At 60.7% G+C, this 56,485-nt stretch carries 53 protein-coding genes and 2 pseudogenes; 38 read left to right on the top strand and 17 right to left on the bottom strand.

What is annotated here, in order from left to right; all coding sequences use genetic code 11:
* Window positions 1–266 (top strand): annotated as a pseudogene (locus tag BZK31_RS16865) (hypothetical protein); the annotation flags it as partial.
* Window positions 267–292: 26 nt separating this feature from the next.
* Here the strand turns inward: BZK31_RS16865 and BZK31_RS16860 are convergent.
* The 5 genes from BZK31_RS16860 to BZK31_RS16840 all read right to left on the bottom strand — a co-directional run bounded on the left by BZK31_RS16860 (window position 293) and on the right by BZK31_RS16840 (window position 5,156).
* Window positions 293–1,348 carry a DNA topoisomerase IB gene (locus BZK31_RS16860; RefSeq protein WP_083184087.1) on the bottom strand — a complete coding sequence of 352 codons (1,056 nt, stop codon included), beginning with the start codon at window positions 1,346–1,348 and terminating at the stop codon, window positions 293–295.
* A gap of 88 nt (window positions 1,349–1,436) precedes the next feature.
* Complete coding sequence (gene modC / locus BZK31_RS16855) at window positions 1,437–2,525, bottom strand: molybdenum ABC transporter ATP-binding protein (RefSeq protein WP_083184086.1); 1,089 nt, start codon at window positions 2,523–2,525, stop codon at window positions 1,437–1,439.
* A 3-nt stretch (window positions 2,526–2,528) separates the two neighbouring features.
* Window positions 2,529–3,209 carry a molybdate ABC transporter permease subunit gene (modB, locus tag BZK31_RS16850; protein ID WP_083184085.1) on the bottom strand — a complete coding sequence of 227 codons (681 nt, stop codon included), beginning with the start codon at window positions 3,207–3,209 and terminating at the stop codon, window positions 2,529–2,531.
* Window positions 3,210–3,932, bottom strand: a complete 723-nt coding sequence (gene modA, locus BZK31_RS16845; RefSeq protein ID WP_244182695.1) for a molybdate ABC transporter substrate-binding protein — start codon at window positions 3,930–3,932, stop codon at window positions 3,210–3,212.
* 147 nt (window positions 3,933–4,079) lie between these two features.
* Entirely contained in the window at window positions 4,080–5,156 is a 1,077-nt protein-coding gene (locus BZK31_RS16840; RefSeq protein ID WP_083184083.1) for an NAD(P)H-dependent flavin oxidoreductase, read from the bottom strand.
* A gap of 141 nt (window positions 5,157–5,297) precedes the next feature.
* Here BZK31_RS16840 and acuR point away from each other — a divergent pair, with 141 nt between their 5' ends.
* Together acuR and acuI are read left to right on the top strand one after the other, a co-directional pair.
* A complete protein-coding gene (gene acuR, locus BZK31_RS16835; protein ID WP_083184082.1) occupies window positions 5,298–5,942 on the top strand; it encodes an acrylate utilization transcriptional regulator AcuR in 645 nt (214 codons plus the stop codon).
* A 59-nt stretch (window positions 5,943–6,001) separates the two neighbouring features.
* Window positions 6,002–6,985 carry an acrylyl-CoA reductase (NADPH) gene (gene acuI, locus BZK31_RS16830; RefSeq protein WP_083184094.1) on the top strand — a complete coding sequence of 328 codons (984 nt, stop codon included), beginning with the start codon at window positions 6,002–6,004 and terminating at the stop codon, window positions 6,983–6,985.
* Here the strand turns inward: acuI and BZK31_RS16825 are convergent.
* Both BZK31_RS16825 and BZK31_RS16820 read right to left on the bottom strand, forming a co-directional pair.
* Window positions 6,931–7,416: an RES family NAD+ phosphorylase gene (locus BZK31_RS16825; RefSeq protein ID WP_083184081.1), complete on the bottom strand. Its 486-nt coding sequence runs from the start codon at window positions 7,414–7,416 to the stop codon at window positions 6,931–6,933. The two genes, acuI and BZK31_RS16825, sit on opposite strands and share 55 nt — an antisense overlap.
* Window positions 7,416–7,868 (bottom strand): antitoxin Xre-like helix-turn-helix domain-containing protein, encoded by a 453-nt coding sequence (locus BZK31_RS16820; RefSeq protein WP_083184093.1) that lies wholly within the window; start codon window positions 7,866–7,868, stop codon window positions 7,416–7,418. Before BZK31_RS16820 ends, BZK31_RS16825 begins: the two co-directional genes overlap by 1 nt.
* A gap of 216 nt (window positions 7,869–8,084) precedes the next feature.
* Between BZK31_RS16820 and BZK31_RS16815 the strand changes: the two genes are divergently transcribed.
* From BZK31_RS16815 to BZK31_RS16765, 11 genes and pseudogenes are all read left to right on the top strand, one after another.
* Window positions 8,085–9,050 carry a site-specific integrase gene (locus BZK31_RS16815; protein ID WP_083184080.1) on the top strand — a complete coding sequence of 322 codons (966 nt, stop codon included), beginning with the start codon at window positions 8,085–8,087 and terminating at the stop codon, window positions 9,048–9,050.
* A gap of 525 nt (window positions 9,051–9,575) precedes the next feature.
* Window positions 9,576–9,968 carry a cupin domain-containing protein gene (locus BZK31_RS16810; protein WP_083184079.1) on the top strand — a complete coding sequence of 131 codons (393 nt, stop codon included), beginning with the start codon at window positions 9,576–9,578 and terminating at the stop codon, window positions 9,966–9,968.
* Window positions 9,961–11,460 carry a methionine--tRNA ligase gene (locus tag BZK31_RS16805; protein ID WP_083184078.1) on the top strand — a complete coding sequence of 500 codons (1,500 nt, stop codon included), beginning with the start codon at window positions 9,961–9,963 and terminating at the stop codon, window positions 11,458–11,460. The genes BZK31_RS16810 and BZK31_RS16805 overlap by 8 nt, the downstream gene beginning before the upstream one ends.
* A 14-nt stretch (window positions 11,461–11,474) precedes the next feature.
* Entirely contained in the window at window positions 11,475–12,617 is a 1,143-nt protein-coding gene (locus BZK31_RS16800) for an NAD(P)/FAD-dependent oxidoreductase (protein ID WP_083184077.1), read from the top strand.
* Window positions 12,614–13,591: an ABC transporter substrate-binding protein gene (locus BZK31_RS16795; protein ID WP_083184076.1), complete on the top strand. Its 978-nt coding sequence runs from the start codon at window positions 12,614–12,616 to the stop codon at window positions 13,589–13,591. Before BZK31_RS16800 ends, BZK31_RS16795 begins: the two co-directional genes overlap by 4 nt.
* Before the next feature lie 55 nt (window positions 13,592–13,646).
* Window positions 13,647–14,969, top strand: coding sequence for a SidA/IucD/PvdA family monooxygenase (locus BZK31_RS16790; RefSeq protein WP_083184075.1), 1,323 nt, complete (start codon window positions 13,647–13,649; stop codon window positions 14,967–14,969).
* Between the two features lie 5 nt (window positions 14,970–14,974).
* A complete protein-coding gene (gene sbnB / locus BZK31_RS16785) occupies window positions 14,975–16,984 on the top strand; it encodes a 2,3-diaminopropionate biosynthesis protein SbnB (protein WP_083184074.1) in 2,010 nt (669 codons plus the stop codon).
* A 41-nt stretch (window positions 16,985–17,025) separates the two neighbouring features.
* Window positions 17,026–18,792: an FAD/NAD(P)-binding protein gene (locus BZK31_RS16780; protein WP_083184092.1), complete on the top strand. Its 1,767-nt coding sequence runs from the start codon at window positions 17,026–17,028 to the stop codon at window positions 18,790–18,792.
* 13 nt (window positions 18,793–18,805) lie between these two features.
* Entirely contained in the window at window positions 18,806–19,450 is a 645-nt protein-coding gene (locus BZK31_RS16775) for a LysE family transporter (protein WP_083184073.1), read from the top strand.
* Window positions 19,451–19,524: 74 nt separating this feature from the next.
* Window positions 19,525–20,679 (top strand): iron-containing alcohol dehydrogenase, encoded by a 1,155-nt coding sequence (locus BZK31_RS16770; protein ID WP_083184072.1) that lies wholly within the window; start codon window positions 19,525–19,527, stop codon window positions 20,677–20,679.
* Between the two features lie 3 nt (window positions 20,680–20,682).
* Window positions 20,683–21,904: pseudogene (locus BZK31_RS16765) on the top strand (serine hydrolase domain-containing protein).
* Here the strand turns inward: BZK31_RS16765 and ftrA are convergent.
* The gene (gene ftrA, locus BZK31_RS16760) at window positions 21,864–22,817 is read right to left on the bottom strand and encodes a transcriptional regulator FtrA (RefSeq protein ID WP_083184070.1); all 954 of its coding nucleotides are present in this window, start codon (window positions 22,815–22,817) and stop codon (window positions 21,864–21,866) included. The pseudogene BZK31_RS16765 and the gene ftrA overlap by 41 nt on opposite strands.
* Window positions 22,818–22,949: 132 nt before the next feature.
* On the opposite strand from ftrA, the gene BZK31_RS16755 reads away from it, so the two are divergent.
* The 4 genes from BZK31_RS16755 (at window position 22,950) to treS (ending at window position 26,973) form a co-directional block, all read left to right on the top strand.
* Window positions 22,950–23,555, top strand: coding sequence for a DJ-1/PfpI family protein (locus BZK31_RS16755; RefSeq protein ID WP_083184069.1), 606 nt, complete (start codon window positions 22,950–22,952; stop codon window positions 23,553–23,555).
* A gap of 298 nt (window positions 23,556–23,853) precedes the next feature.
* Window positions 23,854–24,153, top strand: a complete 300-nt coding sequence (locus BZK31_RS16750; RefSeq protein WP_083184068.1) for a LysR family transcriptional regulator — start codon at window positions 23,854–23,856, stop codon at window positions 24,151–24,153.
* A complete protein-coding gene (locus tag BZK31_RS16745; protein WP_083184091.1) occupies window positions 24,135–24,716 on the top strand; it encodes a substrate-binding domain-containing protein in 582 nt (193 codons plus the stop codon). Before BZK31_RS16750 ends, BZK31_RS16745 begins: the two co-directional genes overlap by 19 nt.
* Before the next feature lie 190 nt (window positions 24,717–24,906).
* Window positions 24,907–26,973, top strand: coding sequence for a maltose alpha-D-glucosyltransferase (treS, locus tag BZK31_RS16740; RefSeq protein ID WP_083184067.1), 2,067 nt, complete (start codon window positions 24,907–24,909; stop codon window positions 26,971–26,973).
* Window positions 26,974–27,061: 88 nt separating this feature from the next.
* Here treS and BZK31_RS16735 read toward each other — a convergent pair whose 3' ends face one another.
* Window positions 27,062–28,834 (bottom strand): sigma-54-dependent Fis family transcriptional regulator, encoded by a 1,773-nt coding sequence (locus BZK31_RS16735; protein ID WP_083184066.1) that lies wholly within the window; start codon window positions 28,832–28,834, stop codon window positions 27,062–27,064.
* 277 nt (window positions 28,835–29,111) lie between these two features.
* Here BZK31_RS16735 and BZK31_RS16730 point away from each other — a divergent pair, with 277 nt between their 5' ends.
* The 3 genes from BZK31_RS16730 (at window position 29,112) to BZK31_RS16720 (ending at window position 32,448) form a co-directional block, all read left to right on the top strand.
* Window positions 29,112–30,593: a benzaldehyde dehydrogenase gene (locus BZK31_RS16730; RefSeq protein ID WP_083184065.1), complete on the top strand. Its 1,482-nt coding sequence runs from the start codon at window positions 29,112–29,114 to the stop codon at window positions 30,591–30,593.
* A 57-nt stretch (window positions 30,594–30,650) separates the two neighbouring features.
* A complete protein-coding gene (locus BZK31_RS16725; RefSeq protein WP_083184064.1) occupies window positions 30,651–31,418 on the top strand; it encodes a coniferyl-alcohol dehydrogenase in 768 nt (255 codons plus the stop codon).
* Window positions 31,419–31,500: 82 nt separating this feature from the next.
* Entirely contained in the window at window positions 31,501–32,448 is a 948-nt protein-coding gene (locus tag BZK31_RS16720) for a SphA family protein (RefSeq protein ID WP_083184063.1), read from the top strand.
* Window positions 32,449–32,568: 120 nt separating this feature from the next.
* Here BZK31_RS16720 and BZK31_RS16715 read toward each other — a convergent pair whose 3' ends face one another.
* Window positions 32,569–33,057: a MarR family winged helix-turn-helix transcriptional regulator gene (locus BZK31_RS16715; protein ID WP_083184062.1), complete on the bottom strand. Its 489-nt coding sequence runs from the start codon at window positions 33,055–33,057 to the stop codon at window positions 32,569–32,571.
* Window positions 33,058–33,268: 211 nt separating this feature from the next.
* On the opposite strand from BZK31_RS16715, the gene BZK31_RS16710 reads away from it, so the two are divergent.
* The 4 genes from BZK31_RS16710 (at window position 33,269) to BZK31_RS16695 (ending at window position 38,925) form a co-directional block, all read left to right on the top strand.
* Complete coding sequence (locus BZK31_RS16710) at window positions 33,269–34,099, top strand: p-hydroxycinnamoyl CoA hydratase/lyase (protein WP_083184061.1); 831 nt, start codon at window positions 33,269–33,271, stop codon at window positions 34,097–34,099.
* A gap of 100 nt (window positions 34,100–34,199) precedes the next feature.
* A complete protein-coding gene (locus tag BZK31_RS16705; RefSeq protein WP_083184060.1) occupies window positions 34,200–35,648 on the top strand; it encodes an aldehyde dehydrogenase in 1,449 nt (482 codons plus the stop codon).
* A gap of 152 nt (window positions 35,649–35,800) precedes the next feature.
* Complete coding sequence (locus BZK31_RS16700; RefSeq protein WP_167378006.1) at window positions 35,801–37,687, top strand: feruloyl-CoA synthase; 1,887 nt, start codon at window positions 35,801–35,803, stop codon at window positions 37,685–37,687.
* On the top strand, window positions 37,684–38,925 hold the full coding sequence (locus tag BZK31_RS16695; protein WP_083184059.1) for a thiolase family protein: 1,242 nt from the start codon (window positions 37,684–37,686) through the stop codon (window positions 38,923–38,925). The genes BZK31_RS16700 and BZK31_RS16695 overlap by 4 nt, the downstream gene beginning before the upstream one ends.
* A 67-nt stretch (window positions 38,926–38,992) precedes the next feature.
* Here the strand turns inward: BZK31_RS16695 and BZK31_RS16690 are convergent, their stop codons facing one another.
* Window positions 38,993–39,439, bottom strand: coding sequence for a hypothetical protein (locus BZK31_RS16690; protein ID WP_083184058.1), 447 nt, complete (start codon window positions 39,437–39,439; stop codon window positions 38,993–38,995).
* A 203-nt stretch (window positions 39,440–39,642) separates the two neighbouring features.
* Between BZK31_RS16690 and BZK31_RS16685 the strand changes: the two genes are divergently transcribed.
* Entirely contained in the window at window positions 39,643–40,002 is a 360-nt protein-coding gene (locus BZK31_RS16685) for a hypothetical protein (RefSeq protein ID WP_083184057.1), read from the top strand.
* 24 nt (window positions 40,003–40,026) lie between these two features.
* On the opposite strand, the gene BZK31_RS16680 is transcribed toward BZK31_RS16685, so the two are convergent.
* On the bottom strand, window positions 40,027–40,431 hold the full coding sequence (locus BZK31_RS16680) for a RidA family protein (protein ID WP_083184056.1): 405 nt from the start codon (window positions 40,429–40,431) through the stop codon (window positions 40,027–40,029).
* A 143-nt stretch (window positions 40,432–40,574) separates the two neighbouring features.
* Between BZK31_RS16680 and BZK31_RS16675 the strand changes: the two genes are divergently transcribed.
* Window positions 40,575–41,492, top strand: coding sequence for a LysR family transcriptional regulator (locus tag BZK31_RS16675; protein WP_083184055.1), 918 nt, complete (start codon window positions 40,575–40,577; stop codon window positions 41,490–41,492).
* Window positions 41,493–41,513: 21 nt separating this feature from the next.
* On the opposite strand, the gene BZK31_RS16670 is transcribed toward BZK31_RS16675, so the two are convergent.
* The gene (locus BZK31_RS16670) at window positions 41,514–42,431 is read right to left on the bottom strand and encodes a LysR family transcriptional regulator (RefSeq protein WP_083184054.1); all 918 of its coding nucleotides are present in this window, start codon (window positions 42,429–42,431) and stop codon (window positions 41,514–41,516) included.
* A 136-nt stretch (window positions 42,432–42,567) separates the two neighbouring features.
* Here BZK31_RS16670 and BZK31_RS16665 point away from each other — a divergent pair, with 136 nt between their 5' ends.
* The 4 genes from BZK31_RS16665 (at window position 42,568) to uvsE (ending at window position 46,458) form a co-directional block, all read left to right on the top strand.
* Window positions 42,568–43,326, top strand: a complete 759-nt coding sequence (locus tag BZK31_RS16665) for a 5-oxoprolinase subunit PxpA (protein WP_083184053.1) — start codon at window positions 42,568–42,570, stop codon at window positions 43,324–43,326.
* A 135-nt stretch (window positions 43,327–43,461) separates the two neighbouring features.
* Complete coding sequence (locus BZK31_RS16660; RefSeq protein WP_083184052.1) at window positions 43,462–44,334, top strand: 5-oxoprolinase subunit B family protein; 873 nt, start codon at window positions 43,462–43,464, stop codon at window positions 44,332–44,334.
* A complete protein-coding gene (locus BZK31_RS16655) occupies window positions 44,331–45,305 on the top strand; it encodes a 5-oxoprolinase subunit C family protein (RefSeq protein ID WP_083184051.1) in 975 nt (324 codons plus the stop codon). Before BZK31_RS16660 ends, BZK31_RS16655 begins: the two co-directional genes overlap by 4 nt.
* A gap of 100 nt (window positions 45,306–45,405) precedes the next feature.
* Entirely contained in the window at window positions 45,406–46,458 is a 1,053-nt protein-coding gene (gene uvsE / locus BZK31_RS16650; protein ID WP_083184050.1) for a UV DNA damage repair endonuclease UvsE, read from the top strand.
* On the opposite strand, the gene BZK31_RS16645 is transcribed toward uvsE, so the two are convergent.
* Window positions 46,447–47,043 (bottom strand): TetR/AcrR family transcriptional regulator, encoded by a 597-nt coding sequence (locus BZK31_RS16645; protein WP_083184049.1) that lies wholly within the window; start codon window positions 47,041–47,043, stop codon window positions 46,447–46,449. The two genes, uvsE and BZK31_RS16645, sit on opposite strands and share 12 nt — an antisense overlap.
* Window positions 47,044–47,213: 170 nt before the next feature.
* Here BZK31_RS16645 and BZK31_RS16640 point away from each other — a divergent pair, with 170 nt between their 5' ends.
* The 5 genes from BZK31_RS16640 (at window position 47,214) to BZK31_RS16625 (ending at window position 50,842) form a co-directional block, all read left to right on the top strand.
* The gene (locus BZK31_RS16640) at window positions 47,214–48,002 is read left to right on the top strand and encodes an SDR family NAD(P)-dependent oxidoreductase (protein WP_083184089.1); all 789 of its coding nucleotides are present in this window, start codon (window positions 47,214–47,216) and stop codon (window positions 48,000–48,002) included.
* Between the two features lie 67 nt (window positions 48,003–48,069).
* Complete coding sequence (locus tag BZK31_RS16635; protein WP_083184048.1) at window positions 48,070–48,453, top strand: hypothetical protein; 384 nt, start codon at window positions 48,070–48,072, stop codon at window positions 48,451–48,453.
* A 49-nt stretch (window positions 48,454–48,502) separates the two neighbouring features.
* Complete coding sequence (locus BZK31_RS16630) at window positions 48,503–49,504, top strand: NADP-dependent oxidoreductase (protein WP_083184047.1); 1,002 nt, start codon at window positions 48,503–48,505, stop codon at window positions 49,502–49,504.
* 49 nt (window positions 49,505–49,553) lie between these two features.
* Window positions 49,554–49,712 carry a hypothetical protein gene (locus tag BZK31_RS29485; RefSeq protein ID WP_157900754.1) on the top strand — a complete coding sequence of 53 codons (159 nt, stop codon included), beginning with the start codon at window positions 49,554–49,556 and terminating at the stop codon, window positions 49,710–49,712.
* A gap of 212 nt (window positions 49,713–49,924) precedes the next feature.
* Window positions 49,925–50,842, top strand: a complete 918-nt coding sequence (locus tag BZK31_RS16625) for a hypothetical protein (RefSeq protein ID WP_083184046.1) — start codon at window positions 49,925–49,927, stop codon at window positions 50,840–50,842.
* A gap of 110 nt (window positions 50,843–50,952) precedes the next feature.
* Here BZK31_RS16625 and BZK31_RS16620 read toward each other — a convergent pair whose 3' ends face one another.
* Both BZK31_RS16620 and BZK31_RS16615 read right to left on the bottom strand, forming a co-directional pair.
* The gene (locus BZK31_RS16620) at window positions 50,953–52,227 is read right to left on the bottom strand and encodes a glucarate dehydratase family protein (protein WP_083184045.1); all 1,275 of its coding nucleotides are present in this window, start codon (window positions 52,225–52,227) and stop codon (window positions 50,953–50,955) included.
* 19 nt (window positions 52,228–52,246) lie between these two features.
* Window positions 52,247–53,587: an MFS transporter gene (locus BZK31_RS16615; RefSeq protein ID WP_208617211.1), complete on the bottom strand. Its 1,341-nt coding sequence runs from the start codon at window positions 53,585–53,587 to the stop codon at window positions 52,247–52,249.
* Window positions 53,588–53,726: 139 nt separating this feature from the next.
* Between BZK31_RS16615 and BZK31_RS16610 the strand changes: the two genes are divergently transcribed.
* Both BZK31_RS16610 and BZK31_RS16605 read left to right on the top strand, forming a co-directional pair.
* A complete protein-coding gene (locus BZK31_RS16610) occupies window positions 53,727–54,629 on the top strand; it encodes a LysR family transcriptional regulator (protein WP_083184043.1) in 903 nt (300 codons plus the stop codon).
* Window positions 54,630–54,777: 148 nt separating this feature from the next.
* The gene (locus BZK31_RS16605; RefSeq protein WP_083184042.1) at window positions 54,778–55,458 is read left to right on the top strand and encodes an ATPase; all 681 of its coding nucleotides are present in this window, start codon (window positions 54,778–54,780) and stop codon (window positions 55,456–55,458) included.
* A gap of 13 nt (window positions 55,459–55,471) precedes the next feature.
* Here the strand turns inward: BZK31_RS16605 and BZK31_RS16600 are convergent.
* Window positions 55,472–56,485 (bottom strand): S8/S53 family peptidase (locus BZK31_RS16600; RefSeq protein WP_157900753.1); only part of this gene is annotated, 1,014 nt, incomplete at its 5' end.

Below are 56,485 nucleotides of genomic sequence, written 5' to 3'. Positions count from 1 at the left end.
AGGCTGATTACCTGGCCGCCGTTGCCAATGTAGGGGTGGATGTTCTTTACGTGTTGACCAGCCGGCGCACGACAGGCGTGGAGCTGGATAACATCGTCAACCGGATGAGTTACGCATCAGGCGCACCGGACGACATCTTCGTCGAGGTCCAGCAGGCTGTACGTCATCTGGTGAACACCATAGAAGAGCTTTCCAGCACTTACGACACGGGTAGCAGGCAGCCATCAGGTATGGCAAGGAAGTCACCGGTCACTGCCGAGCAATGACCGGCCTTGCGGATTACCCGTAAAGGTCAGGGCTTGACCTTGCCTGCTTCGGCTTCTATGCGATCTGCCAAAGTGCGCAGGTAGCTCGCCAGGGCAACTTCTTCAAGCCTCAGGCCCTTGCGCTGTCTAAGGCGCGGGAGTTTTGCCAGATTGCCGAGCAGAAAGCCCTCAAGCACAGCAGGGTGGATATAGCACTTGCGGCAGATGGCTGGCGTGTTGCCCAGTTGTTTTGAAACCGCTTTGACCATGTCGACGATATGCTTTTTGGCATCGGCTTCCGGCTCCCAATGCAGCTTCTGCAAGGTAGCCAGTGCCAGCGCGCTTGCCGCCCAGGTCCGATAATCCTTGGCTGTGAAGTCCGAGCCAGTGAGGCTTTGCAAGTAGGCGTTGATGTCTGACGAAGTCACCGTGTGGCGCACGCCGTCATCATCCAGGTACTGAAACAGGTTCTGTCCCGGCAATTCCATGCAGCGCTTGATAACAGTGGCCAGTCGCCGGTCCTTGACTGTGACCCGATGCTCCACGCCGCTTTTACCGCGGAATTCAAACAGAATCTGGCCGCCTTTCACTTCCACGTGCTTATTGCGCAAGGTGGTCAGACCATAGGAACGGTTTTCCTTGGCGTATTGACTGTTGCCGATGCGAATCAAAGTGGCATCAAGCAGCGAAACCACGGTTGCCATGACCTTTTCGCGACCCATGCCCGGTTGGGCAAGTTGCGCTTCTATCTGCTTGCGTACCTTGGGCAGCGCATGACCGAACTCGATCATGCGCGAATATTTGTCCTGATCGCGTATCTCGCGCCAGCGAGGGTGATAGCGGTACTGCTTGCGACCACGAGCGTCGCGGCCGGTGGCCTGCAAGTGACCATTGGGATCGGCGCAGATCCACACGTCGGTGTAGGCGGGTGGAACCGCCAGCGCGTTGATGCGCTTGACCTCAGACTCATCTTTGATCCGCTCGCCCTTGGTATTGAAGTAGGCAAATTTGCCGCGCAAGACCTTGCGCGTGAATCCGGGCTGAGTGTCGTCTACGTAATGCAGATCGCTGGCGAGCGGGCTGATGATGGTCGAGTCAGGCATGGCGAAATTCCAGAGACAGTTAACAACACTGACCGCGCTCTTTTTCGGTGGTGCCGTTTATTTGCGTCCGACGACTGGGTAAATGCCATTACGCAAGCACGGCGACCGCCTTGATCTGTGCCCATAGCGACTGACCTCGATGCAATTGCAACTGGTCGCTGGAGTAGCGGGTGATGCGCGCCAGCAGCGGTGTGCCGCCCGCGTCCAGCCTGACCAGTACATGCGCCGAATTGTCCGCGACCATTTCGTCCATCACGACCACCGGCAAGCGGTTGAGGATACTGCTCTGCTGGTCAGGCTGCAGGCTGAGGCTGACATCCCGGGCCTGAACCTTGACGCGCAACGTTGTGCGCGGCTGCATCTCGGCGTGCGCCACGCGCATGGAAAGGGCGCTGCCGGGCAGGGTGATGGTCAATAACTGGTAATGCGCGTCGTATTCACTGACAGCGCCCTCTATCACCACACCGGCATCGTTACCCATCGCCAGCGGCAGGTCCAGGCGCGCGAGGGTTTCACCAATCGGTCCGCTGGCCAGTACGTTGCCAGCTTCAAGCAGCACCATGTGATCAGCCAGACGTGCAACCTCGTCCTGCGCGTGACTGACGTACAGCATGGGAATGTCGAGTTCCCGGTGCAGACGCTCCAGATACGGCAGGATCTCGCTTTTGCGCCTGCTGTCCAGCGCCGAGAGTGGTTCGTCGAGCAGCATCAGTCTTGGGCTGGTCAACAGCGCACGGGCGATGCCGACCCGTTGACGTTCGCCGCCGGAGAGCTTGTCCGGATGCCGCTCCAGCAGGTGATCAATGCCCAGCAGCTCAGCGGCCTGCGACACCTGAATGTTGCGCGCGTCATGCGCTATGCGCTTGAAACCGAACTCCAGGTTCTTCCTTACTGACAAGTGCGCGAGCAGACTGGCTTCCTGAAACACATAACCGATCGCCCGTTTGTGTGGGGCCAGAAACAAGCCGTTGTCGCTGTCTTGCCAGACTTCATCGTTGATGCGGATGAAGGCCTGACCGGCCTTCTCGAGCCCGGCGATACAGCGCAGGCAGGTGGTCTTCCCCGAGCCCGAGGGGCCGTAAAGCGCCGTGACTCCGCTGCCAGGCAGCGTCAGGTCGACATTCACCCGGAAGTCGGGGTAAGCCATGTGCAGTCGCACTTCAATGGACGGCGGCATGAGTCAACTCCATCCCTGTCTGGCTTTGCCGCTGGAATAGAGCGCCAGCAGCACCACAAACGAAAACACCAGCATCGCCCCGGCCAGCCAGTGCGCTTGCAGGTATTCCATGGATTCGACATGGTCGAAAATCTGCACCGATACCACGCGGGTCTTTTCCGGGATGTTGCCACCGATCATCAATACCACCCCGAATTCGCCGACCGTGTGGGCAAACCCCAAAATCGCCCCGGTAATAAAGCCGGGTCTGGCCAGCGGCAGGATTACGCTGAAAAACGTGTCCCAAGGACCGGCCCGCAACGTGGCGGCCACTTCGAGCGGGCGCGTGCCGATGGCCGAAAAGGCATTCTGCAATGGCTGAACCACGAAGGGCATCGAGTACAGAACCGAGCCGATGACCAGCCCGGTAAAGCTGAAGGTCAGCGTTCCCAGGCCCAGGCTTTGGGTCAGTTGCCCAACGGCACCGTTAGGGCCTAGCAGCAACAGCAGGTAAAACCCGATCACCGTGGGCGGCAGCACCAGGGGCAGGGCGACGATGGCGCCGACCGGGCCCTTGAGCCATGACCGGGTATGCGTCAGCCACAGTGCGATGGGCGTGCCGACGATCAGCAGGATCACGGTGGTCAGCGACGCCAGCTTCAGCGTCAGCCAGATCGCCGCGATGTCAGCGCTTCCCAGCGGCATTTACAACTGGTATCCGAACGATCTGATGATGGCCGCGGCCTGTGGGCCTTTGAGGTACTCGACCAGGGCCTTGGCGGCAGCGCTGTCCTTGCCCTTGTTAAGGATTACCGCATCTTGTCTGATCGGGTCGTGAAGGGCGGCCGGTACGATCCAGGCCGAGCCGCTGGTGAGTTTTCCGTCCTTGTAGATCTGCGACAGCGCGACGAAGCCCAGTTCCGCGTTGCCGGTGGACACGAACTGGTAGGCCTGGGTGATGCTTTGGCCTTCGACGATTCTGGACCGTGTGGCGTCAGTCAGTTGTAGCCTGTCCAGCACCTGTGTGGCCGCCAGTCCATAAGGCGCAGTCTTCGGATTGGCGATGGACAGATGCTGGTACTGATCGCCCTTGAGTACGTCACCCTTGGCGTCAACGTAGCCTGGCTGTGCAGACCACAGCGCGAGTGTGCCGACCGCATAAGTGAAACGTGATCCCTTCACGGTGTCGCCTTCCTGCTCGAGTTTTGCCGGTGTGGTGTCATCAGCCGACAGAAACACTTCGAACGGCGCGCCATTCTTGATCTGGGTGTATATCTGGCCGGTGGCTCCGAAAGCTGCAACCAGTTTGTGTCCGGTGTCCCGTTCGAAGTCCTTGGCAATCGCCTGTACAGGCGCGGTGAAGTTGGCGGCGACCGCCACTTGAACTTCATCGGCCAGGGCGCATGGCGCGCCCGATGCAGCCAGCATGAGAACAGAGGACGTCAAAAAGGCTCGCAGCGGGAACGCAGGCATGTAACAGCTCCATGAAGGTTTGAAGGGTGCGCCACCGGGCTGGAGGCGTTTCGCTATATATTTAAATATATAGCGATCCTTCTCCTTTCTGAAAGCAATGTTTCATGCGTGGCTCAGAATTCTCAGTGCATCCTCGGCCAATTGCCGTGTGAGTTCGGCCGCACCGAGCGAATGCTTGATACCGACTGCCTGGCCCGCCCAGAGGTTCATGAAGTCGCCACTGCCTTGCGGTTCGGCCTTGGCCCTCAATGGCATCAGCGCACCCCCGGCGAGCGGGAAGGTGGGGGCGAGCGGGCTCATGGGGCCGACTTCACGCATGACCCGGTTCATGATGCCCCGTGCCGGGCGGCCAGTGAAAATATTGGTCACGCCGGTGTCGCTGTCTCGGGCGGTGCTCAACGCATGCCTATGCGGTGCACTGACCTTGGCCTCCGGGCAGAACAGGTAAGCCGTTCCGACCTGAACCGCCGCTGCGCCCAGCACCATTGCGGCTGCGACGCCACGTCCATCGGCTATGCCGCCGGCCGCGATCACCGGCACGCTCACGGCGTCGACGACCTGAGGAACCAGTGCGAACGTACCGACCTGAGTATGCAACTGGTCACTGAGAAACAGCCCACGATGGCCGCCCGCCTCATAACCCATGGCAATGATGGCATCGCAACCCTGACGTTCCAGCCAGACTGCTTCTTCCACGGTGGTCGCCGAGGCGATGATTTTCGCTCCAGTGGCGCGAACGCGATCCAGCAGGGTCTGTTCGGGAAGGCCAAAATGAAAGCTCACGACTTCAGGCCTTACGCGCTCGACCAGCGCACAGCTGTCTTGGTCGAAGGGTGCGCGATTGGAGACCGGCGTCGGTGCGTCGAAATCGGCACCCAACTCTTCGTAGTAGGGCTTGAGCGCCTGTTTCCAGCGTTCGGCCTGTAACGCATCGGCAACGGGCGGCTGGTGGCAGAAGAAATTCAGGTTCAGCGGCGCCGCGCTGTTTTGGCGGAAAACGGCCACTTCCTCGCTGACCTGGTCCAGGGTGAGCAGGGCGCACGGCAAGGAGGCCAGTCCTCCTGCGTTCGCGACGGCAATGGCCATGGACGGTCCGGTTGCGCCCGCCATCGGGGCGTGAAGGATGGGCACTTCGATTCCGAAGAGTTGCAGAATGCGGGTGTCTGTCCAAAGGCGCATGCGAAGCTCCTGATCCGTGGCGAATGAAAGACCGACATTTGAGCGCGGCATGCTCTGTTTGGCAATTGACGCGTTCGACTGATTACAGCCTCTTTTCGCCAGGCTGTTGACATAAAAGACGATCGGTCTAATATCCTCTGCATGACCACTTTACCGACCCGGCCAGCCCATCCCCGACGTCCCGGCCGCCCGCCCAAGGTGGACCGCGATAACCTCGAAACCCGCGAGACGCTGTTGCGTCGTGGCCTTGAAGTCCTTACGGAGCAGGGCTTCTCAGCGACCGGAATCGACTACATCCTCAAGGAAATCGGCGTGCCCAAGGGCTCGTTCTATCATTATTTCCCGAGCAAGGAAGCGTTTGGCCGCGCGGTCCTGGATGAATATTCCCGCTACTTTGCCCAACGCCTTGATCGCTGGCTTCTGGACGAAAGCCTGTCGCCGCTGGAACGATTGGTCGGGTTCGTGCAGAGCGCAAAGGCAGGCATGGCCCGTCACGACTACCGACGCGGGTGCATGGTGGGCAATCTGGGGCAGGAAATCTGTCTGTTGCCCGAAGGCTTTCGTGAGGTGCTGGAGCACACGTTGCTGGACTGGCAGTCCCGACTGGCCGCGTGCCTCAAGGCTGCACAGGACCAGGGTGAACTGGCCAGACACGCCAATTGCAACGAGCTGGCAGCGTTTTTCTGGATTGGTTGGGAGGGCGCTGTGCTGCGTGCCCGGCTGGTCAAAAATGACACTCCGTTGAACACATTCATTGCCGGCTTTCTTCGCGGATTGCCGCAGTGATTGTTTAAGGTCTATTTAAAGACGATCGGTCTAAATTGGAGGGCGCTATGTCTTCAGGCATGTTCAAAGCGATTTTGATTGATAAGGACGAATCCGGTTACCACGTGAAACTCACCGAACTGGACGCCGCCGACCTGCCGCAAGGCGACGTGACCGTGCGCGTTTCGCACAGCACGCTCAATTATAAGGATGCATTGGCGCTGACCGGGCAGAGCCCCATTGTCCGAAAGTTCCCGATGGTGCCGGGTGTTGATCTGGCGGGCGTCGTGGAACACAGCGAGACGTCGGCCTTCAAGCCCGGCGACCAGGTGTTGCTCAACGGCTGGGGCGTGGGCGAAGGGCATTGGGGCGGGCTGGCGCAGAGGGCGCGTCTGAAAGGCGACTGGCTGATTCCGCTGCCTATGTCATTCACCGCCAGCCAGGCCATGGCCATCGGCACGGCCGGATACACCGCCATGCTCAGCGTAATCGCGCTGCAGAAGCATGGCGTCCAGCCGCAGGACGGTGAAGTCCTTGTCACCGGCGCCAACGGCGGTGTGGGCAGCTTCGCGGTCGCCATTCTCGCCAGGCTTGGTTATCACGTTGTGGCGTCCACGGGACGCGTCGCGGAGAGCGACTACCTCAGCAGCCTGGGCGCAGCGCGAATCATTGATCGGGCGACGCTGTCCGGGCCCGGTCGTCCGCTGGGCAAGGAGCAGTGGGCGGCGGCCATCGACTCGGTGGGCAGCCATACGCTGGCCAACGTCTGCGCCGGGATCAAATACCGTGGCATTGTTGCCGCGTGCGGTCTGGCGCAAGGGATGGACTTTCCCGGATCGGTCGCACCGTTCATTCTGCGCGGCGTGACACTGGCCGGGATCGACAGCGTCAACCGGCCTCGCGCCGATCGCCTGGAAGCCTGGTCGAGGCTGGCGAACGACCTGGATACTTCATTGCTGCCGCTGATCAGTCGCGAGATTGGTCTGAGCGAGGTCATCGATATCGCGCCTCAACTGATCGCCGGGCAAGTGCGTGGACGTGTGGTGGTCGATACCGGCCAGTGAGGGAAGGCGCTGATATCGACGATTTCGATCCGCTCGGCTGCCGAATGTGCGGGGTTGAGCATAAGGATGTGCGTCTGCGGCAGAATGGATGACGGCAGAATCAGCCCCAGATGCAGCCCTTGTATGAGCCAGGGGGTGCCGAACTGCTGACCGGGTGTGTCGGCGGGGTGCGCATCCCATCCGGAAGGCAACTGTTCGAAGTCAGGCGCATGGTAAAGCGCCGGGCCATCCGGCAGCTTCAACTGAACCAGTTTCAGGTCCTGCGGCAGCTCACGAGCGTGCATTAGCGCTTCCAGCGCGCAGAGCGCCGGCGTCAGCGTAACGTACAGGGCTCGATGATCCTGCTGATTCCAGCGTGCGCCGAACTGTGCGGCGTGTTGACCTGAGCAATCCCTGGCAAAGGCAGCGCGTGAAATTCTCCAGGCATCCATCAGGCAGGGCCGCCGTAACCCAAGGCGGCAATCGCCCGATGGACCTGTCGTGTGCCGATATCCGTTTCACACATCCTCAGAGGCATCTGCTCACCCAGTAACGGTTGAAGCGTTCGCATCCACAGGCTGGCCCGTTCGGGCGTTTCGAGTACCTCTAGCGCATGGATGGCAACCCTTGCAACACGGTCCAGACGCTCCGAGGCCACCTGGTCCAGAGGCTGCTGCTGGTGCAGACGGCGTTCCAGCGTGGAGGCCGACAGGTTGAGCAGCACATGCAGATCAGGATTGCCCAGTCGAAACGCGTCCTTGACGGCTCGCGCCCAAGTGGCTGCAAATCCTGCCTGGATATTGGCCAGCCGTTCAGCTTCGCTGCGCTGATCGAGCTGGTGTGCCAGCAGCCAGAAACCGGCGGCGGCTTCGCTGATGAACGCGGCATTGATGTCCGCAAAAATCTGACTAGGTTGGGGATGGTGTTGGGGTAAGAACACGCTGGCTCGACTTGCGATGTGGGGAGAATGGGCGAAAAGGCTACCCCACGTGACCACTCTTTCAAGCGTTGAGATGTAACCGGGGTTTGCTTCGGTCAGCGTGCTAAAGTCATGGCTTTGAACTGATTGAAAAGTGCCGGCTTCATCCACGTCACTTGCACTACAAAGGCCCCGCTCGACATGTCGTACGATCCATCCTCCGACCAGGCTGCAAGCACCAGGCAATCGCCCTCGCTGCCGGATGTCAGCAATCCGCTGCGGCTCTATCTGGCCCGTCTGGCGCCTTCCAGCCGCCTGACCATGAAGTACGTGCTGCAGGACGCCGCCGACCGGCTGGGCATGGCTGACGTCGATATTCATGATATTCCCTGGCATACCCTGCAGCCCGGACATGTCACCGCGCTGGTGGCCACTTTGCGCGAAGATAACTATGCACCGAACACCACGTCTCTGTATGTCAACGCCATTCGCGGGGTGATGAACGAAGCCTGGCGGCACGACCTGATCAGTCATGATCAGTTATTGAAGATCCGCTCGATCAAAGCGGTCAGCGGCACCCGGCTGGCGAAGGGACGCAACATCCGCCGCACGCTGATTCGCGAACTGATGGAAGCCTGCGCCGCCGATCCTCGGCCACAGGGACGACGCGACGCGGCCATCATCGCGATTCTGTACGGATCGGGCATGCGCAAGTCCGAATCGGTCGATCTGGATCTGGCGCAGGTCGATTTCGCCGAGCGCAGCCTGCGGGTGATGGGCAAGGGCAACAAGCAACTGGTCAAGTACGCGCCCGAATGGGCCTTCGGTGCGTTGCATGACTGGCTGCAATTGCGCCGCTCGTGCCTGCCTGAAGGGCAGGCGGACGATCCGTTTCTGTTCAACCGGATTCGTCGCGGCAGCAACATCACCCGTGAGCGGATCACCAAGCATGCGATCTATTTCATCGCCAAGCAGCGTGGTCGGCAGGTCGGCGTCAACATCATGCCTCATGATTTTCGACGGTCGTTCATCACCCGAGTCATCGAAGAGTACGATTTATCGATCGCCCAGAAACTGGCCCACCACACCCACATTGCAACCACCGCCAGCTATGACATGCGCAGCGAGAACGAGCGGCGCAACGTGGTCGACCGCTTTGATCTGTAGGCAAAAAAAAGCCACCTCACTGGGGTGTGGGGTGGCTTAAAGATCTAACCAAAGGAGTGATGAAGAAGAGCAGGTATTCGTCGGCATCGCGATGCGGATTCGCAATACCGGGAAACATGTTCAGTCATCGAAGGCCACGTTAACACTCGTAACCAAAAACTGATTATCAGCAATGTCGATAGTGACTATCACCGTGCATAACATGCCGAAAACCGAGCAAATACGGGCCTGAGGCGGGCGGTGCGCTTCGCGGCTTGGTGAGTCGCCCGGTCACTTCTCGCGGTCTTGAACCCTGCCATTCGACCCGGCGCACACGCGTTTTGGATAGCGTCGTTATCAAGTACTTCCAGAACATTTCAGCCAGTGGCGGCGAGCGCCTTCGCAACGCCGACGGCCTTACTGTGCCGCTTCGCAGCGACACATTCAAAAACTCGATGCTGTGCACCTGACGTATCAGCGGATCGGATAGCCAGTTGTTTCCGCAGATTTCATGCTTTGCCCCACTCACAGCACACGGGTCTGAGCATGGAAAAGTTCGATATACACCGTAAAACCGATTTCGATGCCCTGGTACATGAGTATGGGCTCGACGGCAGCCGTCTGCTGCCCTGGAAAGGCTATCCGATGCCGTTCGCCGGCGGCTGGTGCGTGGTGCGTTCAGGCACTCGCAGCGAGGCGCACACCCAGATTGACCAGGAAATCTTCATCGCCATCAAGGGCAATGCCCAACTGGTGGTGGGTGACAGGCAAATGCCCTTTGGCGTGGGCGACATCGCAGCCATTCCGAAGCACACCAACCACTACGTCATCAATGATTCCGATGAGGACTTTCATTTCTACGTGGTGTGGTGGGACATGAACTACGTCAATGCCTTCGTCGATCAGCACTGTGAAACGACGGGGTGCCTCGATGACTAAGTACATTGTCACCATCACGCCGCCCACGCCCAACGGGGATCTGCACATCGGGCATATCGCAGGGCCGTTCCTGGCCGCCGATGTCTTCACCCGGGTCCAGCGTCAGCGCGGTCACGACTGCGTGTTGCTGTCCTATTCGGATGACTATCAGTCGTACATGCTGCGCAAGGGGCTGGAAACCGGCGTCGACCCGGTGGAGCTTGCCAACTGCAATTCCGACCGTATCGAAGCCTCATTGGCCGCGATCAATATCCAGCCGGACAACTGGATGCGCCCCTACGGCAATCACTGGTTCGCCGAGGCGGTTGCCGAGGTGTTCGGCAAGGTCCGCGAGGCAGGCCTGATCGAGTTTCGCGATTCCAGCGAGCCTTACTGTCCGGAGTGCAATGTGTGGGGTTATGAGGCGTTTGCCCGAGGCCACTGCAACTATTGCGGCGCGGAGTCGGACGCCAGTCAGTGCGAAAACTGCGCGCAGGCTCCTGATGCAGCCTTGATGACAGACCTGCGCTGCAAGCTGTGTGCGCAACCTTCACACTGGAAAACAGCGCACCGGGCGTTTTTCAAACTGGCCGCCTGCAAGCCGGCCTTGCGCGAACGACTGCTGGACCGGCAGTGGCGTAGTCCGCTCAACACCTGGCTGCGCGAGACGCTCGAACATGTCCATGACTGGGGTGTAACGCGTCCGCACGACGGCGGCCTGGATTTGCAGCCCGACGGTGCGTGCCGGGTGCACACCTGGTTCATGGGTCTTGCGGGCTATATGGCGGCGTTTCGGGAGTACGCCGACCGCATCGGACGTCCGGAACTGTTTCGCCAGTACTGGCAGTCGGGGCAGGGTGCGCTGGTGCATTTTCTCGGCTTCGACTGCGTATTCAGCCACGCCATCGTGTATCCGGCGCAACTCTCGGTGATGGACGACATTCGGGTCCAGCAGCGCTTCGTGCCCAACCAGTTCCTCAAGCTCGACGGGCTCAATCTGTCTACCAGCCGCAACCACGCGATCTGGGTCGGCGATCTTGCCCGCGAAGCTTGCGCCGACAGCGCGCGACTGTACCTGGCCAGCATCGCTCCAGAGGACAGCGAGGGCGATTTCCGTCTCCAGCACTTTCTTGCCTGGCGCGAAGATCTTTTCGGGACGTTCTTCCCGGCGTTGCTCGCGGCGGGCGAGCGTCGTGACAGCAGTTGGTGGAGCGGCATCTGCGGCGTCGATGCGGGCTTGCTCGAAGCGTTGCGCCTGCAATGGGTCAAGGCGTGCGAGCCCAATCAGTTCTCCATGAAAGGCATGGCCCAAGTGCTGCTGGACGTGATCGCCATCACCCGCACCCGATTGGCGGAAGGTCGACCGGTGAGCCATCTGGCCGCGTTCATCGCCGTGACCGGCAAGGCGCTGATTCCGGATATGTCGGCGCGGATCTTCAAGGCGTTCGATCTGCCCGAAGCCCGTGTGAGCGCCACGGTGATGTCCGGCTCGGCCGCTGAATACTCCATCTGAACGGACTCATCACGATGTTCATCGATTATGAAACAGCGGTCATCGGCGCCGGGATCACCGGCGCCAGTATCGCGGCAAAGCTGTGCAGCGCAGGGATGTCGGTCGCGCTGATTGATCAGGGCGCAGCGGGCAGCCTGGGTGCCAGTGGCTATTCGGGAGGGTTGGTGCGGCTGTACGACAGTGATCCGCTGTTGATGCAACTGGCGGCTTATGCCATCAGCGCCATGGACGACGGCGTATTTGCAGACACCTACGGTCAGGCGCTGCGGCGCACTGGAGTGATCTATCGCGCTGCCGTCGATCAACTGGACGACCTGTGCAGTGCCATCGAGCTGTATGGCAGCGAGCGTTATCCCATGCGCCTGCTGAGCAACCGTGAGCTGGATGGCGGGCAGTACCCACGCTGTCCGGATGAGCCGCGAGTCAACCTGTTCGAGCCCGGAGCCTGCGTCGGCAATGTACGTCAGGCCGTCGCGGCGCTGTGTGGCGTGGTTCGTCAGCACGGTCTGCTGCTGGAGCATCACGAAGTCGGGGCCATTGATTGTCGATCCCGCGACCTGGTGCACATCGAACTGGGTGACGTGACCTTGCGGTGTCGTGCCGTGGTGATTGCAACCGGTGCCTGGAGCCAGCGTCTGGTGCCGCAACTGGGTCTGCAAGCGCGCTCGATTCCGCTGGCGCGGGTGATGAGCGACAGCGACTGGAGCATGCCGGTCATCGATGCGGTCACGCAAAGCTACGGCATTCCCTTGACCCGCAACCTCGTACAGACCGGTTGCGGGCTGCGTGACAGTGGCGTAGGGCCGGAGCATCTGGCGCTGCCTGATGCACGTCATGCCGATGACGCCCGCCAGCGAGTGGCGCAGTTGTCCGGTGAGTCGGCCGACCGGTTTCGGGTGCTGGATGTGTTGCCGGGTTTCGACAGTTACAGCGTCGATGGTCGGCCGGTGTTGGGGTTTTGTGACGAGCAGAGCCCGGTGTATGTAGCCGCCGGCCTGTCCGGTCTGGGCTTCAAGTTCGCGCCAGGCATCGCCCGGATTGCCTTCGATCAACTGCGTCATCGTCTGACCGGGCAGCCTTCGCCGTGCCCCGGCTGGTCGGCACTGGCGCCTGACCGGCAACAACGTGGCGCCCGTCATACAGGTATCCGGCCATGACCTCTATGACGCAGGAACCCGCTGCATTGCGGGTCGGTGTCAGTGCGCTGTTCGACCCGCAGGACACGCCGCATGCCCGGACTTTTCTGCGCGCTCTGGCCGTGGCGCGCAACTGCATACCGGGATTGGGGCTGGTGCAGTGGCGGTTTCTCGACGACGGTGCGAGTGCGGCTCGAGGTGCCGAGGTGGCGCAGCAGTTGATCGACTGGCAGGCCGATCTGGTGATCGGGCATTTTTCGTCGGACGCAGCCATCGGCGCGGCACCGCTGTACCAAAAGGCGGGCATTGCACTGCTGACGCCTGCGGCAACCATCGATCTGCTGACCCGCGAGCATCCCAATGTGTTCCGCTTTTGCCCGTCGGATCGGCGTCTGGCTGCGGATCTGACGCAGTGGCTTGCGGCGCGGCGCTGGCAGGCGGTGTATCTGCAGGCTGACGACAGCGCCCATGGGCAGGCGCTGCTCAGCGCCATTGGTGAGGCGCTTGCCAGTGCCGGTCTGCAGGCCGTGAGCGAGCGGGAAAAGGCTGATGTCGAGGTGTTCGCCGGGCGTCTGCGTGCCAGTCGCGCGCATTGGCGCTCCCGACGTGAGGCTGGTAGCACGCGGCCGCTGGTGCTCACCGACGACGCGGCGTCACCCCACCTGGGCTGCGCGCCGGAGCAGGATCGCAACACTTATGTCATCGGCTTCGGTGTGCCGGACGACCCGCAGGGCAACGCGGCGGTCGATGCCTTGCATCACCGGCTGTTCGGCACTGCGCCGCAGACGTATTACCGCGAAAGTCTGCTGATGCTCTACGTACTGGCGGGGCTGGCCAACAGCGCCTGGCGCCAGCAACAGCTGCTGGGTGTGCTCAACCACACCCCGTTCAGCACGCCGTTGGGCGTGGTCAGCTTCGATCAGGGCGAATACCGCGCAGCGTTCAACAGTGTCTGGCGGCTTGGGCCGGGTGGACTGACGCTCGCACCGCATTGAACGGGCCATTCACTTCATCAATGCCTTTACACCCAACTCTAAGGACGGGAATTTCATGGGTCATTCAACACCACATCCTCATCAATCGGACGCCGTGTGTATCGGGTTCGGCCCGGCGGGCATCGCGCTGGCCTGCGCATTTGCCGATGCGCGGGAGGTCAACGACCCGCTGGGCAACGTCTCTGTGCGCTACCTTGAGGCGGCGCCGGACACGCACTGGCACCGCGAGCTGCTGCTGGCTGGAACCGACATCAATCACCACGTGTTTCGCGATCTGGTGACGCCACGCAACCCGCGCAGCCGCTTTTCGTTCGCCATGTACCTGAAAAATCAGGGCCGGATGTTCGATTTCGGTCTGCTTGGCCGTCCTGCCAGCCGTCATGAATGGTCGGACTACCTGGCCTGGGTGTCACGTCAAGTCGACAGTGACACCCACTTCAATGCGCCCGCAACGGACGTCACGCCAGTAGTGCGCGATGGACGGCTGTGCGGGCTCAAGGTGCACACGCCGGACGCTTGTTTCACCACTCGCAACCTGGTGCTGTCGAGCGGCAGCGCACCGCGTATCCCGGTGGCTTTCCAGGCGTTTATCGGCCCCAGGCTGTTTCATACCTCGCAGTTTCTCACCCGCCTGCAAGCCTTCGGTGATCGTTTGCCCAAGCGCTGGCTGGTAGTGGGTTCAGGGCAAAGCGCCAGTGAGTCGGTACTGGAACTGGTCGGCCGCGATACGGGCATCGAGGTGCATTCGGTGCACCGCTCGGCCGGTTTCAAACTCACGCAACTGGGGCAGTTCCCCAATCGGGTCTTCGCCCCGGACCATGTGGACTACTTCCATAGCCTCAGCCATGCAGCGCGCCACCGGTTTCTCGACTGGAGCCGCTCGACCAACTACGCGGGCATCGATCCGGACGAAAGCCAGAAGTTGTTCTCGCTGATCTACGAAGACAGCCTCGTCGGTCGCAAACGTCTGCGCACCTACGGCTACAGCGTGGTCTCGGCCATTGAGGCGAGTGAAGACGGCTACCGCGTCGAGCTGACCGACACCTTCAGTCAGCGTACGCAATGGCTGGAAGTCGATGCGGTGGTGCTCGGCACCGGTTACGAGCAATACCTGATTCCGCCGCTGTTGAGCGGGTTACAGCCCTGGTTGAAAGCCGATCTGGACGGCGGCCTGCTGATCGACCGCGATTACAACGTCGCGATGGAGGAAGACTGCAACGTAAACATCTGGGTCAACGGCCTTTCCGAACGCAGTCACGGCATCAGCGACAGCCAGTCGTTTTCGCTCATGGCCCTGCGCGCCGAACGCATCGCCAGCGCGTTGGAACAGGCCGTGGAAGCCCCGACCGACGCACCGTTAATGGCACAGTGGAAGTGACCCTCATGTACGACACAATCTGCGACATCGTTCACGACCGGACCTTTCTCAAGGTTTCAGGGCTGGGCCCGGATTTCTATCTGAAAATGGAGTCGCTCAACCCGGCAGGCTCGATCAAGCTCAAGACCGCCGTCGGCCTGGTGGATGATCTGCAGGCGCGTGGCCTGATTGGCCCTGAGACGATTCTGATCGAGTCGTCCTCAGGCAATCTGGGCGTGGCGCTGGCCATGCTCTGCGCCGAACGTGGAATCCGTTTCACCTGCGTGGTCGATCCCAACAGTTCCAACCACAATATCCGCATGATGCGCACCTATGGCGCTGAGGTAATCCGGGTCGAGACACCGGACGAGAATGGCGGGTTTCTCGGCACCCGCATTGCGCTGATTCGCGAAAAGGCCGGCAGCGATCCGCGCTATGTCTGGCTCAATCAATACGAGAACGCTGCCAACCCACGAGCCCATGCACGCACCACGGCGCGCTCGATCAGTCAGCACTTCGGGCACGTTGATTACCTGTTCGTAGGGGCGGGCACCACAGGTACGCTGATGGGCTGTCTGCAGCATTTTCGGCGGCACCATCCGACCACCCGCATCATCGCCGTGGACAGCGTCGGTTCGGTGACTTTCAACACGCCGCCCAGCCGTCGATACATTCCAGGGCTGGGCACCAGTCAGCGTCCGCCGATCTTCGATGCCGAAGGCATTCACGCGCTGGAAATGGTTCCGGAATCGCGCACTGTCGCCATGTGCCGCATTCTGGCGCGCACCAAAGGTCTGCTGGTTGGCGGATCGACCGCTACGGTTGCAGCGGCAGTGCACGCCTGGCGCGAGCGTATCGAACCGGGGTCAGTCGTAGTGGCCTTGTCGCCTGACTGGGGCGAGCGCTACCTGGATACGCTGTACGACGATCAATGGGTGGAACGACATTTCGGCGCCGAGGTGCTGAACATGACGCTCGCCGATCTGCCGATCATGCCGCAGTGGACCACTTGGCTGGCGGCCGAGCGCCAGCGTCAGGCGCCGTTTCATGTGGTCGACGGCGAGGTGGTGGCGCGGCTGCTCGCAGCCGATCCGCACGCCTGCATCGACGATGTTCAGGACGCTTACCTGGCCCACGAGGCCGGTCGGACCATCAACCCGGACAGCTACTTTCTGCGTTTTCCCGACGCTGCGGCCAACCGCATCATTGCGCTGCCCGCCAGCCTGTGCGGGGATCGGCCGGTCAGTGGCATCAAATGGATTTCCAGCTTTCCCGGCAATACCGAGTCTGGCCTGCAGCGTGCCTCGGCGGTGCTGATCCTCAACGATCCATCGACCGGTTACGCCTTCGCATGCCTGGAAGCGTCGCGGATCAGCGCGATGCGCACTGCGGCCTCGGCGGTGTTGGGCGCACGCTGGATGAACCGTCACCAAAAGCGCGCAGGGCGAATAGCCTTCATCGGTGCCGGGTTCATTGCGCGGACGATTCTGGACATGTTCGTCAGCGACGGCTGGACGCTGGATACCGTGAGCGTCTTCGATCAGCACCGCGAGTCGGCGCTGGCGTTGATCGAACATGCCTCCACTCGGCACCGGCTCTGTAGCGAGGCTGCCGACCTGAACAGCAGCCTGCAGGCCGATGTGGTGGTGTTCGCCACGACCGCGCCCAGCCCGTATGTGCTCGAACCGGTGTTCCGGCCGGGCCAATTGGTGCTGAACATTTCCCTGCGTGACCTGGGGCCTGAAGTCATTGCCGGGGCCAACAACATCCTCGATGACGTCGAGCATTGTCTCAAGGCCCAGACCTCGCCGGACCTGGCGGTGCAGCAGTATCAGGATCGTTCGTTCATCACCGGCACGCTTGCGCAACTGATGACTGGCCAGGTCGAGCTGAGCCCCGATCGTGCGTCGATCTTCTCGCCGTTCGGCCTCGGCGTGCTCGATCTGGCGGTGGGGCAGCGCGTTTATGCGCAGGCCGTGGCCGAGGGCAGCGCCTTGCCAGTGCCGCGTTTCTTCTTTGAATCGAACCGTTGGTGATGGCCATGCAGACACGTTCTCTCGAAAGCATCGGCACGCCGATGCCACACGCTGAAGATGATGTTCGCTCGGTCGCGATCATAGGCATGGGGGCGCGCGGGTTGAGCCTGCTGGAGCAGTTCATAGGCCTGGGTCGCAAGGCCGGGGCGCAACGGTTGCGCATCGAGGTGTTCGAGCCACGAACTCCCGGCAGCGGCCTGCACCACGCCGGACAGCCGGATTACCTGATGCTTAATACCATGGCGGGTCAGCTTTCGGCCTTCTCGTCGGCTTATCCAGCGTGCGAACCGGCGGGCTGGACCTTTCTGCAATGGTGTCAGGCCAGAGCGATCGGTCTTGATGCGCGGGGGCATGTCAGTGCGGACGGGCAGGGCAGACCGGTCGGGTTCGGTGATTTCGTGCCGCGCCGTTTGCTGGGGCGTTATCTACAGGACAGCTACCGCTACCTGCTGCAGCAATGCCCCGCGCAGGTTCAGGTGCGCCACCACGCCGAGCCGGTTACCGGCTGCTTTGAGCGCTGCGCAGAGGCGGGCTTTCGTGTGCAGACACCGACCCGCGAACTGGACGTTGATGCAGTGCTGCTGACGTGCGGGCATTCCTCAGTCACTGAAGACGTCGAGGCCGTGGGTGAATCGGTGCTGATCGAAGGGCTGGGGCTGACCGCCATGGACACGCTGGCGAGTCTGACGCAAGGGCGCGGCGGGCGTTATGTGCGCGACGCGGGCCTTATCGGCTGGCGTTACCTGCCTTCCGGGCACGAGCCGCGAATTTCGCTGTATTCACGCTCCGGGCTGCCGTTTCATGCCCGGCCGCAATGGCATCCGTCCGGCCATGCCCTGCTGCCCAGGACATACTTCAGTGCGCAAGCGATCGCTCGTTTGCGGCAGCACAGCGGCACGGGGCAACTGGACTTCGAGCGCGATGTACTGCCGTTGATCAAGGACGAAATGCGTGCGGTGTTCTATCAGGCCACGGTTCGGCTGGACGCGCCTGAGCAACTAAAGGTGGTGCAGCAGTGGCTGCGCGATGCCTGCGATCAGCCCGGGCGACAACGGCTGTTCACGACGCTGGCCGAACAGTGGGGTGAATTCGACCCCGAATGCTGGCTGGCCCGCGAAGCCTGGTCGACAGCCGATGCCTCGTACGCCGAATGGTTCAGGCAGTGGATCGAGCGTGAACTGGCGCTGAGTCGGCTGGGTGTGGCGAACAGTCCGGTACGTCAGGCGCTGGAGGTCTGGCGTGACTACCGCGACCTGCTGCGTCAGGTGGCCGATCGCGATGGCCTGACCGAATCGTCGACTCAGGTCTTCTACGACGTCTGGGCACGGCTTTCCAACCGGCTGGTTGGCGGGCCACAGAAAGAGCGTTACGAAGATTTGCTGGCCCTGATAAAGGCCGGCGTGGTGACGGTCTTGCCGCCCATGGATGCCGCCGCCCAAGCCGATGCGGCGTTTGGCAGCATGATCCGGGCGCGGGTCGCTCACAGCGGTGTGTCCAGCAGTCGCGACCCTTTGATCCGGGATCTGTGGCTTCAGCGGCTGATTCGCCCGGCCCATGCGTACCCGGCCGACGGGATCGACACCGACCCGGCAGGTCGCGCGGTGGGTGCCGATGGCACGCCTCACCCGCGACTGTTTGCGCTGGGACCTGCGGTCGAGGGCTGCACGTTCTACAACCACTACGTTCCCACGCCCGACCCGACCTGCCGTGCACTGATCGAAGCACGCCAGACGGTGCAGGCGTGCCTGAGCGCGCTGGGCACCGACAAATCGACTCGCCTCTCAACGACTTCATTCACCTCCCTCTAAAGGAATTGGCTCCATGTACGAGATCACTCTGCTGACGGCGCTCGCCGGTGCGTTCATTGTCCTGATCATCAGCCCCGGCCCGAATTTTCTGGTCATCACCCAGTTGTCGTTCAGTCAGTCGCGTCAACAAGGGATTTGCGCCGGTCTGGGCGTTGCGTCCGGCAGCATCATCTGGGCGTTGCTGGCCGCCACCGGACTTGGCCTGATCTTCCAGCAGTTGCCCTGGCTGCAACCGGCCTTGCAACTGCTGGGCGGCGCGTACCTGACCTGGCTGGGCACCAAGAGCCTGCGCAGTGCAGGCAGTCAGCCCAAACCCCGTGACATCGGCGCGCTGGGCATCGGCAGTCTGAGCCGCGCCTATCGCTTCGGTCTGTTCACCAACCTGACCAACCCCAAGGCACTGGCGTTCTATACCAGCGTGTTCACCACGGTGACCACGCCGGGCATGCCGATGTGGGTGCGCACCGCCGGGGTGTCGATCATTGCCATCCTGGCGATCTCCTGGTTCGTGCTGCTGGCCACGCTGTTCTCGATTCCGGCCGTGCAGGCGCGTTATCAGCGCATGAAGAAGGTCATCGACATCGTCACCGGTCTGTTCATGGTCGCTTTCGGCATCCGCCTGCTGATCGGCTTGTTGCCTGCCGGTTTCATCAACTGACCGACTGACTCGACCCGTATCGAGGGCCTGAGTCGAGCCCTCGATCCAACACCCTCATTTCAAGGACCAGCACCATGCACAGCAACGATTGGCATTACCCGACGTCCATTCGCGCAGGCGCCGGACGCGTCCGCGAACTGGCCGAGGCCTGCCGGGTGACCGGTATCAAACGTCCCTTGCTGATCACCGATCAGTTTTTGGGTGGCACCGAGATGATTCGCCACGCAGTCGAAGATTGTCGCCAGCAACTGGGCCATTGCGGCCTGTTCGATCGGGTCAAGGGCAACCCGACCGGCACCAATGTCGCCGATGGGCTGGAGGCGTATAAAAACGGCGATCACGACGGGGTGATCGCGTTCGGTGGAGGCTCTGCGCTGGATGCCGCCAAGGCGGTGGCGTTAATGTCAGGGCAGACGCGCCCGCTGTGGGACTTCGAGGACATCGAGCAGAATCATCTGCGGGCCGACCCGCTGGGCATCGCGCCGGTCATCGCGCTGCCGACCACCGCAGGCACCGGCTCGGAGGTCGGCCGGGCGTCGGTGATCACCGATGAGCAGGCGCGGGTCAAACGCACCATTCTGCACCTGCGAATGATGCCGCGCATCGCGATTCTGGACGCCAGCCTGACGCTGGATCTGCCACCCCACCTGACTGCCGCAACCGGGGCCGACGCGCTGACCCACTGCATGGAAGCCTGGTGTTCGCCGGCCTGGCACCCGATGGCCGAGGCGGTGTCGGTCAAGGGCATGCAGATGATCAAGGCCTACCTGCCCAGAGCGGTGGCGGACGGGCAGGATCTTGAAGCGCGCCAGCACATGCTGGTCGCTTCCAGCCTTGGCGCGGCGGCCTTTCAGCGCGGCCTGGGCGGGGTGCACGCCATCGCGCAGAGCCTGGGCGCGCTGTATGACCAGCATCATGGTTTGCTCAATGCGATTCTGCTGCCCTATGTGCTCAACGCCAATCGGGCTGCACTGTCAGCGCAGATGGACGACCTTGCGCTGTATCTGCGCTTGCCCACGCCAGGGTTCAGCGGCGTGATGGGCTGGGTGCTCGGGCTGCGCGAACAGATCGGCATTCCACATACGCTGGGTGACATTGGCATCGACGAACAGGACGCTGAATTGATTGGCCGGATGGCGTTCGTGGATGGCTGCTCGCACACCAATCCGATTCGTCATGACGCCGACGGGTACGCCGCTATCTTCAGTCGGGCGGTGAACGGGGAGTGATCCATGGCACAGGTGGATGAACAGGTCGTCCGGCGCCTGACTGAGGTCTGGCACGGCTTCGTCGACCGCGGGCAGATCGTTGGAGGCGTGTTGCGGGTGGCGCAGCACGGGGTGCTGCGTTATGCCGACGCACGCGGCTGGGCGGACCGCGAACGGCGGATCGGTGTGACCCACGAGACGCGCTTTCGCCTGGCCTCACTGACCAAACTGCTGACCTCGGTGGTTGTGCTGCAGCTCTGTGAGCAACAGGTTCTGAGCCTGGACGGGCCGGTCACGGACTGGCTGCCAGCCTTTCGGCCACGTTTGAGCGATGGTCGAGTACCGGTCATCACGTTGCGTCATCTGCTGTCACATACCTCGGGGTTGAGCTACGGCTTTGAACAGCCATGCGGCAATCCCTATCAGCAAGCAGGCGTGTCGGACGGGCTGGATCGAGTGCCGTTCAACTTGCAGGAAAATCTGGAACGGCTTTCGCGCCTGCCGCTGCTGTTCGAACCGGGCAGCGCATGGGGCTATTCGCTGGCGACGGATGTGCTGGGCGCGGTGGTTGAGCAGGGCACAGGGTGCGCGTTGTCGCAGGTCATTGCTGAACGTGTCACTGAGCCGTTGGGCATGGACACGACGTCTTTTCGGCATGTGCAGGGGCGTCTGGCCCGGGCCTACAAGGCGGGAGTGAACGGCGTGCAGCGGATCGGCGACGACGATGTACTGGTGCTGGACAGCGGTCTGGCCAGGGTGTCGTCGGGCCGGATTTATGACGCGCACGCCTACGAGTCGGGCGGGGCGGGTCTGCTGGGCAGTGCCGATGACTACCTGAAACTGCTGGAATGCCTGAGGCGCGGCGGTGCGCCTTTGCTGAGTACCACCAGCACCGCAGCGCTGCTGGGCAACGCCATTGGCGAACGCGTGATCGAGGGGCGAGGCACAGGCTGGACGTTCGGACTGGGGCCGGTGATTCTTGCCGACCCACTCGCTGCCGGACAGCCGCAGGGCGCGGGTACCTGGTCATGGTGCGGTTTGTATGGCAGCCATTACTGGGTTGATCCCGTATCCGGCATCACCCTGGTCGCTCTGACCAATACAGCGGTGACCGGCGCCTGGGGAGACTTCGCCGACGCGCTGGTCAGTGCGATTTATCGCTGACCCCGCGCAGGCGATCGTGCCACAGCGATACCGTCAACACATCAGGCCCGGGCAAACTGCTTGCGGTAACTGCTCGGGCTGATACCTACCAGGTTGCGGAAATGTCGGCGGAACGACTCTTCCGAGCCAAAGCCGGTCCTGTCCACCACCTCGTTGAGGCGCAACTTCGACGATTCCAGCAGCTCCTTTGCGTAGGCCACGCGCTCCCCCAGCAGCCAGTCATAAGGCGTGAGCCCCGTGCTTTCCATGAAACTGCGGTGCAGGGTGCGTGAACTGACCGCCGCGCGTGCGGCCATCTCCTTGATGGTGTGCGGGCGGTTCAGGTCGCTGCGAATCCAGTCCATCAGATTGGAAATGGGCCCGTCACTGGCTGACACCAGCTGCCGCGACGCGTATTGCGACTGGCCGCCTTCACGATGAGGCGGAATCACCATGCGCTGCGCCACCATATTGGCCACTCGTGAGCCATGATCGTGGCGAACCAGGTGCAGCATCATGTCCAGCCCGGCAGCGGAGCCCGCGGACGTAACAATGGAGCCTTCATCCACATACAGTTCGTTGGGCTGAATGCTCAGGTCCGGGTACATGCTGGCCAGCAGCTCGGTGAAACGCCAGTGAGTGGTCACTTTGTGCCCGTCGAGCAGTCCGGCCGCGGCCAGCACGAAGGCGCCGGTGCAGATCGAGCAGATGCGTGCACCACGGGCATGAGCGGCCTGGAGCTGTTCGATGAGACGCTGCGGCACCTGCGATTCGACCCCGCGCCAACCGGGCACGATGATGGTGTCGGCGTTTTCCAGCAACACTTCACCGGGCGTCGGCACGATGGTGATGCCTCCTGCAGCGGTGATCGGCCCGTCATCCACCGGATAAGTCGCGAACTCATACCAGGCCACGCCCAGCTCGGGTCTCTTCAACGCGAAAACCTCGACCGTGCAGCCGAATTCGAAGGTGCAGAGCTGGTTATAGATCAAAACGACGACGAGATGATTTTTCATGGCGCGATGTTACCGGATATTGGCATTTCGGACAGTAGTTGGCGTTGATGCTACTGGGTAATCTGCAGGCTGTCACTCAGGTGAATCCTTAACCCTGCACGTGGTCCGGCAAGCGGACCCAGGAGCCATTTCGTGTCCCTCAATATCGGTATTTATGTCTACGACGACGTCGAAGTTCTCGACTTCGCTGGCCCCTACGAAGTGTTCACCACCGCCACCCGTATGCATGCCCGCAACAGCCGTAACGACAAGCAGTTGTTCAATGTCTTCACCATCGGTCGCAGCACCGCGCCAGTGCGTGCGCGTGCCGGTCTGAAAGTCGACCCGGATTTCTCGATCAACGATCACCCGGCCATGGACTGCCTGATCGTGCCCGGTGGCGTCGTCAACGCCGAACTGGAAAAGCCGGACGTCATCCGCTGGATCAGCGACCAGTCGGAGCCTGGCCGTGTGGTCGCAGCCGTGTGTACCGGGGCGTTCATGCTCGCCAAAACCGGCAAGCTGGCCGGCAAGCAGGTCACCACGCATTGGGAAGACATTGCCGACCTCAAGGAAATGTTCCCGTCGGTGGATGTCCTCAGCACCCTGCGCTGGGTCGATGAGGGGTCGTTCGTGACCTCAGCCGGTATTTCTGCCGGGATCGACATGAGTCTGCACCTTGTGGAGCGTCTGCACAGCCGAGAACTGGCGGAGCGCACGGCATTGCAGCTGGACTTCGACTGGACCGAAAACGACTGATTCACGTCTCATCGCCAATCGCGATCTACGCCGCTTTCTGGAACATCGGATGTTAAATCCAGGGTGACTGACAGACTTTCTGCCGTGTCTGGGGTCCTGCTGGCGAGGTATGCGCACTGACGCATGCGCGCGGGGCCCTTTCCAGAAAATCCAGCGGTTGCGTGCCCCCGACTGACCGATCCCTTCATGTGGCCGATATACGTGCACAAGGGCCTGTCCTCGGGGGCTCTTGCATTTTCGACTCTCTCCCGTCAGCGACCGATCGCACCTATTTCGCCCTATCCAGAGTGCAGGACAGATGAAAACCCATTTCTTCAAAATCGTTCAAACCGTTGCCCAGCACGGTTCGTTCTCCGAAGCTGCGGCCATTCTGGGATGCAGCCAGTCGAACATCAGTTACGCGATCAAGGAAGTCGAAGACTTTTTCGAAAAGCGCTTGTTTATCCGCAGCCGCTCCGGCTGCACCCTGACACCCGACGGCAAAGTGATTTCCCAGACCCTGAGCAGCATCATGGCGACGCTCGAACAACTAAAAAAAATGGGGTCAGCGGCAGCGTCACCCTCCATTACCACACGCATATTCAGGAAACCAGCCTGAGCACATCGCTGGATTTTCTTGCCCGTCATTACCCGGATATCCACCTCAATGTGCTGCACGGCAATGAGCAGAACCCATCGCTGGAAGCGCTGATCAAGGAGACGGCGGACATTCTGATTCTGCCCGGCACTGTGCTGAGCGAGCATTATCTGGAGCATCATCACTGGTCCGATCACTATGTGCTGGTGACCGCCAGAGGCAAACAGCCGCCGTGCGCCTTCACCGAACTGTCGCAGACTTCGCGTTACGTGGCCTGGCGGCATCCGGGCCTGGACCGGCTGCATCAGCAATTGGCGTCTGCTCAGGTACGCCTCAGCCATCGCGGCGAGCTCACCTGCCTGGAGACACTGCTGGACCTGGTCGCCAGGCAACACTGCATCTCGATCATCCCAAGCGCCTTGCTCAGCGGGCACCTGCGCGAAGTCGAGCACGTACCGTTGCCCCATACGATCATGCGTCACATCAGTGTGGTGGCGCGCCCGACCTCGCTGCTGTCCAATGCAGCCAATGCGGTGATTCAGGCGCTGAAGAAGCCACGCATGCTGGCAGTGCAGCGTTATTAAGGGGGCCGGCAATGGGCTGAGACTGTCAGGGCTTGCGATAACCTGTCCACGGATTGGCAGCGTGGCGGTTCGAACAGCTTACACCGATGCAACGAATCGCCCGGCCAGGGCTCATACCCTTAGGCAATACATTCGGGACGCTTGCCCGCGAGCGTCCAACGTCACCGATTCAAGAGGAAGACTGAGCGCTATGACGATACCGGACAAGCAGTATGTGGACTGGCTGGTCGAGCAATCGATGCTGAATGCGGCAAGGCAACGCGCCAAAACCTACTCGGGGCAGGGACGGCTCTGGCAGCGGCCTTTCGCACAGGCTCGTCCGAGGGACGCATCGGCCATTTCCTCGGTCTGGTTCACCGCATACCCTGCATCGATCGTTACCCGAGAGGGCGGTTCGGTACTTGAGGCGCTGGGTGACGAAACCTTGTGGCATGCATTGTCGGAAATCGGCATTCAGGGTATTCACAACGGACCGCTGAAGCTGTCCGGCGGCCTTCAAGGCAGCACCCGTACGCCGAGCATCGATGGCAATTTCGACCGCATCAGCTTCGGCATCGACCCTGAGCTGGGTACTGACGCTCAGTTGTTGAGCCTGACGCGCATCGCTGCCGCGCATAACGCGGTCATCATCGATGACGTGATTCCGTCGCACACCGGCAAAGGCGCCGACTTCAGGCTCGCCGAGCTGGCGTACGAAGATTATCCGGGTCTTTACCACATGGTCGAGATTCGCGAAGAGGACTGGCAATTGCTGCCCGACGTGCCGGCAGGCCGTGATGCGGTCAATCTCATGCCTGACGTCGTGGATCAGTTGCGCGACAAGCACTACATCGTCGGTCAGTTGCAGCGGGTGATTTTCTTCGAACCCGGTGTCAAGGAAACCGACTGGAGCGCCACGGATGTGGTGCAGGGTGTGGATGGCAAAGCGCGACGCTGGGTTTATCTGCATTATTTCAAGGAAGGCCAGCCGTCCCTCAACTGGCTGGACCCCAGTTTTGCCGCGCAACAGATGATCATAGGCGATGCGCTGCACGCGATCGACGTGTCGGGCGCTCGGGTTCTGCGTCTGGATGCCAACGGTTTTCTCGGCGTAGAGCGACGTGCCGAAGGCGCGGCGTGGTCGGAAGGTCATCCGTTGTCGATCACCGGCAACCAGTTGCTGGCCGGTGCGATCCGCAAGGCGGGCGGTTTCAGCTTTCAGGAGCTGAACCTGACGCTGGACGACATTGCGTCCATGAGCCACGGCGGCGCCGACCTGTCCTACGACTTCATCACCCGACCGGCCTATCAGCACGCGCTGTTGACCGGCACTACTGAATTCCTGCGTCTGATGTTGCGTCAGGTGCATGTGTTCGGTATCGATCCTGCCTCGCTGATCCATGCGTTGCAGAACCACGATGAGCTGACCCTGGAGCTGGTGCATTTCTGGACGTTGCATGCCCATGACACCTATCACTATCAGGGCCAGACCTTTCCCGGCAACATCCTGCGCGAGCATATCCGCGAAGAGATGTACGAGCGGCTGACCGGGGAGCATGCACCCTATAACCTGAAATTCGTCACCAACGGGGTGTCTTGCACCACGGCGAGCATCATCACTGCTGCGCTGGGCATTCGTGACCTGAGTACCATCACCGATGCCGACATCAAGCAGATTCAGCACATTCACCTGCTGCTGGTGATGTACAACGCCATGCAGCCAGGCGTGTTCGCCTTGTCTGGCTGGGATCTGGTCGGCGCGCTGACGCTGCCTGCCGAGCAGGTTCAGCACTTGATGCAGGATGGCGATACTCGCTGGATCCATCGCGGTGCCTACGACCTGGCCGACCTCGACCCGCACGCCGAACTGTCCGAAGGTGGCATGCCGCGCGCGCAGTCGCTGTACGGCAGCCTGGTCAGCCAACTGGAGCGCCCGGATTCTTTCGCTTCGCAGTTGAAGAAGATCCTCTCGGTGCGCCGCGCTTACGACATCGCGGCCAGCCGCCAGATACTGATCCCTGACGTCCAGCATCCTGGGTTGCTGGTGATGGTGCATGAATTGCCGGCCGGCAAGGGCACGCAGATCACCGCGCTCAATTTCAGCTCGGAAACCATCGTGGAAACCCTTCACCTGCCGGACATCGCGCCGGGGCCGGTGGTCGATATCATCAACGAGCGTGTGGAAGGCGACTTGACCGAGCAGGGTGAATTCACCATCACCCTGGATGCCTATGAAGGGCTCGCACTGCGCGTGGTCAGCACGCTGCCGATGCTCTGACACTCTGCCGGTCAGTTCTTCGTGAACAGGTTCACGGAGACTGACCGGCAGTCGTTGCGGACGTTGCGAATTTCCGGCAGTGGCGCGTTCAGGCTGTCTTGAGCTGATGCTTTTTAAGGCGGTAGGCGAATTGCGCACGGCTCAGGCCGAGTAACCGTGATGCCGCCGACAGATTGCCCTGACTCTTGCTGAGCGCTTCGTTGATCAGGCGTTGCTCAAGGTGGTCGATGGAAAACTCGCCGGGTTCGCCAAAGGTGTCCAGCAGCACTGACTGTGGTTCTCCGTCGATTACCTCTGGCGGTACGCCCAGTGACAGCCCGCCCTGACGATTCAGCGAGTAGGGCTCGACGGGCAGCGGTTCGTTGCGAAAGATATGAACCAGATCGATGGGCTGGCCTTCTTCGCTGGCGATCAGGCCACGTTCGATCAGGTTCTGCAGCTCGCGAACGTTGCCGGGAAAGTCGTAACGCAATAGGGTCTTCAATGCGCGCATGCTCAAACCGGCCGGCGTTCGTTCGTATTCCTTGCAGAACCTGTCGAGAAACGCATTGATCAGCAGCGGCACGTCATCGCGACGCTCACGCAGCGGGGGCAGGGTAATGGGATAGACGTTCAGACGGTAGAACAGATCCTCTCGAAAATCGCCATGCGCCACGGCCTGACGCAAATCAACGTTAGTCGCCGCAACCACCCTGACATTGACCTTGATGGCGTGCCCGCCGCCGACCCGTTCGATCTCTCTTTCCTGCAGTGCGCGCAGCAGCTTGCTCTGGCCTGCCAGGCTCATGCAGGTGATTTCATCGAGAAACAACGTGCCGCCGACGGCGCGCTCGAAGCGGCCGGGTCGTGAGTGGCTGGCTCCGGTGTAGGCACCCCGTTCGACACCAAACAGTTCGGCTTCGATCAGATTGTCTGGAATGGCCGCACAGTTGAGCGCCACGAACGGACCGTCGCTATGCCGACTGAGCTGGTGCAACTGCCGGGCGAACATCTCCTTGCCGACACCGGATTCACCGCTGATCAACACCGTGGCAGGCGTCATGGCGACACGCTGCAGCGCCTGACTGGCCGCATTGAAGGCTGCGCTGGCACCAATCAGCGGTTGCTCCGTCCCAAGGGGTGTGCCGGAAGGGTAAGGTGCAGCCGAGGCTGCAACCGGAGTCGACGGCGCCGGGGGTGTGACGACACTCAAATAGCCCAGATCGCGTTCGACGTCGCCCCATTGCCGGGCCGTCTTGCCAACCACCTTGCAACATGCGTGGCCCATACCACGGCACTCCACTTCACGAAAGATCACCATCTGACCGAACAACCCGCTGACGAAGCCGGTGGCGTAGCCGATTTCCGTCCAGCACACCGGATCCTGACCGACTCCATAGCAGGCCAGATGCGCATCGGCTTCGCAGGAGTGATGCCAGAGAAACTCGCCCTCATAGAACCCCGACTCCACGTCGAATCTGAAGTGCAGCGGTTCGACCCTGGCCATGCCCTCCAGGGTATGCAGGTAGGTGCCGGCGCGGAACACGGCGGTCGCATCGGCATGGGGCCAGCGTTCCCGAATCAGTTGTGCATCACGGGCGCCGGACAGATAACCCGCACGGGTGAACATCCCGCGCGCCTGCTCCAGGCCCAGACGGTCAATGATTTCGCGACGCAGCGTGCCGAATGATGAGCTGTGCAGCAGGAGCATGCGCTGATCGTTAAGCCAGATGCGGCCGTCATCGGGAGAAAAGAACAGACAGCTCGCCAGTTCTTCCGGGGTAGGCGAGTGGCGGGTGTCGGACTGACGGCTGTCGCCCCGTGGTGCGAACGGTTCGACGGCGAATGCCGATTCGGAAACGTGGCGGTGAGGGTTGGTCATTGTTATGCCCCGGGCCGGTGATGATCGAAATGGTGAAGCGCTAATAAAGTTATTAAACATAACTTTATCAAATGAACAAGCTCAACGAGCTGCGCATTCATTCGAATGTGATCGGCGTCACTGGAAACAGGAACAGTGAGACCCGTGCCAGAGCGGTTTCATAAAAACATGACAGCATGATGGCAAAACCGGCACAGCGCTTGCTCAGGACAGCGTACGGCGCATGCGAACCCTCAACGGGCGCGGCGATTACAACCATAAAAGCCGGAGTTTCACCATGTCAGTGTCTGAGCCTGTCTCTTTGTTGCAGCGAGCCATCGAGGCCAAGTGTATTTTCAATGGCGACTGGGTCCCCTCGTCAGCCCCCTTGCGAGCGGTCATCGAGCCCGCCACGGGGGAGCTGTTGATGGAGACGGCCATGGCCACTCCCGCGGACATCGCCGTTGCCTGCCGTGAGGCGGCGCTGGCTCAGCCCGCCTGGGCAGCGATGGGGCCGCGTGAGAAAGCGGAAATCTTCTTGCTGGCGGCTGACCTTGCGGTCTGCTCATTCGATGAACTGTCCTTGTATGTCGCCCGCGAAACCGGCGGCAGCTTGCCCAAGGGTGAACACGAGGTGCGCGAAGCCATCGTATTGTTTCGCCAGGCGGCGGGCATGCTTTCTCAGGCCCACGGTCACGGCGTGATCCTGCCCGGTGCGGCGGGGCGCCTGTCCTATGCGCGTCGTGTGCCGCACGGCGTGGTCGGAATGATTTCACCGTTCAACTTCCCGCTGGTGCTCTCCTTGCGCACCGTGGCGCCTGCGTTGGCAGCTGGCAACGCGGTGGTGCTCAAGCCCGATCCACAAACACCGGTTAGCGGCGGCTTTCTGATTGCCCGGCTGCTTGAAGAGGCAGGTCTGCCCAAGGGGCTCTTGCATGTGCTGCCGGGCGCAGCCGATGCTGGCGAGGCGCTGTGCCGTGACCCCAATGTACAGATGATCACCTTCACCGGCTCCACGGGGGCAGGGCGCAAAGTCGCAGAAGTGGCGGGGCGCAACCTGAAAAAGGTGTCACTGGAGTTGGGCGGCAAGAATCCGCTGCTGATTCTGGAAGATGCCAACCTGGATCTGGCTGCCAGCAATGCCGCGTTCGGTGCCTGGCTGCATCAGGGGCAGATCTGCATGGCCACCGGCCTGATTCTGGTTCATGAATCCATTGCCGCCGCGCTGACCCGCAAGCTGGCCGACAAGGCGCGTGCGCTGACGGTCGGCAATGCCGCGCGTGGCGAGGCGGCGTTGGGGCCTCTGATCAACGCACGTCAGGTGCAGCATGTGCATGAGTTGGTCAGCGACAGTGTGCAGGCCGGCGCACAGTTGGAAACCGGCGGTGAGTACGAAGGGCTGTTCTATCGTCCGACCGTGATCAGCAACGTCAGACCCGGCATGCGCCTCTTCGAAGAAGAAGTATTCGGCCCTGTGGCCATAATCGTGACATTCTCCACAGATGAAGAAGCCATCGAGCTGGCCAATCGCAGCGAGTTCGGCCTCGCGGCGGCGGTGATTTCCACGTCGGTCGGGCGAGCGATGGCGGTCGGTGACCGCCTCAAGTGCGGGCTGCTGCACATCAACGATCAGACCGTGGCCGATGAGTGTGTCAATTCCTTCGGTGGCCGCGGCTCATCGGGGAACGGCAGCAGTGTCGGCGGCCCCTCCGATTGGGACGAGTACTGTCAGTGGCAATGGGTCACGGTGAAGAATCAGCCGCCGATCTATCCGTTCTGAGTTTCATCCTTACGCTGAAAGCCCGGCGTTACCCAACAATAACAAGAGCGCATGACTATGAACCTCAACAACAAGACATTGGTGGTGACCGGCGTGTCGTCGGGCATTGGCGCTGAACTGGCGCGGCTGGCACGCTTTCAGGGTGCCAGGGTCATTGGCGTCGATCGCCATGAACCGCAACTTACTGTGGACCGTTTTTTTCAAGCGGACCTGGGCGATCCCGACAACATCGATGCGCTGGTCGAGCAGTTGCCCAGGCAGGTCGATGCGCTGTGCAATATCGCCGGTGTGCCTGGCACTGCGCCGGTCGAGACGGTGGCCAGGGTCAACTACCTGGGTCTTCGCCATCTGACTCAGCGCCTGCTGCCGCGCATTGCCCCGGGCGGCAGTATCGTCAATGTGGCTTCAGTTCTCGGCGCGCAATGGCCGGAGCGTCTGGAACTGCATAAGGCACTGGCCGCAACCGAGACCTACGTCGAGGGGCAGCAGTGGCTGGCGGCCAATCCGGTCGCGCAGGACACGTGTTATCAGTACTTCAAGGAGGCGCTCATCGTCTGGACCTTCCAGCAGTCGCAAAGCTGGTTTCGCGAACAGTCGATACGCATCAATTGCGTCGCGCCGGGGCCGGTGTTCACGCCGATTCTGGGCGACTTCATCACCATGCTCGGCGAGGCACGCATTGCGCGTGATGGCGCTCGCATGAAACGCCCGGCCCAGGCTGACGAGGTGGCCGAAGTGATCGCCTTTCTGTGCTCCGACGCGTCGCGCTGGGTCAACGGGGTGAACCTGCCGGTGGATGGAGGGTTGGCGGCGACTTACGTTTAAGCGTGCTTGGCTGATACACCCCCGGTGACGCGGTCGTGTCATCGGGGCCTTGAAAACAACAATAAAACCAAGGAATCACAAGATGCCTAAGTCTATCTTGCGCACCGCTGTGGCCGCGTCACTGGCCGCCTTGTCGTTGACCAGTTATGGCTATGACTTGCCGGGCCTGAATCTGGGCAATACCAGTTTCTACGACGGATCGCCGGCGCCCGCCGGGCCAGGCTGGTACCTGGAGGAGTACCTGAACTACGCCAGGGCCGACCGCTTCAACGACGTCAATGGCGACAAACTGCAGTTGCCCAGGCAGAAAGTCGACGTACTGGCGGTGACCACACAACTCATTTATCTCGCACCCCCCATGGCCAACGGCGCCATGCCAGGGATTACGGCAATCAATACCTCGTTGGCGCACGTCGACGTCGACGATGGCCTTGGCAATACCGCACTCAGTTCACGGGCCGGTTTCGGGGATCTGATCATCGGACCTTTCCTGCAGTTGCCGACCGTTTCAAATGCCGACGGCAGCCCGTTGCTCACGCAGCGCGTCGAGGCGGACATTGTGATACCGGTGGGTGCATACGATCGCAACCGCTCGATCAATCCCGGCAGTAACTTCTGGTCATTCAATCCGTATTACGCCGCCACCTATTGGTTTTCGCCGAAATGGTCGGCCAGCGGACGCTTCATGTACTTGTGGAACGGCAAAAACGACGACCCGCAGGCAGGTTTCGGCACTGCGTCAGATACCCAGGCCGGCCAAGCGCTGCATGCCAACCTGACCGTGCAATACGCTGTGAACGAACAACTTTCGGTAGGGCTCAACGGCTACTGGCTCAAGCAGTTCACCGACACCCAAGTGGACGGTCGGGATGTCAGCGGCCGTAAGGAAAAGGTCTGGGCCATCGGGCCGGGGGTTCTGTATGCCTTCAACAAGGAGAACGTATTGACGGTCAACAGTTACTTTGAGCAAGGCGCCGAGAACCGTACCGAGGGCAACAAAGTGGTACTGAATTTTCTGCACAAGCTGTAATCGCCCTTGCAGGGCCGCTGTCGGCCACCGGTACGTTTTGCTTTGACATACGGGTGAATCAGAACCGGCACCGATGATCCTTTCGGATCGTCGGTGCATGCGGCAGGCGAACTGTTGGTATCAGGCCTGATAGACCTTCTTCAGCAAACGCAGCAGTTCTTCACGTTCCTGGACGCTGAGAGCGGAGGTGGAATCCTGATCGCTTTCGATTGCTATCTGTTTCAACTCTTTGAGCAGGGTTTCGCCAGTCTTGCTAAGGAAAATCCCGTACGACCGTTTGTCCGGTTTGCACCGCAGACGCACCGCCAACGCCCGGCTTTCCAGCTTGTTCAGCAGCGGTACGACCTGGGGCGGCTCGATGGCCAGCGCCTTGGCCAGATCAGCCTGCATCAGGCCCGGATTTTTATCGATGATTGCCAGTGCGGAAAACTGCGCGGGACGCAGATCATGCGTCGACAGGCGTCCGATCAGATTCTGGAACAGCTTGAGTTGTGCCCGGCGCATGGCGTAACCGATCAGGTCATCCAGTGCGGAGTCCATGGGCAACGACGCCTCGATAGCCTGTGCCTGGGTTGGGCAGAGGGTGGCGATGTCGGATGGCTTGGCCATTGAAAATCCAGTCCTTGTGGGTGGTGAACTATAGCCCGGCAGTTTGCCGGGGTTGGCGAGCGAAGGCTATGGGGCATTCATGACTGTGACCAGCATATCCGAACGGAGTGCTGAAAATGTTAATTAAGATTAATAATGGTTAATTGACATAACTAGTTTTGCGGTTTAGCTTGGAATCATGTCTCCCATTCAATAACAAGAGAGCCTCACCATGAGCACTTACGAAGGCCGCTGGTCAACCGTCAGGGTCGAAATCGGGCAGGGTATCGCCTGGGTCATTTTCAACCGCCCGGAAAAGCGCAACGCCATGAGCCCGACGCTCAACCGCGAGATGATCGATGTGCTGGAAACCCTTGAGCAGGATCCGCAGGCCGGGGTGTTGGTGCTGACCGGTGCCGGTGATGCCTGGACCGCGGGTATGGACCTCAAGGAGTATTTCCGCGAAGTGGATGCCGGTCCCGAAATCCTTCAGGAGAAGATCCGCCGTGAAGCGTCGCAGTGGCAGTGGAAGATGCTGCGCATGTACGCCAAACCGACCATCGCCATGGTCAACGGCTGGTGCTTCGGTGGCGGCTTCAGCCCGCTGGTGGCCTGCGACCTGGCCATTTGCGCCGACGAAGCCACCTTCGGTCTGTCGGAAATCAACTGGGGCATTCCGCCAGGCAATCTGGTGAGCAAGGCGATGGCCGACACCGTGGGTCATCGCCAGTCGCTGTACTACATCATGACCGGCAAGACTTTCGACGGTCGCAAGGCTGCCGAAATGGGCCTGGTCAATGAAAGCGTGCCGCTTACGCAACTGCGGCAAGTGACCATCGAGCTGGCGCTCAACCTGCTGGAGAAGAACCCTGTCGTGCTGCGCGCCGCCAAACACGGCTTCAAGCGCTGTCGCGAGCTGACCTGGGAGCAGAACGAAGATTACCTGTACGCCAAGCTCGACCAGTCAAGGCTGCTGGACAAGGAGGGCGGACGCGAACAGGGCATGAAGCAGTTCCTCGACGAAAAGAGCATCAAGCCCGGCCTGCAAGCTTACAAGCGCTAACGTCCGTGCGGCATCAATGGCTATGCCGGATGCCTGGACGCCGCTACTGTAAGTGAACGCTGCACTGCATTCCCGATAAAGACAATAAAGAGGAATCATCATGCTGGACGTGCCCCTGTTGATTGGCGGCCAGTCGTGCCCCGCCCGAAATGGACAAACCTTCGATCGCTGCAACCCGGTGACCGGGGACGTGGTGTCTTGCGTCGCTGCTGCAACACTCGAGGATGCCGACGCCGCGGTGGCTGCGGCTCAGGCTGCTTTCCCGGCCTGGGCGGCGATGGCGCCGGGTGAACGCCGTCTGCGCCTGCTGCAAGCGGCGGATTTGATGCAGGCGCGCAGTGGCGAATTCATTGCCGCCGCAGGTGAAACCGGGGCGATGGCCAACTGGTATGGGTTCAACGTCAACCTGGCAGCCGACATGCTGCGTGAAGCCGCGTCGATGACGACTCAGATCAACGGCGAAATCATTCCGTCCAACGTACCTGGCAATTTCGCCATGGCGCTACGCCAGCCGTGCGGCGTGGTGTTGGGTATAGCGCCGTGGAACGCTCCGGTGATTCTGGCCACACGGGCCATCGCCATGCCGCTGGCCTGCGGCAATACGGTGGTGCTCAAAGCCTCGGAATTAAGTCCGGCGGTGCACCGCCTGATCGGCCAGGTGTTGCAGGATGCCGGGCTGGGCGATGGCGTGGTCAATGTGATCAGCAACGCACCGGCCGATGCTGCGGCGATTGTCGAGCGACTGATCGCCAACCCGGCGGTGCGCCGGGTCAACTTCACCGGCTCCACGCACGTAGGGCGGATCATTGGTCAGCTTTCGGCGCGCCACCTCAAACCTGCGCTGCTGGAGCTGGGCGGCAAGGCACCGTTTCTGGTGCTGGACGACGCGGACCTGGACGCAGCGGTCGAAGCGGCCGCATTCGGCGCCTATTTCAATCAGGGGCAGATCTGCATGTCCACCGAGCGCCTGATTGTCGATGACAAGGTCGCCGACGCCTTTGTTGCCAGACTCGCTGCCAAGATCCAAACCCTGCATGCAGGTCCGACAACCGACAGCCGCTCGGTGCTGGGTTCGCTGGTAGACGTCAGCGCCGGCACGCGCATCCAGGCGCTGATCGACGATGCGCTCAGGCAGGGCGCCACTCTGGTCGCTGGCGGGCAACTGGAAGGCAGTATTTTGCAGCCCACCTTGCTCGACGGTGTGACACCGGGCATGCGTCTGTATCGCGAAGAGTCATTCGGTCCCGTTGCCGTGCTGCTGCGCGGCGACGGTGACGAGGCACTGCTGCGTATGGCCAACGATTCGGAGTTCGGCCTGTCTGCAGCTATTTTCAGCCGCGACACCGGCCGTGCCCTGGCGCTGGCGCAGCGGGTCGAGTCAGGCATCTGCCACATCAACGGACCCACCGTGCATGACGAAGCGCAAATGCCCTTCGGCGGTGTCAAGTCCAGTGGCTACGGCAATTTTGGTGGCAAGGCATCCATCGAGCATTTCACCCAGTTGCGTTGGGTGACGCTGCAGAACGGGCCGCGGCATTACCCGATCTGAGTCGTTCACGTTTGCCCGGCGGTCGTGTGATCAGACCGCCGCCACTGATCAGTCAGGCATACCTATCACAAGGCCGCAGCCAGCCGCTGCCACGCTTGCCACGAATCGCAGTACGCCGTTCGTTGTCCGCGTGCCTTGACGGAGAGACGCTCGTGAGTTCCGAAATCAGATCCGCTACGTTGCACACCGAAGCCAGGCCGCCACGCTATCGCCAGGTGAGTATTGGTCATTGCGCGGTCGAGGTGCGTGAGGAAAAGGGCATCCTGCATATGCGTGCCCTGGAGCCTTTGGCCCCGTTGCCAGATCGACTGCTCGAGCGCCTGGTGCATTGGGCTGCACTACGCCCGCAACAGACATTCATCGCTGCCCGCGACAACCTGGGTGGTTGGCGCAAGGTCAGTTATGCCGAGATGCTGGACACCGTGCGTGCCATTGCGCAGGGCCTGCTGAAATACAATTTGTCGGCCGAACGCCCGCTGGCGCTGCTGTCGGGCAATGATATCGAGCACCTGCAGATTGCCCTCGGGGCCATGTACGCCGGTATTCCTTATTGTCCGGTTTCACCTGCTTACGCGGTCATGTCCCAGGATTTCGCCAAGCTGCGGCATGTCTGCGATGTGCTGCGGCCAGGGCTGGTGTTCGTCAGTGATGCTGCGCCTTTTCAACGCGCCATTGATGCGGTGATTCCGGGCGATACGCCGGTGATGGTGGTGCGTGGTCAGCTCAGTGGCAGGCGTCAGATCAGCTTTGCCACGCTGCTGGAGCAGCCAGGTGGTCCTGAAGCCGAGGCGGCCTTCAACGCCACCGGGCCGGACAGCATCGCCAAGTTTCTGTTTACCTCAGGTTCAACGAAGCTGCCCAAGGCGGTGGTCACCACTCAGCGCATGCTGTGCGCCAACCAGCAGATGCTGTTGCAGACCTTTCCCGTGTTCGGCGAAGAGCCGCCGGTGCTGGTGGACTGGCTACCGTGGAATCACACCTTCGGCGGCAGTCATAACGTCGGTATCGTGTTGTATAACGGCGGCACGTTTTACCTGGATAACGGCAAGCCCACGGTTCACGGCTTCGCCGAAACCCTGCGCAACCTCAAGGAGATTTCCCCGACCGCTTACCTGACCGTGCCCAAGGGCTGGGAAGAGCTGGTCAATGCCCTGGAGCAGGACGCCGAGCTGCGCGAGTGCTTTTTTGCCCGCATGAAGCTGTTCTTCTTCGCGGCGGCGGGTCTTTCACAAAGCATCTGGGACCGACTCGATCGGGTGGCCGAACAGCATTGCGGCGAGCGTATCCGCATGATGGCCGGGCTGGGCATGACCGAAGCAGCACCGTCATGCACCTTCACCACGGGTCCGCTGTCGATGGCCGGTTACATCGGCTTGCCTGCGCCCGGCTGCGAAGTGCGACTGGTGCCGGTCGACGGCAAGCTGGAGGGCCGGTTCCGTGGGCCGCACATCATGCCAGGCTACTGGCGCTCGCCTCAGCAGACTGCAGACGTATTCGACGAAGACGGTTTCTATTGCTCCGGCGACGCCATCAAGCTTGCCGACCCGGCTGCACCCGAGCTGGGGCTGATGTTTGATGGCCGTCTGGCCGAGGACTTCAAGCTGTCATCCGGAGTCTTCGTCAGTGTCGGACCGATGCGTAATCGCGCTGTGCTGGACGGCTCACCCTATGTGCAGGATGTGGTAATCACGGCGCCGGACCGGGAATGCCTCGGTGCACTGGTGTTCCCCAGGCAGCACGAGTGTCGGCAGCTGGCGGGGCTGAACGCAGACGCCAGCGACGCCGAGGTCCTGGCCAGTGCGCCGGTCCGTGAATGGTTCACCGACTGGCTGTCGCGCCTGAATCGGGATGCCAACGGCAACGCCAGTCGCCTTGAATGGATCGCCCTGCTCGAAGAACCCGCGTCGATTGACCGGGGAGAAATCACCGATAAGGGGTCGATCAATCAACGTGCGGTCCTGCAGTGGCGCGCAGCCAAGGTCGAAGCGCTGTATCGCGGCGAAGACCCGGATGCGCTGCGTGCCGGGCCGCCGGTGTGAGCGGCGCGGGGCAGTACAGCGGATTCAGTGATGTGGCGATCATCGAGTCGGTGCGCACGCCATGGGTCGATCTGGGCGGCGCGCTGGCGCATGTGTCGCCGATTGACCTGGGCATCAAAACGGGGCGTGAAGTCCTGGCCCGCGCGGGCGTTGAGCCCGGTCATGTCGATACAGTGTTGGCCGGATCGATGGCTCAGGCCAGTTTCGATGCCTATCTGTTGCCCCGACACATCGGTCTTTACAGTGGCGTGGCCCAACAGGTTCCTGCGCTGGGCGTGCAACGCATCTGCGCCACCGGTTTCGAACTGTTGCGTCAGGCAGCACTGCATGTGACGGCAGGCGGACAACTTGCGCTGTGCGTGGCGGCCGAATCCATGTCGCGCAATCCCATCGCGGCCTACACCCACCGTGACGGTTTTCGTCTGGGCGCGGGTGTGCAATTCAAGGATTTTCTCTGGGAAGCGCTGTATGACCCGGCACCGGCCATGGACATGATCGCCACTGCCGATCATCTCGCTCGACGCCACGGTCTGAGTCGCTCGCAGGTCGACGGCTATGCGCTGCTTAGCCATGAACGAGCGTTGGCGGCTCAGGCGCGCGGCTGGTTCGCGCCGGAACTTGTGGCAGTGATTTGTGAGCCCTTCGAGCTCGATGGCTATCGTCCAAGAAGGATCGAGTTGCCGCGTGGTGTAGACAGTGTCGTGTCCGACAGCCATCCGCGCCCCACCGATAAGGCCGCTTTGTCGCGCCTGCCAGCGATCCATGCCGATGGTGTCCAGACGGCTGGCAACAGCTGCGCGGTGGTCGATGGCGCAGCCGCCGCCCTGGTGGGCAAGGCCTGTGAAGCGCAAGGAGCGGTGCTCGCGCATTTGCTGGCCAGCGCAGTGGTTGGCGTTGCGCCCCAATTCATGGGAATCGGGCCGGCACCTGCCATCCAGTTGCTGTTGCAGCGCAGTGGCCTGACCCTGGCTGATATCGACCGGGTCGAGATAAACGAAGCACAGGCCGCCCAAGTGCTTGCTGTCGCTGAAACACTGGAGCTGGATATCGATCGACTGAATGTCCACGGCGGGTCACTCGGTTTGGGGCATCCCCTGGCTGCGACCGGCTTGCGTCTGGTCATGACCCTGGCCCGGCAACTGCGTGAAGACAACTTGCGCTACGGCATCGCCGCCGCCTGTGTTGGCGGCGGGCAGGGGATGGCGATACTGATCGAGAATCCGGCATTTCAGCGCTAGCCAGTAGGGTGTTTCGCAAATAACGCTCATACTTTTTGGCAACGGTCGGCAAACACGCATTGGCCGTTTATCCCGTCGAATCAAGGGCGGCGCGTGCCGCGACCACGACAACCGCGATAAAGGCGGTTTGTGAGATGAGCAGAACCAGAAATACTTCAAGGTACCCGGATTTATTGTGCCGCCATGTAGCACGGGCGTTCAATTTGATGCGCCTGAAAAAGCCCGGGTGCAGACGAGTTATTCTGTCTGTCAGTTTTTTCAATCTGGCAGGTGAGACCAGGGCCGACTCGATGAACAGGGTGATATTGGCCAGGCAAGCCCCGATGAAGACCAGCAGGCTGAACAGATAAGGGATCGTTCTTCTGACACCTTCATACGTGAAGTCGAAGGAGTCTCGTTCAAGACTCAAGTCCAGTGGTGAGCCAAATATAAAAGCGAGGGTCAGAAACAGCGCCTGCGGCGTCAGGTTTCTCAAAAACTCTAAAAATGCCTTACGGTTTTCCCCAAAAAACATGTGTGCTCCCTGTTAATGTAATTTCCCTGTGCAAGTGTACGGCTTGAAACAACGTCTGGCCTGCACCGTTCATGCATTTTTTCCATCACTTCAATCCGGACTTTGAACGTGCATCGCCATGACGTTCGTCATACCTTTTTATAACTTGACCAACTTGCGCCGAACCGCGACGCTTTGCACTTTCCAACCACGGTCTACCGTCCATGCGTACCCTCGCCGAACTCTCTTTCGATTTCATATGGCATTTGATGTTCACGGATGAAGACAAACTCGAACAGGACCTGGCTGTTCGAGCGCTGGAAAATTTGTGTGACCACCTGACGAACCTGTCCGATGAGGAGCGCAGGGCGTTCATCACGGTAGCGATCGAGCGGCGGGCGGTTTTGCTCTCCAGCCTTGACACCAACGGTTATTCGCCCAGGCACCTGGTGACGGACGACCAGCAGCAGTTTCTGGATGACGTGATCAGCGGTCAGTTCTTCAGCGAGTTCGAAGAGCCGACATTGCTGGCCGACCACGACCGCGTGGTGCCTATTGGCAGTTATCGCAAAGGTGGCCGCTGATAAGGCCAAGCGCTCACGCCGACTTCAATCCGCGCCGCCCTCGGGCAGCCTGGCGATCACTTTTATTTCGAAGTCGAAACCGTACAGCCATGTCACGCCTACGGCAGTGATGTTCGGGAACGGTGCCTGCCCCCAGAACTCAGGGACCACCTGCCAGATTCGCTCGAACTTCGCTTCAGGGTCGACAATGAATACCGTTACATCGATCGCATCATCGAAGGTACAACTGGCTGCCTGCAAAACGGCATTCAGGTTGTTGAACGCCAGCCGGACCTGATTTTCCAGATCCGGTTCCGGCGAGCCATCTTCGCGACTGCCAACCTGGCCGGACACAAACAGAAAGCCGTTGGAGCGCACTGCCGGGGAATAACGGTTGCGTTCGTAAAGGGCTTGGCGACCCGCCGGGAATACCACATCACGCATTGTCATGAGCTGTCTCCATCAAACGGTCAAAACGACCTGAAATCAACGATTGAGTGACTTTAAAGGTCTTGCGTTGCCCGGATAAACCAGCAACTGTAGCCATCACTGTTTGGCATTCGCAAACAATCCGGCGTAAAAGCGGGGGGGAAATGGATCGGTTTGACGCAATGCAGGCGTTCGCGCGAGTGGTGGAAACCGGCAGTTTCACCAAGGCAGCGGGCACCTTGCACATGAGCAAAACCAGCGTGACGCAGTTGGTGCAGCAGTTGGAGGCGCGCCTGGGGGTCAGGTTGCTCAACCGCACCACGCGCAGGGTTAATGTGACCGCCGATGGCGCGGTGTATTACGAACGTGTCGTGCAGTTGCTAGCGGACATGGACGATGCCGAGACCAGCCTGTCCGGTGCCGCCGCGGTGCCGAGGGGGCGATTGCGCGTCGATGTGCCCAGCCCACTGGCCACGCTGCTGTTGATGCCCGCGTTGCCTGCGTTTCATGCGCGTTACCCGGACATTCAGATCGACATGGGCGCCAGCGACCGGATCGTCGATCTGATTGGCGAGAACGTGGACTGCGTGTTGCGCGGCGGCGACATTACCGATCAATCGCTAGTGGCGCGACATGTCGGTGACCTGCAACTTGGGGTCTACGCCGCGCCCGACTATTTGCAGCGCATGGGCTGGCCCGTGCATCCGCAAGACCTTGAGCATTCGCATCATCGGATCGTCGGTTACCTATGGGCCCGCACCGGCAAGGCGCTGCCGTACGCCATGCACCGTGGTGAGGAGAGCATTCGTATTCATGGCCGCTACGCACTGGCGGTAGATGACGGCAACGCCTACCTTGCCGCCGGGCTTGCCGGCATGGGCGTCATCTGGTTACCCGACTATATGGCGCGTCAGCATTTGGCGGCCGGTGGGCTGGTGCCACTGTTCGAGGACTGGCGCCTGGATTCGATGCCGATGTACGTGGCGTTTCCACCCAACCGGCACGTCAGCGTCAAGGTGCGGGTATTTATAGACTGGGTGGTCGAATTGATGGCCGGGCACGCACCGCTCCTGCGCTCTTGACGAGTTGCGGCGGTCTCGGACTCAGCGGCGTGCCAACGACTGCTGCGGTGCCAGAAAAGCGTGATGAAAGTACTGACGGAAAGCCTGCATCGCCGGGCTGAACGCACGCTCGCGGTGCCAGGCGAGGCCCACACTCATAGGCGTGACCTTGTCTGTGACAGTGATGGTTTCGATACGTTTGCCTTCCAGCGACCATGGGCGGTGGACCAGATCCGAAAGTATCGCCACGCCGCTGCCATTGGCGACCATGCTGCGTACCGCTTCCACCGAACTGGTGCGCACGCGCACGTTGGGTTTCTGTTGCGCCATCTGCCAGTAGCGCATCGCGCTCTGTTCGGCTTCATCGACGGTCAGCAGGATATAGGGCTCTTTGGCTACATCGGCGAGGCTGACCACATCGCGCTGGCACAGCGGGTGGTGGCTGGGCAGCCACAGGCGTCGCTCCGAATTGAACAGCGTTTCGGACACGATATCCGGGTGGGTGATGTTTTCGGTGAGGACCACAGCCATGTCGAAGCAACCTTCGAGCAGGCCTTGTTCGATGGACTGACGCTCCTGCTCGTGCACCTGAATCGACACGTCCGGATGCCAGTGTTCCAGGCGCTGCAAATGATGCGGCAAAAAATAACCGATGACCGTGTAGCTGGCGGCCAGGCGCAGCACGCCACTGGCGCGGATGTCGGGCAGCGGACTGTTCAGCGCATCGTCGACACTGCGCAAAATCACATAAGCCCGGTTCAGGAAGTGTCGCCCGGCGTCAGTCAGCGTCATGCCCTGGGCCGAGCGCTGAAACAACAGGCTGCCCAACAATTGCTCCAGCTCTTTGATCGCCGTGGTCACCGCCGATTGGGAAATATTCAGGTGAATCGCCGCCTGGGAAATCTGCCCGATCTCGGCGGTGGCAACGAAGTAACGGATCTGGCGCAGGGTCAGGGACATGGTATTTCCGATGGGCAAGGTATCTGTTTTATAGATAATGGGGTATCTGTTAATAGATCTACCCAAGGGGCTATGGCGAATCTAACGTTGTCCGGGATGCAGTGCAATTTCAGATTACCAGTCAGGAGGGCGCGACATGCAAACGGTCGATTTCAATTCGGACATGGGTGAAAGCTTCGGTGCCTGGACGATCGGCGACGGCGTCGATGCCGAACTCATGACTTTCATCAGCTCAGCCAATGTCGCCACCGGCTTCCACGCGGGCGATCCCGGCACCATGCGTCGTACCGTCGAACAGGCCAAGCGTCTGGGGGTTGCCGTCGGCGCGCACCCGGGTTTTCACGACCTGGTCGGCTTCGGTCGTCGTCATATCCAGGCGCCAGCTCAGGAACTGGTGGACGACATGCTTTATCAGCTCGGTGCCCTGCGTGAAATCGCGCGCGCTCAAGGCGTCAGGCTGCAGCATTTCAAACCTCACGGTGCGCTTTATATGCACCTGGCACGGGACGAGGAGGCCGCCCGACTGCTGGTCGAGAACCTGCAACGGGTGGAGCCCGAACTGTTGCTGTATTGCATGCCGGGGTCAGTGATCTGCAGCATCGCGCAGCAACTCGGGCAGCCGGTGATCCGCGAGTTCTACGCCGACCGGGCTTACGACCTCTCGGGCTCGATTGTCTTTACGCGCAACGTTCAGGCTTACGACCCGGCGGTGGTCGCAGCGCGGGTGCTGCGTGCCTGCCAGGATGGCGTCGTGCGCACGGTCGAAGAAGAGGACCTGGCAATCGAATTCGATTCGATCTGCCTGCACAGCGATACCCCCGGCGCTCTGGATCTGGCCGAGGCCACGCGAGGTGCACTGGATAACGCCGGGATCCGGGTAGTAGCGCCGCGCTGACCCGCTAACCACAGGGTGCGCAGATGCCCGAGTGCCCACAGCGATTTTTGCCTGCCGTTCTCCAACGATTACAAGAGGGACAGATATGGCTGAGTACCACGCCTCAAGAGCGGGACGCCGAAGCGGAGGCAGCGCATGAATGATGCGATTCGCTACAGTTTCGGTGCCGATGAACACCTGTTTGCCGAAGTCAGTGAAAGCATGTCATTGGAGGCGTTCTTCAGGGGAATGGCCGTGACCCGAGCGGTCGAGCGACTGAAGCTCGACGGCGTGCTGGACGTGTGCCTGGCCAATGCCTCGTTCCAGATTCGCTTCGATCCGGACCGCATTGCGCCACATGCGTTGCTCGATGCCGTCAGAACGGCGGAAGCCGGTGCCGTCGCCGAACGCACATTGCAGACCCGGATCATCGAGATTCCGGTGCACTACAACGACCCCTGGACTCATGAAACGCTGATGCGCTTTCGAGATCGCCATCAGGATCCGAATGCCACCGACCTTGAATACGCCGCGCGGATCAACAATCTGGCTGACGTCGATGCGTTCATTGCGGCTCACAGCGGAGCGCCGTGGTTCGTCTCCATGGTCGGTTTCGTCGCCGGACTGCCGTTCATGTTCCAGATGGTCGAACGCGAGCGCCAGTTGCAAGTGCCCAAATACCTGCGCCCGCGCACCGATACGCCCAAGCTGACCCTAGGCCACGGCGGCTGTTTTGGCTGCATCTATTCGGTACGCGGTGCGGGCGGTTACCAGATGTTCGGCGTCACTCCCGCACCGATTTACGACCCGCAGCAACAGCTGGGCTATTTGAAAGAGCACATGGTGTTCTTCCGACCGGGCGACATCGTGCAGTTCAAGCCCATCGACCGCCAGGCCTATGACGTTGCGGTCGCCGAAGTGGACGCAGGGCGTTTCGACCTGCGGATTCGACCGGTCGAGTTTTCCCTGGACCGGTTTCTGGCTGACCCCGCCGGGTATCCGGCGTCATTGCAGGAGGTGCTGGCATGATCAAGGTGCTCAAGCCGGGCCTGGCCACATCGGTTCAGGACCTTGGCCGCGAAGGCTATTACCACCTGGGCATTCCTCCGTCCGGCGCGCTCGATCAGTACGCGCTCAGCGCCGCCAATCAACTGGTTGGCAATTCGTCCAATGCGGCGGGACTCGAGTGCACGCTGGTGGGACCGGAGCTGGAGTTCCAGTCCGATGCGCTGGTGGCGGTGTGCGGTGCGCACATGACCCCGCGCCTTGACGGCAAGGACATGCATCACGACACCGCATTCGCCGTGAAGGCCGGGCAAGTGCTGCGCTTCGATTTTCCCAAGGACGGAGCCCGTGCCTATCTGGCGGTCGCGGGCGGCATTGATGTGCCGCTGGTGTTGGGCAGTCGCTCGACCTACACACTCGGTGCGCTGGGCGGTTTCGAAGGACGACGGCTGGTCGCCGATGATCATTTGCCAATCGGAACGCCCAGCGGCAAAGGTCGGGTTGGGGCCAGCTTGCCGATGGCCTTGCGTCAGTCGTTGGGCGGCGAGGTGTATCTACGCGTGGTGCCGGGTTTGTACTACGAGCGTCTTACGGAATATGCCGCGACCAGCTTCTTCGCTGAATCCTGGACGGTCGGTTCGGAGGCGGACCGTATCGGCTACCGCTTCAAGGGCGGCAAGGCGTTGACCTTCCAGCCACGTGAGCAGCCGTTCGGTGCAGGGTCTGACCCGTCGAACATCGTCGACAGCTGTTACCCGATCGGCTCCATTCAGGTGCCAGCGGGGCTCGAACCCATCGTTCTGCACCGCGATGCCGTGTCCGGCGGTGGCTACGCGATGATTGGCACCGTCATCAGCGCCGACCTGGATCTGATTGGTCAGATGCAGCCCAATCAGAAGGCGCGTTTTATTGCCGTGACGCTGGAGGACGCTCTGCAGGCCAGAAAGTCTTACAAGAAGAAACTTGCCCGCCTGGGCGAGCTGTTTCCGTCCTGATACCTGATGCGAGCGGGGTTAGGTTGTAAACGCATGGGATGACCTGACGCTGGAGCTGTCTACACCCGGACTGTAGCCATTATCCGTATCAGGACGTTCCATGACCCAACCCCGCATCGGCTTCGCCTGCCTGTATCGGCATCCCGACCGTGAGCTTTCGCCCCGCCAGTTGAAAACCATTGAAGGTGCGCTCAATCCGCGTACCACCACGTTGCGCTGGATGGACAGTGTTACGCCGCAAACAGGTCGCGACCGGCTGATTGAAGTGGTCACCCACAACCTGGCGGCGCAGTTGCGTCTGCTGGCCTGGGTTGCCGGATTGCCGCCGATGTTGCGCATGGTGCGCCTGAGCAGTGACTTGTTGCCGTTCTACAGTCACCCCAAGGTTGCGGTGTTTTATCAGGAGCCGGTCATCAAACATCAGACCGAGTCGGGTTTCGCGGCAATGGGCGAGCTTGCCAGAGCCTCCGGTATTCGTCTGTCGTTTCATCCCGGACAGTATTGTGTGCTGGGCTCGGACAAGCCTGCAGTGGTCGAAAACAGCCTGGCCGAATTCGAGTACCACGCAGACATGATCCGCATGATGGGCTACGGCCAGCGTTTCCAGGATTTCAAATGCAACGTGCACATCGCCGGGGCATCGGGCGGCGAGGGCATCCGTGCGGTCTGGCCGCGATTGTCCGAAGTGGCGCGCAACTGCATCACCTTCGAGAACGAAGAACGAACCTACGGCGTCGACGACTGCCTGGCGCTGGCTGACCTTGCCCCAGTGGTGCTGGATATCCACCACTGCTGGATCAACGAAAACGATTACATCTCGCCTGATTCGGCGCGTGTCGCGCGGGTTATCGAAAGCTGGCGCGGGGTCAGGCCTGTAATGCATTATTCGCAGCCGCAGGAGCGATTGCAGGAACTGGGTTTCACCGCCGACCGCAAACTGGACATGGATGAGCTGTTGAGCGTGTTGCCCAAACGCGAGCTTTACGCCCACAGCGCGCAGATGTGGAATCGCTGGACCAATGAGTACGCGCTGCAGTTTCTCGACCGCTTCGACATCATGCTGGAGGCCAAGGACAAGAACCTGGCCTCGTTAGCGTTCTACGAGCAATTCGTCATGGCTGAAGGGGCGCAACGTGGTGAATCAGTTGACTGACTCAGCGCTTTCAGACAGCTTGGCCGCCTGACTGAGCATCGTTGCCCGGCAGGCCTCGAGAATCTCGTCTGCCAGCTTTGAATCGCTCGGGACGGCGCGCGACAACATCACTGCGCCGACAGCATGGGCCAGCATGTCCAGCAGCGCCGCCCGCGAGGAGGCCTGAGCACACTCTGGCTGTGCGTCGGTGTCGGGCGAAAGAGTGGTGATCAACTGTTCGATGCCATTGGCAAAAACGTTCTTGACCTCATCCGACTGACGTGACGCATCACCGCCGAGTGCTGCCATCGTGCAGCCAGTGGCCACATCATCGCGATGCGCTCTGCTCAGGTAATACTCGAGGAAACGGGCAGGACTCACGCCGGCTGACTGCTCCACAATTTTCGACATGCTGCAGGCAGCCGCCTCAGCCATCAGGTCCGCCTTGGACCCGAAGTGTTTGTAAAACCCGCCATGGGTGAAACCGGCTGCAGCCATCAGGTCTGCCACGCCCACCCCGTCATAGCCATGTGCGCGAAATTGCACCGACGCCGTTTCGACGATGTGCGCGCGGTTTGCTTGTGCCTGCGCTTTGGTAACCCTCATTTTCAGACGCCCCTGTGCGTATGCGATCCAATCAAGGTCGGACTATAGCATTGATGTTAACCATCATTAAAGTTGTTGACGGTTATGATGTTGGTCATCATCATTAGTGCACGTCTGGTGCGCCGTTGACCGGGCGCATCACCTATCCCTTTCTGCAAGAGAGCAATTACATGACCACGCTTCCTTCCGTTCTTGTCACAGGTGCGTCCACCGGCATTGGCGCCGTCTACGCCGAACGTTTCGCGGGCCGCGGCCACGATCTGGTACTGGTTGCCCGCGATAAGGCGCGCATGGAAACCCTCGCTGCACGTCTGCGCGAGGAGCACGCTGTCGCAGTCGAAGTGCTGCAGGCGGACCTGACCAATGGTCATGATCTGGCCGCTGTGGAAAAGCGCCTGCGTGAAGATGCCCGCATCGGTGTGCTGATCAATAACGCCGGCGTCGCTCAGACGGGCGGTTTTCTCGATCAGAGTGCCGCCAGCATTGATCAGTTGATCACCCTCAACATCACTGCACTGACCCGACTCGCCACTGCCATCGCGCGACGTCTGGCCCAAGCGGGCGAGGGCGCAATCGTCAACGTCGCGTCGGTGGTGGGCCTCGCTCCGGAGTTCGGCATGACGGTTTATGGCGCGTCCAAAGCGTTCGTTACGTTTCTTTCGCAGGGCATGAGTCTGGAACTGAGCGATAAAGGCGTCTACGTCCAGGCGGTGCTGCCGGCAGCCACACGGACCGAGATCTGGGGGCGTGCCGGGATTGATATCAATACCATCGCCGACATCATGGAGGTCTATGATCTGGTGGACGCAGCGCTGGTGGGCTACGACCGCCGCGAACCGGTCACCATTCCGCCGCTGCATGACGGTGCCCGCTGGGACGCGCTGCAGGGCGCGCGTCAGGGCCTGCTCAGTCAGATTCGTCAGGCAGAAGTCGCCGAACGTTATCAAACGGTTTCCTGATCCGCGTTTCGCCGGATTCGCCCCCGAATCCCGGTAACCCCTTCAATAATCACCTGGGTGAAAAGCCATGAAGTTTCGTCATCTCGCAACCGTGAGCGCCATTCTGTTCTGGGCGCTCGCAGTGTCCTGGATGTGTGTCCCCGCGCAAATGCTGGCGAACTGGGGCGTGGGGTTTTCCAGTGAGACGGGGCTGGTCAGTCGACGTGCCGCGGCCTTGTATGCCGGTATCGGCGTGATGCTGTTCATGGCCCGTCATGCCGTACCGTCGTTGACCCGCTCAGCGCTGGTCGGCGGTTTGGTCACCGCCTGCCTGATCCTCGCCGCACTCGGTGTGTTCGAGTTGGTGGCAGGTCATGCGACCCCGGCAATTCTATCGGCGGTGGTGATTGAGGTCCTGCTGTCGCTGGCCTTCCTGGTCGTCCAGCGCCGTGAACGCCATCACGCGCATTGAAGCCACGTGAGTGGTCGAGCCCTTCGCATTTACAGAGAATTTAGCCTCCATGAAAGCATTCATCATCGACCGTTATGCAAAGACAGAAGTCGGTCGGATTGGCGAAATGCCCGATCCACGCCTCGGGCCGCACGATGTGTTGATTCAGGTCCACGCCGCAGGCGTCAATATGCTGGACGTCAAGATAAGGAGCGGCGAATTCAAACTGCTGCTGCCATACACGCTTCCCTTGGTGCTGGGCAACGATGTGGCCGGCGTGGTGATCGCGGTCGGATCACGGGTTACAGGCTTCAGGCCTGGTGACGAGGTCTATGCACGCCCCGAGCAGGCGCGTATCGGCAGCTTTGCCGAGCGTATCTGCGTGCGTGAGGATTCCCTGGCACTCAAACCGGCGCATCTGAACATGGTGCAGGCAGCCTCTGTGCCGTTGGTGGCGCTGACGGCATGGCAAGTGCTGGTGGAGACCGCCCGACTGAAAAAGGGCCAGCGAGTCCTGATTCATGCAGGTTCCGGTGGCGTTGGCACGCTCGCTATTCAGTTGGCCAAACACCTTGGCGCGTTCGTCGCAACCACTACAGGCACCGACAACGTCGAGTGGGTCAAGGCGCTCGGCGCGGATGTGGTGATCGACTACAAGACCCAGAACTTCGAAACCTTGCTGCAGGGCTATGACGTGGTGCTCAACAGTCTGGATTCAGAGACGCTGGAAAAGTCGCTCAAGGTCTTGAAGCCGGGCGGGCACCTGATTTCCATCTCCGGTCCGCCGACGGCGGCGTTTGCCAAAGAACAGAAGCTGAATTGGGTGATGCAGCGGGTCATGGGCCTGTTGAGCTACGGCATCCGCAAAAAGGCGCGCAAGCATAACGTGACCTACAGCTTTGTATTCATGCGTGCCAGCAGCGTTCAACTGCAGGAAATCACCAGACTGATCGAAGCCGGAATCATCAAACCGATCCTGGACAGATCCTTTCCATTCGAGCAGACCGCCGAAGCGCTGGCCTATGTGGAGCAGGGCAGGGCCAAGGGCAAAGTTGTGGTGCAGATGAGGTGATGTACAGGGTGAGCGCATTGAATAATTGTGAAAAAGCCAGAGACGCTGCATGAACGACGATGACGTTTTGGCGCCGCTTGCCGGTCAGGATCTGTGTCCCTCCGAGCCTGAAGAGGCTTTCGATGAGCCCTGTACGCAGAACGAAGCGCCGCTCCGTCCTGAGTCAGGGAAAGCCATCCTCTGGCGACCTTTGCTGCTGGAGCAATAGCGCGTCATGCCAGATTCATCGTGGCCCTTTTCCGTTGTTCCATTCAGGATTGCAGCAGTCGTCGGGGTCTGTAGCGCTGTTCCCACACAGCTTTCAGAAAATCTTGACGATTGACGGCGAATCAGCAAGTGCTGGGCGCTGTGCGCTTAATGGATAGTTGTACGGCGTGAAACCGCAGAAGATGAACGATACAGAGAGGGAGAACGCAAGGAATGTTCGTGTTTGAATGGATACTGGGTAGATATAAAAACTTGAGTTGGCCGGGACGCTGTTATGCGATTTCAACATTAATCGCGTTCGCTGCAATGCTGACCACTCCGCTCATGGGAATAGCGGTCTTGCATTACGCCGTCGTACTTTCATCGATTGGCTTCATTGCAGGCTTTATGATGTGGTGCCGGGGCGCAGTGATGTGGATGGCCTCTGTATGGGACAAGCCATTTGGAAAGACTCCGGTTGTCATACTCAACTTGATGGTGTTGCTGATCTCAACGGTCCTCGCACGCTGGCTGGTTTCGGTTGCACTGGGGCTGCCACCTCAATCATTCGATGTCACCGTGGGTTTTCTCGCGTTGATTTTCTACCTTCCGGCGTGGATGTTCATTATTGCGTCCTGCCTGTCAGTGCTGGGTCTGGTTTTATTGATCGTTGCCGGCGTCGGGGCGATGCTGAGCATTCCGCTCGGCTACATGGCGGCATTTTTGAACATGATCGGCCTGCAGTCTTACCTGCGCAGAATGCGCGAAAGAATCGCTCCCTTGACGTCGGCCTTCAAAGATTTGTTAGGGCATTCGGCAGGCGCATTTTTCGCAGGCTCCATATTGATGGTGACCTACGTGGAGTTGACCTCGAATTTTCAACCCTGGGTGTATTCATCGGTCAGGCTTATTGCTGTTATCAGTGATTTTCAACCGGCGGCAAACTATCCGGGCGTCGGCGCTGGAGAATTTATCCATCCCTTGGAGAACGGATTTGTGGCCGTTGCGAAAGAGATGAGCGATCACGGGATGAGCATTACAGTCAAGAAGCAGATTGAAGACTTTGATTCCGATCCTCACCCGACCATACCGTCTATCCCGTCTTTCAAAGTGATGATGAACGAAGTGTCTGGAGGTTTTACACGCGAATAGCGATAGGCGCTGAAGGCCTTACTGTCCCAAGCCTGAAGCCGCGCAAGGCGGTTATCTATTCGTATCTGGCATGGCGCGGCGCGCAAACAGGCTGCGCCATGCCAGACACCTCAATACCTGGGCTTCACTGCCTTCCACTCAGGCTTGTACTTCTGCATCTGCTTCACATCGTCACGCTGGCGTATGCCGCAGCTCAGATACTGGTCATTGAGCTTGCCGAGCTGGTCGTAGTCCAGTTCAAGGCCCAGGCCTGGTTCGCGGGTGATGTTGACGCAGCCGTCGACGATGGGCAGCTTGCCGCCCTTGATGACTTCTTCGTCCGGCTCTTGCCACGGGTAATGAGTATCGCAAGCGTAGTCGAGGTTGGGCACGGAGGCGGCGACATGGGTCATGGCCATGAGGCTGATGCCCAAGTGTGAGTTGGAGTGCATCGACACGCCCAGGCCGAAGGTGTCGCACATCTTCGCCAAGGCCTGAGTGTCGCGCAGGCCGCCCCAGTAGTGGTGGTCGGCAAGCACGATCTGCACGCTGTCCAGTGCGACGCTGCGGCGCAGTTCGTCGAAGTCCGTGACCACCATGTTGGTCGCCAGCGGCAGCCCGGTGCGTCGATGCAGTTCAGACATGCCGTCCAGGCCAGGGGTGGGGTCTTCGTAGTATTGCAGGTCATCGCCCAGCAGCCCGGCCATACGAATCGAGGTTTCCAGCGACCAGTTGCCGTTGGGGTCGATACGCAGCGGGTAGCCGGGAAACGCTCGTTTCAGGGCCTTGATACACGACACTTCATGTTCCGGTTCCAGCGCGCCGGCCTTGAGTTTAATGCTCTTGAAGCCATAGGCCTCGATCATCCGCCGCGCCTGGGCAACGATCTGTTCTTCGCTCAGCGCTTCGCCCCAACTGTCTGGCGCGTAGGGTGAGTCGGCGTGCTGTGCATATTTGAAGAACAGGTAGGCGCTGAATGGCACCCGATCACGCACTGCGCCACCCAGCAGGTCGACCAGCGGCACGTTGATCGAGCGCGCCTGCAGGTCGAGAAACGCCACTTCGAACGCTGAATAGGCGTTGCTTACCGCTTTGCTGGCGTGAGAACCGGGCGCCAGCTCTGCGCCCACAAGACTGGTCGGCTTGTGTGCGGCCACTGTGGCCTGGACGATGCTGCGCAACTGCGCGAGGTTGAAGGGGTCAAGGCCGATCAATTGGCTCTGCACCTGTTGCTGGATGGCCAGCGCAGGTGCATCGCCATAACTTTCGCCCAGTCCGATATAGCCGTTGTCGCTTTCCACCTCGATGATCGAGCGCAGGGCGAAGGGTTCGTGAATGCCGCTGGCGTTGAGCAGCGGCGGATCGCGAAAGGCGATGGGGGTTACAGTGACGCGGATGATTTTCAAAGGACAGTCTCCCGGATAATCAGGGCTTGAGGCTGGAATGGGTGCCGAGCGGGGCGGCGTGCAACGTCGCCGACTCAGCCTTGGACGGGCGGCGCGTATCACCTCGCGGGGTGGTGCGGGCAAAGAAGATCACCACGGCTGCCAGCAAAGACGTCGCCGCAAGACCGTAGAGGCCACCCTGAATGGAGCCGGTGGTCTGCTCCAGAAAGCCGAACGCAGTCGGCGCGACGAAGCCGCCGAGGTTGCCGATGGAATTGATCAGCGCAATCACTGCTGCAGCGATACGCGCATCCAGGTAGCCCTGCGGGATGGGCCAGAACAGCGCCGACGCGGCTTTGAAGCCGATTGCGGCAAAGCAGATGGCCACGAAGGCAAAGATCGGTCCACCGGTGGTCGACATGAACATGCCGAAGGCGGCGATGACCAACGTCACCGCGACCCACGCCTGTTGATGCTTGAAGCGAGCGGCCAGGGCGGCAAAGCCGTACATGGCGACAATCGAAATCAGCCATGGCACCGAGTTGAACAGGCCGACTTCGAAGTCCGACAGACTGCCCATCTTGCGGATCATGCTGGGCAGCCAAAACGTGGCACCGTAGATGGTCAGCGCGACCGAGAAGTAAATGAAGCAAAACAGCATGATCTGTCGGTCAGCCAGCAGCTTGAACACGGAAGGCCGGACGGTTTGCGTCGCTTCCCGGGCACGCTGTTCTTCGGCGATGGTGTCGACCAGCGCGGATTTCTCTTCATCGCTGAGCCATTTGGCTTCGTGGGGGTGCGACTGCAACCAGAACCAGACGAAACCGCACAGCACAATCGAGGCGAAACCTTCGATCAAAAACATCCACTGCCAGCCATGCAGGCTCATGCCGCTGATGCCCAGCAGTGCGCCGGATAACGGTCCGGAAATCACCGAAGCGATCGCCGAGCCGCTCAAGAACAGCGCCATGGCCTTGCCGCGATCACTGGCAGGCAGCCATTGGGTGAAGTAATAAATGATGCCGGGAAAAAAACCGGCCTCTGCGGCCCCCAATATGAAACGCAGCACATAGAAGCTGGTTTCGCCCTGGACGAAGGCCATGGCCATTGCGGCCGCACCCCAGGTGAACATGATGCGGGTCAGCCAGGCGCGGGCACCGTAGCGTTGCAGCAACATATTGGAAGGGACTTCGAACAGTGCATAACCGACGAAGAACAGCCCGGCACCCAATCCGTAGGCGGCCGCGCCGATGCCCAGATCGGTTTCCAGATGGCTGCGTACAAAACCGATGTTGACCCGGTCGATGTAATTGACGATGAACATCACCACGAACAGCGGTAGCACGTGGCGCTTCACTTTGCTGGCCGCACGGGCAAGCACCGTGGGGTCCGACACGTAGAGGACGGTATTCAAGGGGCAACTCCCATTCATTGTTTTTTTGGGGATGAGCCGATCATGGACGCTGGGATTATTCCCGTCTAATCTAGTTTTTGATTTGATTGATACCTGGAATGAATCAATGTTTGAGCTGGCGCAACTTCGCTGTTTCACCACCGTGGCCACTGAATTGAATTTTCGTCGAGCGGCCGAGCGCTTGAACATGACGCAACCGCCGCTGAGCCGACAGATCCAGTTACTGGAGCACAACCTGGGCGTCGAACTGTTCACCCGCAGCACGCGCAGCGTGGCCCTGACCGCCGCCGGTCGAGCGTTTTTCATCGAGGCGCAGACATTGTTGGAGCGCGCCCAGCAGGCGGCCATTTCCGCCCGCCGCTTTGCCGAAGGCGACATCGGTTCGGTAACCATCAGTTTCGTTGGCAGCGCGGTGTACGAATTCCTGCCCAGGGTCATCGCCGAAGCACGGCTCAATCAGCCGCAGGTGAAGATTTCACTCACCGAGATGAACACTTACCAGCAACACGAAGCGCTCAGGGCACGGCGTATCGACCTGGGGATCGTGCGGGCGCCGCTGTTTCAGCCAGGCTATGAAACCGAATGCCTGGTGCGCGAACCGTTCGTGCTGGCGGTGCCGGGCGGACATCCACTGGCGCACGCCGACACGGTCAAGGTCGAGGACCTGGATGGCGTGCCGTTTCTGATGTACTCGCACTCGGCTTATCCGCCGTTCAACGAGTTGCTCACCGGCATGTTTCGCTCGGCACGGGTCGCTCCGGAGTATGTGCAATGGCTGGGTTCATCACTGACCATTCTGGCGCTGGTCAATGCTGGCATGGGCCTGGCGCTGGTGCCGCGGTGCGCGACCAATGTGGTGTTCAAAGACGTGGTGTTTCGCGAGATCGATCTGGGTGAGGGCGTGCAGAGCGAGTTGCATCTGGTATGGCGTAGCGATAACGACAACCCGGCGTGCAGGATGCTGCTCGAGGCCATTCGTGCGGCGGTGAGAACCGACATGAAAAGCTGAATACGTTGCCGAAATCGCTCGCAATTCATGGCTGTCTACTATCATTCGTTCAATCGATAGTCACCATCAAGAAAGGCAAGTTCTGTTTTTTCGGCAAAGGAGGAGGATGGCGTCATAGCCACTTGCTCCACACAGAAGGAAACGAACGATGAAGATTTTCAACCTGCTGACAGTTGTCGCTGTTTTGCTTGGTGCACCGCTGGCCACTTCGTCCGTTTCCGCTGCCAGCCACCTGGACACGCAGGCCTGTTACCTGCAACCCGTGACCGACAGTGCCACCAGTCTTCAGCACACCCAGTCAGTCGGCGTGCTGTACAGCGAAAATACCGTCAGCAATCTCCAATACCTGACCCGCTACCATGCCGTGGCCGAGCGCAGTGCGAGAAACCCTGCGCTGGACGCGCGTATCCGCGATGCTTTTATCAGCAGTTCAGACCCGAAGCTTGCGATCGACTGGCTGACGGCGTCCCTGCAGAACCAGTTCGCTTCAGTGACCGTCTACGACAACCTGGATGCTCTGATACAGGCTCGGCCTGACGTGGTGGTAATGCTCGACACCTACAACCGTCTGGTGAGTAAACGTAACAATCAGGTCGAGGCGCGTTATATGGCCCGCTTCTACGACACCAATCTGCAATACATCGGCAAGGCCGAGGGCGTGACTGGCCGGGAGTTGCCCTCGGTGTGGGTCAAGGGCAAGGCGGCAGCGGAAATCGCTGCGCAGATCGATCAGCAACGCGAGCTGCAGGTCACTGCTCTCAAGCAATTCGATGCCTCGCTCAAGGCGCTGGTCATGCAGGCCGAGCGGGCACAAGTCGCGGCCAACTGAATCGTCACGCCTCTCAGCGCACCCGATCACGGCTCTGCACCGCAAGGTCCAGAGCCTTTTGCATGTCCAGCCGTGCCGAGCGGCCCACATCCTTGTCGTGCAGTTTGAACTCGCGCTCGGACGGCAGGATCGGCGCGGTCAGGTCATCGGCACCTACCGGCTCGAAATCGTAGTTGCTGCCGATGGTCATGGCGCTGCGGCGCAGCAGCATGCGGATCTGTTCAGGGGTCAGTTTTGGGTTGATCGACAGCATGGCGGCGACCATGCCCGTGACCATTGGCGTGGCGTAGGACGTGCCGCAATGCACCGCCCCCTGTTCGTCGACCTTGGCGGTGGATGCACGGGTGCAGGCCGAGGCCATGATGTCGACGCGCATGTCGACATTGGAAGACGCGCGCTTTTCGACGTAGGCGGGGTCGTTCACGGCGATGTCATCGCGCTCGGTGCGTTGATGTCCGCCAACCACCAGCAATTGATCGGTGATAAAGGAGGAGGGCAGCCGGTATTCGTCGGTGCTGGAGAAAGAAGAGCCGTTGCCTGCCGAGTTCACCACCAGTACATCCGGATGTTTCTCCCGCAGCCAGAGGAAGAATTCTTCCAGCAGTTCCTCATAACCGGACATCGCAAGCCCTGATCGCAGCAGCGAGTCGACATCATCACCCTCAATGTTTTTCGCGCCGATCCGGTGAATGCCCCAGCTCCAGTTCAGCACCTTGACGCCGTCTTCGACCAGATTGACCGAGGCCGCCACATTGGCGGTGATTCCGGCGTCGGAGTTACGCTCAACGATCACGTCGAAACCCTGACTTGCGCCGTCCAGTGATTTGAGAAAACCGCTGTTGCCGCCTTTACCCGTGTCGGCCGCAAGAATGCCCGTCACAGTGGTGCCATGTCCGTCGGGCCTGCCTGCATCTCTGGCGAAGACGCAGGTGCGGGGTGCGCCACTGTGGCAATCGCCCCGATAGTCAGCGAAGTCCGGGCTGTCGAAATCCACGTTGCGTTCGATGATGCCGATCCGGATCGGCAC

Origin of the sequence: Pseudomonas floridensis, assembly GCF_002087235.1 — a bacterium.
Classification (GTDB): Bacteria; Pseudomonadota; Gammaproteobacteria; order Pseudomonadales; family Pseudomonadaceae; genus Aquipseudomonas; species Aquipseudomonas floridensis.
The sequence above is the reverse complement of the archived record's forward strand: the minus strand, read 5'-3'. Positions and strand labels throughout refer to the sequence as shown.

What these genes read in the sequence shown, in the direction of transcription:
- BZK31_RS16860 (WP_083184087.1), bottom strand. Translation starts at nt 1,348, where the DNA reads ATGCCTGACTCGACCATCATCAGCCCGCTCGCCAGCGATCTGCATTAC.
- modC (WP_083184086.1), bottom strand. Translation starts at nt 2,525, where the DNA reads ATGCCGCCGTCCATTGAAGTGCGACTGCACATGGCTTACCCCGACTTC.
- modB (WP_083184085.1), bottom strand. Translation starts at nt 3,209, where the DNA reads ATGCCGCTGGGAAGCGCTGACATCGCGGCGATCTGGCTGACGCTGAAG.
- modA (WP_244182695.1), bottom strand. Translation starts at nt 3,932, where the DNA reads ATGCTGGCTGCATCGGGCGCGCCATGCGCCCTGGCCGATGAAGTTCAA.
- BZK31_RS16840 (WP_083184083.1), bottom strand. Translation starts at nt 5,156, where the DNA reads ATGCGCCTTTGGACAGACACCCGCATTCTGCAACTCTTCGGAATCGAA.
- acuR (WP_083184082.1), top strand. Translation starts at nt 5,298, where the DNA reads ATGACCACTTTACCGACCCGGCCAGCCCATCCCCGACGTCCCGGCCGC.
- acuI (WP_083184094.1), top strand. Translation starts at nt 6,002, where the DNA reads ATGTTCAAAGCGATTTTGATTGATAAGGACGAATCCGGTTACCACGTG.
- BZK31_RS16825 (WP_083184081.1), bottom strand. Translation starts at nt 7,416, where the DNA reads ATGGATGCCTGGAGAATTTCACGCGCTGCCTTTGCCAGGGATTGCTCA.
- BZK31_RS16815 (WP_083184080.1), top strand. Translation starts at nt 8,085, where the DNA reads ATGTCGTACGATCCATCCTCCGACCAGGCTGCAAGCACCAGGCAATCG.
- BZK31_RS16810 (WP_083184079.1), top strand. Translation starts at nt 9,576, where the DNA reads ATGGAAAAGTTCGATATACACCGTAAAACCGATTTCGATGCCCTGGTA.
- BZK31_RS16805 (WP_083184078.1), top strand. Translation starts at nt 9,961, where the DNA reads ATGACTAAGTACATTGTCACCATCACGCCGCCCACGCCCAACGGGGAT.
- BZK31_RS16800 (WP_083184077.1), top strand. Translation starts at nt 11,475, where the DNA reads ATGTTCATCGATTATGAAACAGCGGTCATCGGCGCCGGGATCACCGGC.
- BZK31_RS16795 (WP_083184076.1), top strand. Translation starts at nt 12,614, where the DNA reads ATGACCTCTATGACGCAGGAACCCGCTGCATTGCGGGTCGGTGTCAGT.
- BZK31_RS16790 (WP_083184075.1), top strand. Translation starts at nt 13,647, where the DNA reads ATGGGTCATTCAACACCACATCCTCATCAATCGGACGCCGTGTGTATC.
- sbnB (WP_083184074.1), top strand. Translation starts at nt 14,975, where the DNA reads ATGTACGACACAATCTGCGACATCGTTCACGACCGGACCTTTCTCAAG.
- BZK31_RS16780 (WP_083184092.1), top strand. Translation starts at nt 17,026, where the DNA reads ATGCCACACGCTGAAGATGATGTTCGCTCGGTCGCGATCATAGGCATG.
- BZK31_RS16775 (WP_083184073.1), top strand. Translation starts at nt 18,806, where the DNA reads ATGTACGAGATCACTCTGCTGACGGCGCTCGCCGGTGCGTTCATTGTC.
- BZK31_RS16770 (WP_083184072.1), top strand. Translation starts at nt 19,525, where the DNA reads ATGCACAGCAACGATTGGCATTACCCGACGTCCATTCGCGCAGGCGCC.
- ftrA (WP_083184070.1), bottom strand. Translation starts at nt 22,817, where the DNA reads ATGAAAAATCATCTCGTCGTCGTTTTGATCTATAACCAGCTCTGCACC.
- BZK31_RS16750 (WP_083184068.1), top strand. Translation starts at nt 23,854, where the DNA reads ATGAAAACCCATTTCTTCAAAATCGTTCAAACCGTTGCCCAGCACGGT.
- treS (WP_083184067.1), top strand. Translation starts at nt 24,907, where the DNA reads ATGACGATACCGGACAAGCAGTATGTGGACTGGCTGGTCGAGCAATCG.
- BZK31_RS16735 (WP_083184066.1), bottom strand. Translation starts at nt 28,834, where the DNA reads ATGACCAACCCTCACCGCCACGTTTCCGAATCGGCATTCGCCGTCGAA.
- BZK31_RS16730 (WP_083184065.1), top strand. Translation starts at nt 29,112, where the DNA reads ATGTCAGTGTCTGAGCCTGTCTCTTTGTTGCAGCGAGCCATCGAGGCC.
- BZK31_RS16725 (WP_083184064.1), top strand. Translation starts at nt 30,651, where the DNA reads ATGAACCTCAACAACAAGACATTGGTGGTGACCGGCGTGTCGTCGGGC.
- BZK31_RS16720 (WP_083184063.1), top strand. Translation starts at nt 31,501, where the DNA reads ATGCCTAAGTCTATCTTGCGCACCGCTGTGGCCGCGTCACTGGCCGCC.
- BZK31_RS16715 (WP_083184062.1), bottom strand. Translation starts at nt 33,057, where the DNA reads ATGGCCAAGCCATCCGACATCGCCACCCTCTGCCCAACCCAGGCACAG.
- BZK31_RS16710 (WP_083184061.1), top strand. Translation starts at nt 33,269, where the DNA reads ATGAGCACTTACGAAGGCCGCTGGTCAACCGTCAGGGTCGAAATCGGG.
- BZK31_RS16705 (WP_083184060.1), top strand. Translation starts at nt 34,200, where the DNA reads ATGCTGGACGTGCCCCTGTTGATTGGCGGCCAGTCGTGCCCCGCCCGA.
- BZK31_RS16690 (WP_083184058.1), bottom strand. Translation starts at nt 39,439, where the DNA reads ATGTTTTTTGGGGAAAACCGTAAGGCATTTTTAGAGTTTTTGAGAAAC.
- BZK31_RS16685 (WP_083184057.1), top strand. Translation starts at nt 39,643, where the DNA reads ATGCGTACCCTCGCCGAACTCTCTTTCGATTTCATATGGCATTTGATG.
- BZK31_RS16680 (WP_083184056.1), bottom strand. Translation starts at nt 40,431, where the DNA reads ATGACAATGCGTGATGTGGTATTCCCGGCGGGTCGCCAAGCCCTTTAC.
- BZK31_RS16675 (WP_083184055.1), top strand. Translation starts at nt 40,575, where the DNA reads ATGGATCGGTTTGACGCAATGCAGGCGTTCGCGCGAGTGGTGGAAACC.
- BZK31_RS16670 (WP_083184054.1), bottom strand. Translation starts at nt 42,431, where the DNA reads ATGTCCCTGACCCTGCGCCAGATCCGTTACTTCGTTGCCACCGCCGAG.
- BZK31_RS16665 (WP_083184053.1), top strand. Translation starts at nt 42,568, where the DNA reads ATGCAAACGGTCGATTTCAATTCGGACATGGGTGAAAGCTTCGGTGCC.
- BZK31_RS16660 (WP_083184052.1), top strand. Translation starts at nt 43,462, where the DNA reads ATGAATGATGCGATTCGCTACAGTTTCGGTGCCGATGAACACCTGTTT.
- BZK31_RS16655 (WP_083184051.1), top strand. Translation starts at nt 44,331, where the DNA reads ATGATCAAGGTGCTCAAGCCGGGCCTGGCCACATCGGTTCAGGACCTT.
- uvsE (WP_083184050.1), top strand. Translation starts at nt 45,406, where the DNA reads ATGACCCAACCCCGCATCGGCTTCGCCTGCCTGTATCGGCATCCCGAC.
- BZK31_RS16645 (WP_083184049.1), bottom strand. Translation starts at nt 47,043, where the DNA reads ATGAGGGTTACCAAAGCGCAGGCACAAGCAAACCGCGCGCACATCGTC.
- BZK31_RS16640 (WP_083184089.1), top strand. Translation starts at nt 47,214, where the DNA reads ATGACCACGCTTCCTTCCGTTCTTGTCACAGGTGCGTCCACCGGCATT.
- BZK31_RS16635 (WP_083184048.1), top strand. Translation starts at nt 48,070, where the DNA reads ATGAAGTTTCGTCATCTCGCAACCGTGAGCGCCATTCTGTTCTGGGCG.
- BZK31_RS16630 (WP_083184047.1), top strand. Translation starts at nt 48,503, where the DNA reads ATGAAAGCATTCATCATCGACCGTTATGCAAAGACAGAAGTCGGTCGG.
- BZK31_RS29485 (WP_157900754.1), top strand. Translation starts at nt 49,554, where the DNA reads ATGAACGACGATGACGTTTTGGCGCCGCTTGCCGGTCAGGATCTGTGT.
- BZK31_RS16625 (WP_083184046.1), top strand. Translation starts at nt 49,925, where the DNA reads ATGTTCGTGTTTGAATGGATACTGGGTAGATATAAAAACTTGAGTTGG.
- BZK31_RS16610 (WP_083184043.1), top strand. Translation starts at nt 53,727, where the DNA reads ATGTTTGAGCTGGCGCAACTTCGCTGTTTCACCACCGTGGCCACTGAA.
- BZK31_RS16605 (WP_083184042.1), top strand. Translation starts at nt 54,778, where the DNA reads ATGAAGATTTTCAACCTGCTGACAGTTGTCGCTGTTTTGCTTGGTGCA.